The organism is Massilia solisilvae, assembly GCF_024753215.1.
In the GTDB taxonomy this organism is placed as follows: domain Bacteria; phylum Pseudomonadota; class Gammaproteobacteria; order Burkholderiales; family Burkholderiaceae_D; genus Telluria; species Telluria solisilvae.
Window position 1 is genome coordinate 1 of record NZ_JANUGV010000007.1, and the last position, 56109, is coordinate 56109.

Sequence of the window (56109 nt, forward strand, 5' to 3'; positions counted from 1 at the left end):
TAGAAAAACCCCCACCAGCCTGAACGCGCTCAAGATCGCGTTCAGTGCAGGTGGGGGTTTTTCGCTTTTGGAAAAGCCCCGTCGGCCTGAGCGCGCTCAAGATCGCGTTCGGTGCGGACCGGGCTTTTTGTTCTCCGAGCACTTGGAACGCGGCCGGTTTCCCGGCTTGCGCCAGCGCCTACAGCACCCCCCACATCACGTCGCACTTGTGGTCACGTGCCGCGCGCAGCATTTCGAGCAGGGGATAAGCCCGGGTGGCGAAGCTCACGGTCTCCATGCCCTCATGCTCCTTGTCGTCAGGCGCGGTGTGCGCCTTGATGTCCTGCTGCACCTCGTCCGCTGCTTGGTGTTTCCGCGATTCGGCAATTTCCTTCTCGATTGTCTCGACCGCTTTCGGCGCCTCGGCCGCCGTGATTACGCCGCGGTCAGCGTCCTTGTTCAGCAGATCGAGGATCCGCTTTGCGTGCTCCTTGTACATCATGACCTCGGGAGCGGCCTTGCATCTGAACGTGATAAGCATGATTCTTTCCAGTTGGTTGGATGACTAAAACGATAACACGGGTCGCCGCCTGACGCGGGCGCGCTACGCGCTCACTGCGCCTTGAACGACGAGATGAACTGCTCGGTGGGCTCCGGCGCCACCGATTTGGCCGGCCCGACCACAATGACCTGGTAGAAGCGCTGTCCGCGTGCTTCGAAATGCCCCACGAGCCGCATCGGCACGCCGTTCAGTACGCCATCGGCCGTCACGTCACTCGTTGCCGATGCGCTGTGCGTGGCGCCCGCCACGCTCGCCGTCGCGCTCGATTTCTCCTGCGTCGCGGTGGCGCCAATGTTGCGCACGAGCGCGGTCTTCATCGCGCCAAGCGCCGCCTGGGCCTGGGCGGCGCTTGGCGCCTGCGCGGCGCCCACCGCATACATGGCCCCCTCCACTTCGGTGGCGGTCATGGTCATGTCCACCCGCATGCCGTCCAGGTCGACGCTGCGCGTGTAGGTTGCCGGCTTGCCGGGAAACATTACCCGATAGGGCGCGTCCGGGCTCATGTAGTCGCGCCAGTTGTATTTGGGGCTGCAGGCGGCGAGCGCGACGGTCGCGGCGGCAGCGGCGAATGCAAGGATGGAATGTGGTCGCATAGTCCGATGGTAGCAGGGCGCGCGTGGCGCAACCAGCCGCTCAGCGCTCGCGCAGCCCACGCCGGTACTGCACCGCCTCGCTCACGTGCTCCGGCGCGATGCGAGGCGCGCCGGCCAGGTCCGCGATCGAGCGCGCCACCTTGAGCACGCGGTGGTAGGCCCGCGCCGACCAGTGCAGGCGCGCCATGGCCTGGCGCAGCAGTGCCTCGCCGGCGGCGTCCAGCCGGCAGTGACGGTCGATTTCGCGTGTGGCCAGCTGCTGGTTGGGTTTGCCCTGGCGCGCCAGCTGGATGGCGTACGCATGGGCAACCCGGTCGGCAATCGTTTCGCTCGGTTCGCCGTCCGCCTCTGCCGCCATGCTCTCGGGCGTCATTGGCGCCACCTCCACCTGCATGTCGATCCGGTCGAGCAGGGGGCCAGAGATGCGGTCCTGGTAGCGCTGTACCGCTTCGCTGTTGCAATGGCATTTGCCCGCGGGGTGGCCGAGCCAGCCGCACGGACAGGGATTCATTGCCCCGATCAGCTGGAAGCGGGCCGGAAAGTCTGCTTGGTGAGCGGCGCGCGACACCGTGATGTGGCCGGACTCCAACGGCTCGCGCAACACCTCCAGCACGCGGCGATCGAATTCCGGCAGCTCATCCAGGAACAGCACGCCGTTGTGCGCGAGCGACACCTCGCCCGGACGCGGTACGTTGCCGCCGCCGACAAGCGCCACGCCCGAGGTTGTGTGGTGGGGCGATCTGAATGGCCGCGTCTTCCAGCGTTCGGCCCGGAACGCCCCCGCCAGCGACTGCACGGCGGCCGATTCCAGCGCCTCCTCATCGTTCATCGGCGGCAGCAGTGCCGCAAAGCGCGACGCCAGCATGCTTTTGCCGGTGCCCGGCGGGCCGACCAGCAGCACCGAATGCAGCCCGGCGGCCGCGACTTCCAGCGCGCGCTTGGCATACTGTTGCCCTTTGACGTCGGCGAAGTCGGCGTAGTCCGGGCGCGCCGGGTCGGCCCTGCCCGCGTGGCGTGCCAGCCGGTCGCTTTCATCGGCGCTCATGAAATGGGCGCACACCTCGAGCAGGGAACGGGCGGGGTAAATGGCCGCGCACGGCGCCAGCGCCGCTTCGTCTGCATTGGCATGGGGCAGGATGAACGATGGCGCCGCCAGGCAGCGCTGCATGGCGAACGCCATGGCCAGCGCGCCGCGAATCGGGCGCAGCTCGCCGGACAGCGACAGCTCCCCGGCAAATTCGTAGCGCCCGAGCTCCTTCGACGGGATCTGTCTGGAAGCGGCCAGGATGCCGAGCGCAATGGGCAGGTCGAACCGGCCCGATTCCTTGGGAAGGTCGGCCGGCGCCAGGTTGATCGTGATGCGCCGGGCCGGAATGTCGAAGCCGGAATTTTGCAGCGCCGCGCGCACCCGGTCCTTGGCTTCGCGCACCTCGGCGTCGGGCAGGCCGACGATGGTCAGGCCGGGCAGCCCGTTGGCCAGGTGCACCTCGACGCTGACCGCGGGCGCATCCATGCCCGCGAGGGCCCGACTGCGAAGGACTGCAAGACTCATGGCTTTCGGCGCGAATTGAACTCGCAAGAGTTTGCTTGTTCACGCGCCCGGCCCTGTTGAGGGCCGCCAAACGGATCAGAGCTTTCCGGTGATGCCGAGCAGGAATGCGCGGTCGGCCGTCAGCTGCACGCCGTTGACGTGCCGGTACAGCGCCTGCTGGACGTAGCCGTACACCTGCAGGTTGCTGGAAATCGCATAGGTCAGGCCCGGGCTCACGTACACGAAGCGGCCGCCGCTGTCTGCCGGCTCGGCCGAGGCGCCCTTGTCCGCGCTCTTGTGCACGAAGTTCAGCTGGACCTGCGCCCCGAACCGCTCACCCAGCCCGTGCCGGTAGCCCAGGTCCGCACTGAATTGCGCGCCCGGCTTGTACGCGTCGTGGCTGTTCAATGCGTGCTGGTACTGCGCCTGCGCGAACCAGGAGGCGTCCGACACCATCAGGGTCTGGTGATAAAAGGCGCCGACGATCAGGTCGGTGGTGCCGGTACCCGGCTGCATGCTGCGCTCGCCGACGTCGCCGGCGTCGTTGGCCACCGTGGTGCGGCCGGTGGGCAGCTTCAGGCCCGCCATCACGCCGCCCGCCGACGGCGCCGTTGCTTCCCCGCCACTAAAGAACTGGTAGCGGCCCACTGCCCGGATATCACCCAGTTCGGTGAACTTCCATTGCTCGTTGACCTTCTCGCCGTGGTGGTTGTGGATATGGACGTGGTCGCGGTCGCCCAGCGGCGCGCTGATCGACAGGCCCCAGCCGTTGCCAAAACTGCGGCTGTAAGTCGCCACCAGATTGCGGTTCAGGGTGCTCACCTCGTCGTGGTGGTGCGGGATCTGGCCGACGGCGATCTTGTCGGAGCCGGCGAACGGCTGGTCCTGGTCGATGAATTCGTAGCGCAAATCATACGACGAGCCGGCATCGACCAAGGCCGACTGCGCGGTCCAGTTGGTGTTCACCGTGCAGAAAGCTGCCCCGCAGCTGGCGAAAGCGACAGAAGGCAGCAGGCCGGCCAGGCTGGCTGCGATAGTGAGACGTTTCATGATCTTGCTCCTCGTTGTTGGTCGCGGCGCACCGCGTGCTCGGGCCCGGTGTGGCCTAATTGCGACAAATCATACATGGCCGATACATCTTTTAATCATGATGCAGATCAAATTTCGAAGAGAGCGCTGTTCACTCCGCTTGACGCCTATGATGGCACGGTCCCGCCCGTTGTTCCGTACCTTAGGTTTTTTTGATGTACATCATTTTTTTAAGATGCATCTGAAATCTATCATTTGTCCCGTAACGAAACGAAAGAACACGACACAACAACCCCAAGGTGAAACAAATGAAACGCAAGCTGATCTCGACCGTCATCGCATCCCTCGTCCTGGGCGCCGCCAGCATGGCCCCGGCCTACGCACAACACCAAGCCCATCACGCGGCCTCGGCCGTGCAGAACGTCGCGGACGTCACCTTCACGCTGCGCACCGACATCGCCGATGGCAAGCTGGTCTTTATTGGCAAGGGCGGCGCCCTCGACGGCAAGGCCAACCCGACGCTGCGCGTACCAGAAGGCGCCGTGGTGCAGATCAACCTGGTCAATGGCGACGGTGCCACCCACGACCTGACCATCGCCGACTTCGGCGCCAAGTCGAACCAGGTCAACGGCAAGGGCGCAAGTACCTCGATCGTCTTCCGCGCCAATAAGAAGGGCGAATTCAACTACATCTGCTCGCTGCCGGGCCACGTTGCTGCCGGCATGATCGGCAAACTGATCGTGGGCGACGCCGCCACCGAAGCCAAGCCGCAAGGCGTCGAGATTTCGCACGACCCGCGCGACGTCGGCACCCCGGTGGGCGCCCGTGGGCCGCAGCACCTGAAGGTGAACCTGGACACCACCGAGGTGACCGGCCGCCTGATGGACGGTTCGACCTATAAATACTGGACCTTCAACGGCAAGGTGCCGGGCCCGTTCATCCGCGTGCGCGTGGGCGACACCGTGGACGTGAACCTGTCCAACGCCGCCGACAGCCACATGATCCACTCGGTTGACTTCCACGCCGTGACCGGTCCTGGCGGCGGTGCAGCCGTGACCCAGGCCGCGCCGGGCAACAGCAAGGGCTTTACCTTCAAGGCACTCAACCCGGGCCTGTACGTGTACCACTGCGCCACCCCGATGGTTGCGCAGCACATCTCGAACGGCATGTACGGCATGATCCTGGTCGAGCCGGAAGGTGGCCTGCCAAAGGTTGACCGCGAATTCTACGTGATGCAGGGTGAGCTCTACACCGCCCAGCGCCACGGCACCGCCGGCGAAAACGAGTTCTCGCTCGACAAACTGCTGGCCGAACAGCCTGAGCACATGATCTTCAACGGCAACCACGAAGCGCTGACCAAGACCTACCGCATGGAAGCCAAGGTCGGCGAGACCGTGCGCATCTTCTTCGGCGTCGGTGGCCCGAACCTGACCTCGAGCTTCCACGTGATCGGCGAAGTGTTCGACCGCGTGTACTCGATGGGCGACCTGACCTCGCCGCCGCTGCGCAACGTGCAGACCACCACGGTCGCACCGGGCGGCGCCACGATGGTCGAGTTCAAGGTCGAGGTGCCGGGCCGCTACGTGCTGGTTGACCACGCGCTCTCGCGCATGGAGAAGGGTCTGGCAGGCTTCCTGTACGTGACCGGCCAGGACAACCCGGAGGTGTTCAAGACTTCGAGCAAGCCGGACGCTGCCTCGGGCCATTGAACCAGTGTGAAAGCGGGCGCGATCGGCGCGCCCGTTGTGTGACCCGCGAGGCGTGCGTCCCCAAGGCCGCGCGCCTCATTTTTACCTTGTGAGCGCCTGTCATGGCTATACAAAAAATCGATCCTCGCGAATTCTTGAAGCGCCAGCCCCTGTTCCAGGACCTCGGGCCGGAGGAACTGTCGGCCATCGCCGCCGGCACCGTTGAGGTGCATGCGGTGCGTGGCCAGCCGATCTTCCAGCGCGGGGATATCTGCCACGGTTTCCATACGGTCGTGTACGGCCAGGTGAAGCTCGGCTTCGTGTCCGCGCAGGGCAACGAAAAGATCGTCGAGATCGTCGGGCCCGGGCACAGCTTCGGCGAAGCGGTGATGTTCATGGACCGGCCGTACGTGCTGACCGCGCACGCGCTGGCCGACTCGCTGCTGCTGCACATCTCGAAGAAGGTGATGTTCGACGAGATCGACCGCAACCCGGTGCTGGCACGCCGCATGCTGTCCGGGATGAGCCGCCGCCTGCACGGACTGATCGCCGACGTCGAATCGTATTCGCTGCGCTCGGGCAGCCAGCGCATCGTCAGCTACCTGCTCAACGAAGAGCCGCCGGCCGACGGCGCGCGCTTCACCCTTTCGGCCAGCAAGAAGATGATTGCCTCGCGCCTGAACCTGACGCCGGAGTACTTCTCGCGCGTGCTGCACGAGCTGGTTGCGCGCGGCATGATCGCGCTGCGCGGCCGCGAGGTCACGATCCTCGACCTGCAGCGTCTACGCGCGTTCGAGAGCTGACGCGGTAATAATGCGGCGGTAGCGCAGCGCTGCGCCGGCCAGGATTGTGCCGATCCAGGCTGCCTGCGCCGCGAACAGCACGCCCGCCGCACGCGCCAGCACCGGCGCCACCACCGCCACGCACAGCGCCGCCACTGCGGCCGCGTGCGCCGCATATTGCCGTTTCGCGGCGCGTGCGCCGATCCAGTTGTTCACGCCCGGCACCTGCGCGCGCGCCACGCCGGCGCTGCCCAGGTGGTACCACAGCAGGAATGGCACGATTTTGTACAGCATGCCGTTAACTGCAGAAGTAGCAAACCCCGCTACGAACAGCACCCCGAGCAGCACCGTCTTGCGGTCCGGGTCGATCCCGGGCCACACATACACGAGCGCGCAGCACAGCAGGCTGCCGAGCGACAGCCGCCAGTACCAGGTCGTGATATCCGGTGTGGTGCGCCGGCTTTTCGAGAGCAGCCACAGCGAATAAACCGCAAAGCCCCCCAGCACCAGTGCGACGCCGTAGCCGGCCAGGGCTTGCCAGGCCGGCCGCAGCCAGCCCGCGGCGCCCCATGCGCACAGCAGCAGCGCCAGCGCTGGCGGCAGCGCAAAGCTGGCCGCGCGCCGGTACACGGGCGTGGCCTGGAACATCGGGATCACCTGGAATCCGGCCGCCATGACGAGCATGGCAACCCAGCCGAGCAGGCCAAGCGCCGCGTGCAGGTCGGTCACCGCGACCGCCGGCAGGGCCGGGCCGCCGGCCAGGAACACCGCGAGCGACAGTCCAAGCACGATGGTCAGGAAGAACCCGGGCACGGCCAGGCGCATGCCGGCGGCCATGGGCAAGGCGCCGGGGCTGGTGCGGCGCGCCAGCGCGCGCGCGGCGCCGGCCACGAAGACCAGCAGCGCAGGCCCGAGCACAGCCGGCGCGGCGGCGAACAGCCAGCGCGGACCGCCGAGCAGCGCGGCCGCCAGCAGGGGCGTGCCGCCCGCCAGGCCAAGCCAGGACACCGACGCCAGCGCGCGCGGGCGCGGAAACGGCGACTCCGCCACCACCGGCAGCATCTGCAGCATGGCGCCCAGCATGGTCATGGCCAGGAAGCCCAGCGTCATCAGGTGGGTGAGCGCGAGCATGGGGCCGCTCCAGCGGCTCTGCAATGCCGGCGCGCCGCTCCACAGCAGCAGCAGCCCGGCCGCCGTCGCAAACCAGGGCGCGGTCAGCATGAACCGCAGCGGGATCGACAGTGGCGGGGTGGTGTCGAACGAAAGCGCCCGCTGCATCAGGACGCGGGCCAGATCAGGATTTCGAAGCTCCCATCCGCGAGCGACCTGGCCTGGAAGCGGTGGCCGTTGGCATCGAGGATACGGTACAGCGGCCGCGGTTCGCGGTCGACCAGCATGCGCAGGCGCTGCCCGGCCAGCAGCGTGTCGAGCGCGTCGAGCACGCGTTCGAGGGGCTCGGGCGGCGGCAGGCCGCGCACGTCGAGCAGGATGTCTTGCGGATCAGTCTTGGGCATTGCGGGTCAAAGGAAGAACAGCGGGTTTTTGGTGACGGCCACGGCCACAATGTAACCGAAGGTGGTCAAAGCCGCCAGCCACGCAATCGTGCGCACGGCCTTGGTGCGCCCGTACTTGAGCGCCACGCTGCCCAGCAAGATGTAGGCCACGAGGGCGACCAGCTTGGCCGTGAGCCAGGGCTGCTCGCCCGGGTACTGGTGGCTCCACGCGGCCAGGCCGACCGCGGAGCCCAGCAGCAGCGAATCGACCAGGTGCGGCACGGTCTTGACCCAGCGCCGCTGCAGCAGCGGCGAGCCGGCCAGCATCCAGGTGCCGCGCACAAGGAAAAAGCTGCCCGAAAGGGCAGCGCAGGTCATGTGGAAGTGTTTGAGCAGCAGGTAGTCCATCGTCATCCGGAAAAGGTCAGTTCGGCGAATCCGTCGGCCAGCCGTGAGCGCGGGAGCGGCAGCACGCTGGCCAGCGATATGCGATCCAGTTCCTGCAAGTATGCACTGGTTGCGCGTCCGAGTGCGTGCTTGAGCACGCAAATGGGCGCCAGCGCACATGTGTTCTTTTCCTCGTCGAAGCACTCGACGATGGTGAAATCGGGTTCGGTCAGACGCACGACCGAGCCGATCGTGATGGTTTCCGGGTCGCGTGCCAGGCGCACGCCGCCGGTGCGGCCGCGCACGGTCTCGACCAGGCCCGCCAGGCCCAGCCGGTGCACGACCTTGGTCAGATGGTTCTTCGAGATGCCGTGGTTGATGGCGATCTCCTGGATCGTCACCAGACGGTCCTTCTGCGCGCCGACGTACATCAGCACGCGCAGGGCGTAATCGGTATAGTCGGTCAGTCGCATGGTCGTCGGTGCGCTTGGCGCTGTCAGGCTTTGACGGTGAAATCGATCACGATCTCTTCCGGGTTGCGTGCCACGTAGCCGATGTCGATGCGCGGACCGAAGTAGTTGCGCAGCTGGGCCAGCAGGGGCAGCGGATCATGGTCGTTCACGAAGCGCATGGTCTCGCCCGGGGTCAGCGACTCGAGCGCGCCGAAGATCGAGGCATGGCGGAAGCGGCGGGCCACGCCGCGCGCGTCGAACAGGTGGGTGTTGTTGGCCTGGGCCGAATCGTTGCAAGTGCAGTTGGACATGATGGATTCCTTGTGTGGGTTGGCAGGGCGCCGGCGGAGGGGGAGCCGGCGCCCTGCATTGCTTAGGCCTTGGTGCCTTCAACCGGTTCGGTTGCGGCGACCGTGGCTTCCTTCGGTGCGCCGCCGCGCAGCAGGCGCAGGGCGAACACGGCCAGGAACAGGGCGCCGATTGCGAACACGATGTCGCCAGGCACGCGCAGCCACACCATGTTCTCCATGAAGGCCGAGTGGATCACTTCAGGCGAACGGGCGTACCACATGCCCTTGGTGATGCTGGCGGCAGCCTGGTAGATACCGGCCGGGACCAGCGCCATGAACACCATCATCGCCAGGCCGATGTTCAGCAGCCAGAACATCTGCTTGAGCAGTGCGTCCGACCAGGCCAGGCGGCTGGTCAGGCCGCGCAGGCAGAACAGCATCAGGCCGATGCCGAGCATGCCGTACACACCGAACAGCGCTGCGTGGCCGTGTGCTGCGGTCAGGTTCAGGCCCTGCACGTAGTACAGCGAGATCGGGGTGTTGATCGAGAAGCCGAGCAGGCCGGCGCCAACCATGTTCCAGAAGCCGACGGCAATGAAGCACAGGATCGACCACTTGTAGCTCTGGACCCACGGCGCGGCCTTCGAGCGCTCATAGTTGCGATAAGCTTCGAAGCCGATCATCGACAGCGGGACCACTTCCAGTGCCGAGAACATGCCGCCGATGGCGATCACCGAAGTCGGGGTGCCGGTCCAGTACAGGTGGTGCAGGGTGCCCAGGATGCCGCCGAACAGGAACACGATGGTTTCCAGCACGATGGCGCTGTTGGCGGTCGCTGCACGGATCAGGCCAAGGCGCGAGAACAGCAGGGCGATGACTGCGGTGGCGAACACTTCGAAGAAGCCTTCGACCCACAGGTGCACCAGCCACCAGCGCCAGTACTCGATCATCGAGTAGTGGGTGGTACGGCCCCAGGCCAGCGAGGTGGCGTAGAAGGCGCCGATGCAGCAGGCCGACAGGAACACCATCATGATCAGGCCGCGGCTTTCCGAAGCCTTGGTCAGCGCGGGCCACAGGCCACGGCCGAGCAGGAAGGCCCAGAACAGCAGGCCCACGAACAGCAGGTATTGCCAGATGCGGCCCATGCTGGTGAACTCCAGGCCCTGGCTGCCGAGCCAGAACGAGAACTCGTTGCCCTTGTGCTCGATCGAACCAAGCCAGCCGCACACGGTCGAGCCGACCACGATGAACAGCAGCGCGTAGAACAGCACGTCCACGCCGAGCTTCTGGAATTTCGGTTCACGGCCGCCGATGATCGGGGCGATGTACAGGCCGGTGGCCAGCCAGGCGGTCGCGATCCACAGCACCGCGAACGAGGTGTGGATGGTGCGGCTGACGGTGTACGGCAGGATGTCTGCCAGCGGGAAGCCGAAGAAGCTGTGGCCTTCGACCGAGTAGTGGGCGGTGATGGCGCCAAAGCCCACCTGCGCCAGGATCAGGCCGATCACGACGAAGAAGTACTTCTTGGTCGCTTTCATCGACGGCGTCGCTTTCACGCTCACCAGCGGGTCGGCCTTCGGCGGGATCGGGTCGTCTTCTTCCTTGTGCGACGAGTGGTACAGGATCATGGCGGCAATCGCGCCAATCATCAGGATGATCGAAGCGATCGACCAGATGCCGGTGCCGGCGCTCGGGCTGTTGCCGACCAGCGGCTCCATCGGCCAGTTGCTGGTGTAGGACAGGCCGGTTTCGCCCGGACGGTCGGCGGCAGTGGCCCACGACGACCAGAAGAAGAAGCCGGTCAGCGCCTGGCGCTCGCTTGCCTCGGGCAGCGAGCCGGCGTTCATCGCATATTGTTCACGCAGCTTGTCGAGCTTGGGGTCGGTGCCGAACAGGCCGGCATAGTGCTCGGCGACCTGGCGCACGGCTTCGGCACGGATGTCCGACAGGGCCAGCGTCTTGGTCTTTTCGTCATAGGTGTTGGTGCGCAGTTCCTGCTTCACCAGCGCGTCGATCTGGCCGCGCTGTTCGGCGGACAAATTCGCATAGCTGGTCTTGTAATTGCGCTGTGCGAACAGATCTTGGAGTGCAAGGGCTTCGCGGTGCAGCCAGTCGGCCGACCAGTCCGGCGCCACGTAGCTGCCGTGGCCCCAGACGGTGCCGAGCTGCTGGCCACCGGCCGACAGCCAGGCTTGCTGGCCAAGCGTGACCTGCTCGGCCGTGTACAGGACGTCACCCTTGGTGCTGGTGACCTGTTGTGGAATTGGGGGCGCCTTCAGGTAGATTTCCTTGCCGACCCACAGCAGGGCGGCAAAGGATGCTACGCAGATGATCGCAAGCCAAGTCCATAGTTTGCGCGTGGCATGCATGGTAGTTCCTTGGTGGTTGGGTTGATCGAGTTTCGAAGTTCTCTGCTGGGCAGCAGTTAAGATGCATTCTAGGTGCATCTTTTATTTGAGGCAAACGAAATGTATGTTTTCTTGACCCAGGTTGTGTTTTTTTGAGACACCGGCACAAAAAGTTGTAAAATTTGTGCCTGTTATCGCGCATGGCGCGAATGACCCGACAATGAGACTGACTTCCTATACTGACTATGCCCTGCGCACGCTGATGTACCTGGCGCTTAACCGCGACCGCCTGGTCACGATCGGCGACATCGCGGAGAACCACAACATCGCCAAGAACCACCTGACCAAGGTGGTGCACCAGCTGGGCACGCTCGGCTATGTCGAAACCGTGCGCGGACGCAGCGGCGGCCTGCGGCTGGGACGCGAACCGTCCGCCATCACCATTGGCGAAGTGGTGCGCGAGACCGAGAGCGACTTCTATATGGCCTCGTGCTTCGACGCCAGCACCGCACCGTGCCTGTACGCGGCCGGCTGCGAGATGCGCGGGGCGCTGGCGCGCGCCACCAGCGCCTTCCTCGACGTGCTCGACAGCGTCACGCTCGAGCAGATGGTCGCGCGCGATCCCAAGCTGGGTACACCCGGCGTGCAGGCGATCCAGCTGCACTTCAACAAGCGCGCCGCCGCCTGACCGCAACGCATTGTCGGTTGCTCTAGGTCAATCCGCCCATGATGCAGGTCAAAACATGCGCGAGTTCGGCCCGCCGTGCGCGACAACCAACTCGGCCGCAGATCAAGGTTGCCTGCACAGGCTGTCCGGTATAAGATGCATTAAAAATGTATCTTAAACGGAGAAATACCATGTCTCTCTTGACCATCGAAGAACGCGAAGCGCCCGCCCCAACGCCGGGTTCGGCCTTGCTGGCGCTGGGGTTCCGCCCGTTCTACCTGCTGGCTGCGGCCTTCGCCGCCGTCAGCATCCCGGCCTGGATCGCCAGCTACTACGGCGTGGCCGGGCCGTTCCAGGTCGGCCTGGCCTGGCACGTGCACGAAATGATGTTCGGCTTCGTGGTGGCCGTGGTGGTGGGCTTTCTGTACACCGCCGGGCGCAACTGGACCGGCCTGTGGACGCCGCGCGGCGCCCAGCTGGCCGCCATTGCCGGGCTGTGGATCGCGGGCAGGGTGGCCATGTTCGCCGGCTCGCCGCTGGTGGCCGCCGTGGTGGACGTGGCTTTCCTGCCGGTTGCGGCATGGCCGTTCTACCAGGTGCTCAAGCGCACCGGCAACAAGCGCAACCTGTTCCTGGTCGCGCTGCTGGGCCTGCTGGCGGTGGCCAACGCGCTGTACCACGCCGCCGTGCTGGGCTGGATCGACGCCTCGCCGCTGCGCCCGGTCTATGCCGCCATCATCGTGGTGGTGGTGATCGAGGGCGCCATCGGCGGGCGCGTGATCCCGATGTTCACCCAGAACGGCGTGGGCGCCAAGACCGTCAGCAACCCGCGCACCGACAAGCTGGCGCTGGGCTGCACTGCCGCCGCCGGCCTGGCCTGGGGGCTGAACCTGCCGGCCATCGTGACCGCGCCGCTGGCACTGGCCGCGGCCGTGTTCCAGGCCATGCGCCTGGCCGGCTGGAAGCCGCTCGCCACCCTGGGCAACCCGCTGGTGTGGATCCTGCACGCGTCGTACGCCTGGATCCCGTTCGGCTTCCTGCTGCTGGCGCTGTCGCAACTTGGCGTGGTGCCGCAGTCGGCCGCCGTGCACGTGCTCGCGGTGGGCGCGCTGGCCGGCCTGATCCTTGGTATGATGACGCGCACCGCACTTGGCCACACGGGCCGGAAGCTGGCGTCGGGGCCGAAGGAAACGGCGATGTACGTGCTGGTCCAGCTGGGCGTGGTCACACGCCTGGTGGCGGCGCTGTCGCCGGACGGCGCGCGCAATGTCGCGCTGGTCGCCGCCGCGGTCTGCTGGAGCGCCGCATTCGCGCTGTACGTGGCCGTGTACGGCCCCTACCTGTGCCGCCCGCGCATCGATGGGCGCGAGGGATAACACCAACAAGGATACACGATGTCGAAAACCGCATTCCCGGCGCCGGGCGCGCTGGACCTGTCCGCCGACCTGATCGAACGGATGAGCCAGCAGGGGCCACGCTACACGTCCTACCCGACGGCGGACCGCTTCCACGGCCAGTTCACCGCGCTCGACTACCAGGCCGCGGTGCAGGGGCTGCGCGCGGCCGGCGGCGTGCGGCCGCTGTCGCTGTACGTGCATATCCCGTTCTGCCAGTCGCTGTGCTACTACTGCGGCTGCAACAAGATCATCACCACCAACCGCGACAAGGCCGCCATCTACCTCGACTACCTCAAGCGCGAGGTGGACATGCAGGCCGCGCTGTTCGGCGCCGACAACCGGGTCGAGCAGCTGCACTTCGGCGGCGGCACGCCCACCTACCTGTCCGACGCCCAGATGGGCGAGCTGATGGACTACTTGCGCAGCCGCTTCACCTTCGTGGGCGACGCCGAGGGCGAGTATTCGATCGAGATCGACCCGCGCACGGTGGACCCCGAGCGCGTGCATTCGCTGCGGCGCCAGGGCTTCAACCGCCTGAGCCTGGGCGTGCAGGACTTCGACGCCGAGGTGCAGAAGGCGGTCAACCGCATCCAGCCCGAGGCGCTCACGCTCAACGCGATTGCCGCCGCGCGCGAGGCGGGCTTCCGCTCGGTCAGCATCGACCTGATCTACGGCCTGCCCAAGCAGAGCATGGAAACGATGCGCCAGACGCTGGCCAAGGTGGTCTCCGCCAGCCCCGACCGCATCTCGATCTACAACTACGCGCATATGCCGGCCCTGTTCAAGTCGCAGCGCCTGATCGACGAGGACGAGCTGCCGGCGGCGCAGGTCAAGCTCGACATGCTGGCGCTGTGCATCGAGCAGCTCACCAATGCCGGCTACGTGTACATCGGCATGGACCACTTCGCCAAGCCCGACGACGAGCTCGCGATCGCCCAGAAGAGCGGAGGCTTGCAGCGCAACTTCCAGGGCTACTCGACCCATGCCGAGGCCGACATGGTGTCGGTCGGCGTGTCGGCGATCAGCGCGGTGGGCAGCGTGTACGCGCAAAACGAAAAGTCGCTGGAGCGCTACTACGCGGCGCTGGACCGCGGCGAACTGCCGCTTGCGCGCGGGATCGCGCTCTCGGCCGACGACAGCATCCGGCGCGCCGTCATCCAGCGCCTGATGTGCGACTTCACGCTCGACGTGCCCGCGTTCGAACGCGCGCACGGCATCGTCTTCAACGACTACTTCGCGGCCGAGATGCCCAAGCTGCGCGCGTTCGAGGCCGACGGCCTGCTGGCGCTGGAGGCCGGCGCGATCAGCGTCACCACGCGCGGGCGCCTGCTCATCAGGAACATCGCGATGGCGTTCGACGCCTGGCTCGGCAAGCCCAACCACGTGCCGCTGCAGCGCATGCAGTATTCCAAAACCATCTGAGCCGGGGCAAGGCCGGGCGCACGTATAATCCGTTCAGGAACCGCCGCGTTGGCGGTTCCTGAACCTGCACACGTGTATGCGCCGTACCAGCCAATTCGCCCAAGGCACCGTCCACCGCTTCCTCTTCGACAGCCACGTCCTGCGCGAGAACCCGCTGGGCGACCCGCACCTGCGCGAGCTGTACGTGTACACCCCGCCCGGGTACGAATCCGGCCCGGCGCCCTTGCTGGCCGACCTGCCGGGCTTTAACAGCTGCGGGCCGGACCACGTCGCACGCAAGAACATCGGCGAGAACGTCCCCGAGCGGCTCGACCGCCTGATCGGCCAGGGGGCGATGGCGCCGGCGGTGGTGGTGTTCGCCGACTGCATGACCGCGCTCGGCGGCAACCAGTACATCAACAGCGAAGCCACCGGCCGCTATGCCGACTATCTGGTGCAGGAGGTGGTGCCGTTCGTCGAGCAGCGCTTCGGCTGCGGCGGCGCTGGCCGGCGCGGCCTGTTCGGCAAATCATCCGGCGGCTTTGGCGCGCTGTGGCACCTGATGCTGTATCCGGGCTTCTGGTCGGCGGCGGGCTGCACCTCAGGCGACATGGATTTCGAGATCGTCTACAAGCCAGGCATCTATGCGGCGCTGAACGTGCTCGAGCGCTTCGATCATTCGGTCGAGCGCTTTTTTGCGCACTTCGAGAGCGCGGACAAGGTGACACCGCAGGAGCGCGGCTGCCGCATGCACCTTGCGCTGGCGGCCACCTATGACCCGGACCCGTCGGCATACCGTTTCGCCAGCCTGCCGTGCGACCCGCACACTGCGCGCTTCGACCAAGCGCGCTGGGCCAACTGGCTGCGCCATGACCCGGTGCTGGCAGTGCAACACCATGCGGTCGCATTGCGCCAGGCGCGCGGTCTGTGGATCGATTGCGGCTGGCGCGACCAGTACTTCCTGCATTTCGGCGCGCGCCGCCTGAGCCAGGAACTGGCCCGGCTTGGCATCCATCACGTGCACGAGGAGTTCGACGACGAGCACCTCGACGTCGACTACCGGATGGACCGGTTTCTTCCCTATCTGGCGCGCGCGCTGGCGTGACACGGTAGGGTGGGCGGGTCTCCCGCCCACGCGTTCAACTTGCGCACGCGATGCCACGGTGCGCCCGGGCGCTGAACGCGTGGGCAGGAGAACCTGCCCACCCTACAAAAAAAATCCCCGCCAGGGCGGGGATCTGCTGGAAGCTATGGCAATCAGTGCCCGCCGCCGCCACAGCCGCCGCAGCAGCCGCCGGTTTTCGGCGCTTCGCGCAGCGGATAGCCGGCGCGTGCCAGCACGGCCGCGATTTCCTGCGCCGAGGTGGTGTTGTCGTCAAAGGCGACGGCAACCCGGTTGGTGCCGCCGCTGGCGCCGACCTGGCTCACGCCCGCGATGGCGCCGAGCGCCTGGTTGACTGCGGCAGCGCCGGCAGCGTCGAGTGCCGTTGCCAGCTGAAGGTTCTGGTGAATCATGCTTCTTGCTCCTGGGTTCAAAAACAGCGCGTCATCCGCGCGATCAAATTCGTAGGGGACACGCGGGCCGGGCCCGCGTGCCAGGTCAGCCGCAGCCGCCCACGTAGTGGCATTCGGTGCAGCGGGTGCAGCCGTCAATCTTGCGCAGCGCGCGCGCGCCGCACTCCGGGCACTTGGCGCCCGAGGCGTTGGGCGCCACGCCTTCCACGGTCGTGGCCACCGGCTGCGGCATGGTCTCGTGCGAGCAGCAGACGCGCTCGGCAAAGCGCTTGGCCAGCACCGGCACCGGCACCTGATGGCCGTAGGCGTCCAGGAAGCCGCGCCGGATCAGGATCCGCTGCAGCATGAAGGCGATCGCTGCCACTTCCGAGTCGTGGTACACCGGCACCTGGGTGCCGTCGTCGCGCGTCAGGTAGCCGCAGCGTACCGGGCCTTTTTCCCACACGACTTCGCGCATGTCGGCCAGCGCCTTGGCGATCGGGCTGCCGGCGCGCGCGACCATCGACAGCATCCGCATCGATGCGGTGATCCACTGCTGGCCGTCGCTGCGCTGGTTGGTCGGCATGAAGAAGTCGAACGGCCGCTCGATGGCCACTTGCTGGCCGTCGTACACGCCCTCGGCGCGGATGAAGCTCACCGTCAGGTACACCGACTTCTTGCCTTCCTGGGTCGAGTATTCGATCTTCGAGGTCACCGACTCGAGCTCGCCCAGCGGGCGCCGCTCGAAGCGCTTGCGCAGCGGGTCGTCGTCCGGCGCCTTGACCTTTTCCGGCTCGGGCGTGGCCGACAGCACGCTGCCGATCACCGAATTGGGGCGGTAGGTGGCCAGGCCCTTCAGCCCGGCGCGCCAGGCCTCGGTGTACAGGTCGCGGAAGTCCTCGTACGGGTAATCCGCCGGCACGTTGACGGTCTTCGAGATCGCGGTATCGACGAAGGGCTGCACCGCCTCCATCATCTGCAGGTGGTCGATGGCGCGCATCTGCAGCGCGGTGACGAACTGCGGCGGCAGCCTGGCGTCGTCGGTCACGTCGTGGCCGAGCTGGCGGTACAGGCGCCAGGCGTGGTCGGCCACCTCGTAGGTGCGGGTCGAGCCGTCCGGCTGGCGCTTCTTGCGATGGTAGGTCCACGAGAACGCCGGCTCGATGCCGTTCGAGGCGTTGTCGGCGAAGGCAAGCGAAATGGTGCCGGTGGGCGCGATCGACAGCAGGTGCGAGTTGCGGATGCCGTGCTCGCGGATGGCCGTGCGCAGCGACTCCGGCAGGCGCCCGGTGAACTGGCCTTGCAGGTAGCGCTCGGCGTCGAATTTCGGGAACGGGCCTTTTTCGCGGGCCAGCTCGATCGAGGCGGCGTAGGCGGCGTCGCGCAGCTCGACCGCGATGCGGGCGGCCAGCGCGCGGCCTTCGTCCGCGTCGTAGCGCAGGCCGAGCATCACCAGCGCGCTGCCAAGGCCAAGGAAGCCCAGGCCGATGCGGCGCTTGGCCTGCGCTTCTTCGGCCTGCTGCGGCAGCGGCCATTCGGTCGCGTCCAGCACCAGGTCGAGCATGCGCACCGCCACCGCGGCCACTTCGCGCATGCGCTCGAAGTCGAAGCTGGCCTGCGGCGTGAACGGGTCGTCCACGAACATGGTCAGGTTCAGCGAGCCCAGGTCGCAGCAGCCGTAAGCGGGCAGGGGCTGCTCGCCGCACGGGTTGGTGGCGCGCAGGGTCTCGCAGTACCACAGGTTGTTCTCCGCGTTCATGCGGTCGATGAACAGCACGCCCGGTTCGGCGTGGTCGTAGGTGGACTGGATGATGCGGTCCCACAGCTCGCGCGCGCGCAGCTGGCGGTACACCCAGACGCCGTCGTCGCGCTGCCATGCGCCGGCCGCGATCTGATCAATGCTGGGCTCGGCCGCGTGCACCAGGTCGAACGGCGCGTCCGCCTGCACCGCCTGCATGAAGGCGTCGGTGACGCCCACGGACAGGTTGAAGTTGGAGAAGGCGCCGTTGTCTTTGGCGGCGACGAAGGCTTCCACGTCGGGGTGGTCGATGCGCAGCACGCCCATCTGGGCGCCGCGGCGCGCGCCGGCCGATTCGACCGTCTTGCAGGACGAGTCGAACACTTCCATGTACGAGACCGGGCCCGAGGCGCGCGACTGGGTGCCGCGCACCTTGCTGCCGAACGGGCGAATGGCGGAGAAGTCGTAGCCGACGCCGCCACCGCGGCGCATGGTTTCGGCCGCTTCGGAGAGGGCGGTGTAGATGCCGGGCAGGCCATCCTCGGCACCGGTGATCGAGTCGCCCACCGGCTGCACGAAGCAGTTGATGAGGGTGGCCTTGATGCCCATGCCGACCGCGGAATTGATGCGGCCGGCCGGGACGAAGCCTTGTTCCTGCGCCCACAGGAAGCGCTGCTCGAGGTCCTCGCGCAGCGCTTCCGGTTCAAGGGCGGCCAGCGCGTTGGCCACGCGCGCGCGCACGTCGGCGACGGTTTGTTCAGTGCCCTTGGCGTATTTTTCGCGCAGCACATCGAGCGACACCTCCTGGGGGGCCATCTGTGACGTGCTGATCATCTTGTCGTTTGCATTCATGCCTAGCGGTCCTAATTGACTGTTCTGGCCTTATGGGCCAAACGAACAGACTATCCATGAATGCTGGAAACGACGCCTTAAACTAGTTTAAGAAGCCTGTGCAGTCAGGCGTGCCTCCAGCTCTGCCACACGCGCTTCCAGCAGCTCGAGTTTGGCCCGGGTCTTGGCCAGCACCTGGGCCTGGATGTCGAATTCCTCGCGCGTGACCAGGTCCAGCTTGGAAAAGCCCTGGGTCATCATGGCCTTGACGTTGCGCTCGATGTCCTTGGCGGGCGAGTTCTCGAAAGCCTGGTTGAGCTTGTCCTGCAAGTCGTTAAAGAAAGTATTCATTCCGTTTCTGTTCCTGGCGAAGTAGGCGGCTGCACCGGCGCGGTGCGGCTGCCGCCTGTTGGTGCGCCCGCGCGGCGCGGGCAGCGAAATCCTGAAACCCATTTGGTGCGTGCTCGCTCAAAAAGCAAGCACGGCACGGTTCTTGGGACATGGCACGCATCCTGCTAGATGAAGGACAGGCGTGCAGTTCGATTGTAACCCGCAACAGGATGTTCGTTCACGAAGGGGATGTCATGAAAATGAAACAAGCAGTCACGGCCGCGCTGGCGCTGGCCGCATGCAATTGGATCGTCCCGATGGCGCAGGCGCAGGAACAGCCCGCGGCCGAGCACCAGGTGAGCTACAACGCGGCCGTGGTCAGCGACTACCGTTACCGCGGCATTTCGCAGTCGCGGCTGGACCCGGCGCTGCAGGGCGGCGCCGACTACACGCACACCCCGACCGGGCTGTACGCCGGCACCTGGCTGTCGACGATCCACTGGACCGGCGACCTGGGCGGCTCGGGCAGCGTCGAATGGGACCTGTACGGCGGCAAGCGCGGCGAGCTGGGCGGCGGCGTGAGCTACGACGTGGGCGGCCTCTATTACTTCTATCCGAACAATGGCCTGCACCCGAACGCCAACACCTTCGAGCTTTACGGCCAGCTTGGCTACGGCCCGGGCTACCTGAAGTACTCGCGCAGCCTGACCAACCTGTTCGGCACCGCCGACAGCAAGCAGAGCGGCTACTGGGACCTGGGCGCGAACATCGATACCGGCTGGCAGGCGGTAACGCTGCAGCTGCACGTCGGCCGCCAGCAGGTGCACAACAACGATGCGCTCTCGTACACCGACTACAAGGTGGGCCTGGCGCGCGACTTCGGCTGGGCCACCGTCGGCCTGGCCTGGGTCAAGACCAACACCAGCGCCTACGTGGCGCCGGATGGCCGCAGCCTGGGACGCTCGGGCGTGGTCGCGTCCTTAACCAAAACTTTTTGAAAGAGGTAAGTCATGAAAATGATCACAGCGATCATCAAGCCCTTCAAGCTGGACGAGGTGCGTGAAGCGCTGTCGGCCATCAACGTGCACGGCATGACCGTGACCGAGGTGAAGGGCTTTGGCCGCCAGAAGGGCCACACCGAGCTGTACCGCGGCGCCGAGTACGTGGTCGACTTCCTCCCCAAGATCAAGATCGAGGCGGCGGTGGACGACGCCATCCTCGACCAGGTGATCGAGGTGATCGAAACCGCTGCGCGCACCGGCAAGATCGGTGACGGCAAGATTTTCGTCGCCAGCCTCGAACAGGTCATCCGTATCCGTACCGGCGAGACCGGCAACGACGCACTCTGAAAGGAACGCCATGAAACGAACCATGACCCGCGTGCTGGCTGCCGCCTGCGCGCTCGGCACCGCTTTGCCCGCCTGGGCTGCCGCCCCCGTCGTCAACAAGGGCGACACCGCCTGGATGCTCGTCGCCACCTTGCTGGTGGCGATGATGTCGATCCCTGGCCTGGCCTTGTTCTACGGCGGCCTGGTGCGCGCCAAGAACATGCTGTCGGTGTTGCTGCAGGTCTTCATGATCTTTTCGGTCATCACCGTGCTGTGGTACCTGTACGGCTATTCGCTCGCCTTCACCGAAGGCAACGCCTTCATCGGTGGCCTCGACCGCGCGCTGCTGCGCGGCATCTGGGATCCGTCCACCGCTACCTTCGCGACGGCGGCCACCTTCAGCAAGGGCGTGGCGATTCCCGAGTTCGTTTTCGTCGCGTTCCAGGGTACCTTCGCGGCCATCACCTGCGGCCTGATCGTCGGCTCGTTTGCCGAGCGCATGCGCTTCTCGGCGGTGCTGCTGTTCTCCGTGCTGTGGTTCACCTTCGGCTACCTGCCGATCGCGCACATGGTCTGGTTCTGGCCGGGGCCGGACGCGATCACCGACGCCAACAGCCTGGCCAAGGCCACCTCGCAGGCCGGCTGGCTGTGGCAGAAGGGCGCGCTCGACTTTGCCGGCGGCACGGTGGTGCACATCAACGCCGCGGTGGCCGGCCTGGTGGGCGCCTTCGTGGTGGGCAAGCGCATCGGCTACGGCCGTGAGCACATGGCGCCGCATTCGCTGACCATGACCATGATCGGCGCTTCGCTGCTGTGGATCGGCTGGTTCGGCTTTAACGCCGGTTCGGCGCTGGAAGCGGGCGACGTGGCCGCGCTGGCCTTCGTCAACACGATGCTGGCCACCGCTGCCGCTGCCGTGTCCTGGCTGCTGGGCGAGTGGGTCTTCAAGGGCAAGCCGTCGATGCTGGGCGCCGCCTCGGGCGCGGTGGCAGGGCTGGTGGCGATCACCCCGGCCTGCGGTTTTGTCGGCCCGATGGGCGGCCTGGTCATCGGCCTGGTGGCCGGCCTGGTGTGCCTGTGGGGCGTCAACGGCCTGAAGCGCATGCTGGGGGCCGACGACTCGCTCGACGTGTTCGGCGTGCACGGCGTGGGCGGCATCCTGGGCGCGCTGCTGACCGGCGTGTTCGCTTCGCCGGGGCTGGGCGGGCAGGGGATTTTCGATTACGTGACCAACAAGATGTCCGCCGATGCGTATTCGATCGGCGCGCAGGTGTGGGTCCAGGCCCAGGCCGTGCTGACCACCATCGTGTGGTCCACGGTGGTGGCACTCATTGCGTACAAGCTGGTTGACCTGACGGTCGGCCTGCGGGTACCGGAAGAGCAGGAGCGAGAAGGGCTGGATATCACCAGCCATGGAGAATCGGCGTATCACTCGTGATAAAACGGGGGTATAGCTGACCGGAAAGGCGCCTTCGGGCGCCTTTTTTTGTCCCTTCCAACAGCACGGCCTTTAAAAACGGATGACGCGCCCCGATGTATCCTTACCATACTTATAAAGAAGCCAAACTAAGGACGCTACATTCATGGTTCCGCACCTCGTCACCGCCCTGAACGGTCCCCTGCTCGACCTGGAAAAGAAAATCCTCGAGGCCACCCCGGCCATCGAGCGCTGGTTCCGCCTGGAATGGCAGGAGCACACCCCGCCGTTCTACTGCTCGGTGGACCTGCGCAATGCCGGCTACAAGCTGGCCCCGGTGGATACCAACCTGTTCCCCGGCGGCTTCAACAACCTGGCCACCGAGATGCTGCCGCTGGCGGTGCAGGCGGCGATGGCGGCGATCGACAAGTATTGCCCGGACGCGCGCAACCTGCTCCTGATCCCGGAAAGCCACACCCGCAACCCGTTCTACCTGCAAAACGTGCAGCGCCTGATGCAGATCTTCCGTCAGACCGGCCTGCATGTGCGGCTGGGCTCGCTGTCGCCGGAAATCACCCAGCCGACGCCGCTGGCGCTGCCGGACGGGAACATGCTGGTGGTCGAGCCGCTGGTGCGATCGAGCAACGGCCGCCGCGTGGGGCTGGCCGACTTCGACCCGTGCACCATCCTGCTCAACAACGACCTGTCGGCCGGCGTGCCGCCGATCCTGGAGAACATCCACGAACAGGCGTTGCTGCCGCCGGTGCACGCCGGCTGGGCGGTGCGGCGCAAGAGCAACCACTTCAAGGCCTTCGACGAGGTGGCCAAGAAGTTCGGCAAGCTGATCGATATCGACCCGTGGCTGGTCAACCCGCTGCATGCCAAGTGCGGCGAGGTCAATTTCCAGGAAGACCAGGGACTCGACTGCCTGGCCGACAACGTGTCGATGCTGCTGTCGAAGATCAAGAAGAAGTACAAGGAATACGGGATGAAGGAGCAAAAGCCCTTCGTCATCGTCAAGCCGGACGCGGGCACCTACGGCATGGGCATCATGACCGTCAAGGACGCCAGCGAAGTGCGCGACCTGAACCGCAAGCAGCGCAACAAGATGTCGGTCATCAAGGACGGCGTGCAGGTGACCGACGTGATGATCCAGGAAGGCGTGCCGACCTTCGAGTCGATCGAGGACAAGGTGGCCGAGCCGGTGGTGTACATGATCGACCGCTACGTGGTGGGCGGCTTCTACCGCGTGCATGCCGAGCGCGGCGTGGACCAGAACCTGAACGCGCCGGGCTCGCAGTTCGTGCCGCTGGCGTTCGCGCAGCAGCACGCCGTGCCGGACCTGAAGGCCAAGCCGGGCACGGCCGCGCCGAACCGGTTCTACGTGTACGGCGTGGTGGCGCGCCTGGCCTTGCTGGCGGCGTCGCTGGAGCTGGAGCGTACCGACCCCAACCCCGAAGTCTATTGATCCGTAGGGTGGGCAGCTTGGCTGCCCACGCGTTCAGGCAGCGCGCGCGTCGATTGAACGCGTGGGCGGGGGACCCGCCCCCCCTACGTGCGCCACCGGCCACCACTGCACCACGCCCCACGCGAACTCGGGCACCAGCAACAGCCACAGGAAGGGCGCACCGGTGTTCATCAGCGCCCACGCCATCCAGGTGGAGAACAAAAAGCGCGCGGTGCCGTCGAAGCGGCCCAGGCGCACCGACGGTTCCACCAGCCGCAGCACCGACCACACCAGCACCACCGACCCCATCAGGCAGGCAATCAGGACCTGCAGGGTCCCGAACGGCGGCAGCGCCTGGCCGCCCAGCGCCTGGTTGGTGGCCGACATCGCCTCGTGCGCGAGGGCGAAGGTCCAGGGCGTGGCAAACAGGGCTGTCACCACGATGTCGTACCAGGCGCTGGCGCGCACGATGCGGATGAAGGTGGGCAGGGGAATCGGTGTCATGGGTATCCTCTTCAAGAAACGGGACGCCCATCGTCAACCGTGGAGTACACTCAAGGGTCAAGCACTTTGTAGGATGGACATGCAAATCGGCGAACTGGCGCTGGCAACCGGCCTCTCCCGCGATACCCTGCGTTTCTATGAAAAGCGTGGCCTGCTCAGCGCGCGCCGGCGCGGCAACGGCTACCGCGACTATCCGCCCGAGGCCGCCGACTGGCTGCGCTACGTGCGCATGGCGCAAACGCTGGGGTTCACGTTGGCCGAAATCGAGGCAGGGCTGCCCCTGCTGGCCAACCCCGAACAGGCCGGCGCCGAGCTGCGCGAGGCGCTGCGCCGCAAGGTGGCTGAAATCGACACGCGCATCGCGGCACTGGCGGACCTGCGCGCCGACCTTGCGCGCCGGCTTGAGGAACCCATGGCCGCCTGCCCGCTGCAGGCAGAAAAGGCCGCGTGAGCCCTGCCGACCCAAACCCGCCAACCCGGCGGCCTTCACCGTTTCCGGCTAAAATCTGGGCATTCATCCAATGGAACCGCCCATGAAAATCGCTTTTCTCGCCGATCCGCTGTCCAGCTTTAAAACCTACAAGGATTCGACCTTCGCGATGATGCGCGAGGCCGCCAAACGCGGCCACGAGATCTACGCCTTCGAGCAGCACGACATGGCGCTCGAGCAAGGCATCGCCACGGCCGAGGTCGCAAAGATCACGCTGACCGGCGAGCTCGACGACTGGTACCGCGCCGCGCCCGGCGAATCGGTGCCGCTGTCGTCGTTTGACGCGATCATCCAGCGCAAGGACCCGCCGTTCGACATGGAATACGTGTACGGCACCTATCTGCTGGAAGTGGCCGAGCGCCAGGGCGCGCGCGTGTTCAACAAGCCGGCCGCGATCCGCAACCACAACGAAAAGCTGACGATTGCGCAGTTCCCCGAGTTCACCGCGCCGACCCTGGTCACGCAGAGCGCCACCCGCCTGCGCGAGTTCCACGCCGAGCATGGCGACGTGATCTTCAAGCCGCTCGACGGCATGGGCGGCTCGGGCATCTTCCGCGTCAAGGCCGACGGCATGAACCTGGGTTCGGTCATTGAAACGCTGACCCTCGAAGGAAAGCGCACCATCATGGTGCAAAAGTACATTCCCGAGATCGTCAAGGGTGACAAGCGGGTGCTGGTCATCGGCGGCAAACCTGTGCCGTTCGCGCTGGCGCGCATCCCGCAAGCCGGCGAAGTGCGCGGCAACCTGGCCGCGGGCGGCACCGGCGTGGCCCAGCCCTTGTCCAGCCGCGACCGTGAAATTGCCGAGGCGCTCGGTCCAGTTCTGGTCGAGCGTGGCCTGTTGCTGGTAGGATTAGATGTGATTGGCGATTTCCTGACGGAAGTGAACGTGACGAGCCCGACTTGCTTCCAGGAGATCACCGACCAGAGCGGTTTTGACGTAGCCGCGATGTTCATCGACGCGGTCGAGCAGGCTTTGAAGACTTGAGACCATGGTAGGCATCCTCCTGCTGACCCACGCGCCGCTGGGCCAGGCATTCATTGCGGCGGTCGCGCACGTATTTCGCGGACCGACCGAGCGCTTCGAGGCGATCGACGTGACCGCGGACCAGGACCTGACCGAGGTCAACGCGCTGGCCCGGCGTGCCATCGCGCGCCTGGATGACGGCGATGGCGTGCTGGTGATCACCGACATCAAGGGCGGCACGCCGTGCAACTGCTGCAATGCGCTGGCCGACGCGGGCCATGTCGAGGTCATCGCCGGGATCAGCCTGCCGATGCTGCTGCGCGCGATCACCTACCGCCGCGACTCGCTCGATGTGGTGGCCGAGATGGCGCTGGCCGGCGCGCAGAATGGCGCCGTTAAAATCGACAACCGGGTGCGCGTCGGGCCGGATTGAACACGTCAAACAAAAGTGAACCCCTACGTTTGTTTGGAAACCATTAGCTAAAAATCCCCGGCAAAGCCGGATGATTTTTAGATACGAAAACCGGGTTGAAGTAAGGCGGGTAAGTTCTAGAACAACACAACGACAAGATGATTCAACAGGAACTCGAGATTATCAACAAGCTGGGCCTGCATGCCCGGGCCTCCGCCAAGTTCACCCAGCTGGCCGCCAAGTTCCAGAGCGACGTCTGGCTCACCCGTAACGCGCGCCGCATCAACGCCAAGTCGATCATGGGCGTGATGATGCTGGCCGCGGGCAAGGGCGCGAAAGTCACCCTCGAGGCCGAAGGCCCGGACGAACAAGAGGCAGTACAGGCGCTGGCCGCGCTCGTCAACGACAAATTCGGCGAAGGCGAGTAATGCCTTACGAACCGGGCCAGGGCCGACTTCAGACGAGACCACCAATGGCATCGTTCACGCTCCACGGCATACCGGTCTCGCGCGGCATTTCGATCGGCCGCGCGCACCTGCTCACGCCGGCCGCGCTCGAGGTCAAGCACTACCTGGTGCCGGAAGAACAGGTCGAAGCCGAGGTGCAGCGCCTGCAGGACGCGATCGCGCAGGTGCACCGCGACCTGGAAGCGCTGTGGACCGACCTGCCCAAGGACGCCCCCACCGAGCTGGGCGCCTTCATCGACGTGCATGCGCTGATCCTGTCCGATCCGATGATCTCGGAGGCGCCGCTCGACATCATCCGCACCCGCCACTACAACGCCGAATGGGCGCTCGTCACCCAGATCGACGAGCTGTCCTCGCAGTTCGACGAGATCGAGGACGAGTACCTGCGCGAGCGCAAGCACGACATCCAGCAAGTGGCCGAGCGCGTGCTCAAGGTGTTGATGGGCACCGCGCTGCCGATGCCGCCGTCGCGCGAGGACGACGACAGCTACCGGCCGCAGATGATCGTGGTGGCGCACGATATTTCGCCGGCGGACATGCTGGCCTTCCGCGACCGCTCGTTCATCGGCTTCGTCACCGACGTCGGCGGCCAGAACTCGCACACCGCGATCGTGGCGCGCAGCCTCGACATCCCGGCCGCGGTCGGCCTGTCGCAGGCCTCGCGCCTGATCGAGCAGGACGACTGGGTCATCATCGACGGCGACGCCGGCGTGGTGATCTGCAACCCGAGCCCGCTGGTGCTGGAACAGTACCGGGCGCGCCAGGCCGCGCTGCTCAAGGCGCGCAAGCGCCTGCTCAAGCTGAAGAAGACGCCGGCCGTCACGCGCGACGGCACCCCGGTGACCCTGCTGGCCAACATCGAGCTGCCGGACGACTGCCCGGCCGCGCTCGAAGCCGGGGCCACCGGCGTGGGCCTGTTCCGCTCCGAATTCCTGTTCATGGGCCGCGCCGGCCAGCAGCACAAGATGCCGAGCGAGGACGAGCAGTTCGAGCAGTACCGCAAGGCGGTGCTGGCGATGAAGGGGCGGCCGGTCACCATCCGCACCCTCGACATCGGCGCCGACAAGCCGCTCGACCCGACCGAGCACAATGCGCTCAACCCGGCGCTGGGCCTGCGCGCGATCCGCTACTGCCTGGCCGAGCCGCAGATGTTCCTGACCCAGCTGCGCGCGATCCTGCGGGCGTCCGCCTATGGCAAGGTGCGCATCCTGATCCCGATGCTGGCGCACGCGTTCGAGATCGACCAGTCGCTGGCGATGCTCAAGCAGGCCAAGGCCACGCTGCTTGATGAAAACGTCAAGTTCGACCCCGCCGTCGAAGTGGGCGCGATGATCGAGATCCCGGCCGCCGCGCTGGCGCTGCCGATGTTCATCAAGCGGCTGGACTTCCTGTCGATCGGGACCAACGACCTGATCCAGTACACGCTGGCCATCGACCGGGTCGACTACGAAGTGGCGCACCTGTACAATCCGCTGCACCCTGCCGTGCTCCAGCTGATCGCGATGACCATCGACGCCGGCAAGAAGGCCGGCAAGGACGTGGCCGTGTGCGGCGAGATGGCGGGCGACGTCAAGCTCACCCGCCTGCTGCTGGGCATGGGCCTGCGCGAATTCTCGATGCATCCGGCCCAGCTGCTCGCGGTCAAGCAGGAAATCCTCAACAGCGACCTGAAGGCGATTGCGCCTGTCACGCGCAGAATCCTGCGCTCGATGGAGCCTGCCGAAATCGCGCAGGCGGTGGAGCAGCTGCAAACCATGTAAATCGTAGGGTGGGCGGGTCTCCCGCCCACGCGTGCAGGCGGCGCATGTGTGGATTGAACGCGTGGGCAGAAATCTGCCCACCCTACAACAACAAAGAAGTCTCAGATGGGATCACTCGGAAACGTCACGCCTCAGTCGATGCACTTCGCTGAACCGCTGCGCCTGCAAAGCGGCGCCCAGATCAGCGACTACACCCTGATGTACGAAACCTACGGCACGCTCAACGCCGACAAGTCGAACGCGGTGCTGATCTGCCATGCGCTCAACGCCTCGCACCACGTCGCCGGCACCTACGCGGACAACCCGAAAAGCGCCGGCTGGTGGGACAACATGGTCGGCCCCGGCAAGTCGGTGGACACCGACCGCTTCTTCGTCATCGGCGTGAACAACCTGGGCTCGTGCTTCGGCTCGACCGGCCCGATGCACACCAATCCGGCCACCGGCAAGCCCTACGGCGCGGCGTTCCCGCTGCTGACGGTGGAGGACTGGGTGGCGGCGCAGGCGCGCCTGGCCGAGCGGCTGGGCATCGAACAGTTCGCCGCGGTGATGGGCGGCTCGCTGGGCGGCATGCAGGCGCTCACCTGGTCCATCATGTTCCCCGAGCGGCTGCGCCACTGCATCGTGATCGCGTCCACGCCCAAGCTGTCGGCGCAGAATATCGCGTTCAATGACGTGGCGCGCCAGGCGATCCTGACCGACCCCGACTACCACGGCGGCGACTTCTACGAACACGGCGTGGTGCCGAAGAACGGCCTGAAGGTCGCGCGCATGATCGGCCACATCACCTACCTGTCGAACGACGACATGGCGGAAAAATTCGGCCGCAAGCTGCGCAACGCGGCCGAAACGAACGACTACAAGTTCGACTTCGGCATCGACTTCGAGATCGAGTCCTACCTGCGCTACCAGGGCGACAAGTTCTCCGAGTACTTCGACGCCAACACCTACCTGCTCATCACCAAGGCGCTCGACTACTTCGACCCGGCGCGCGAATACGGCGGCGACCTGACGAAGGCGCTGGCCGGCACGCGGGCCCAGTTCCTGATTGCCTCGTTCACCACCGACTGGCGCTTTTCGCCCGAGCGCAGCCGCGAGATCGTGCAGGCGCTGGTCGATAATCGCCGCCGCGTGACCTACGCCGAAATCGACGCGCCGCACGGCCACGACGCGTTCCTGCTCGAGGACCCGCGCTACATGAACGTGGTGCGGGCTTACTACGACCGCATCTGGGGCGAATGCGCAGCAAAGGAGGCGGCATGAGCACGCAACAGACTACCCTCATCCGCCCGGACCTGGCGTTCATCTCGCACTGGGTGCGCGAAGGCGCGCACGTGCTCGACGTGGGCTGCGGCGACGGCGCCATGCTGCGCTACCTGGAGCAGGCCAAGCGCTGCACCGGTTACGGCATCGAGATCGCGGACGACAAGGTGCTCGAAAGCGCCAGACGCGGCATCAACGTGATCCAGCACGACATGGAGCAGGGCCTTGGCCTGTTTGGCGACAATTCCTTCGACACCGTGCTGTGCCTGTCCTCGCTGCAGATGATGCAGCAGGTCGAAGCGCTGCTGCGCGAGATCGTGCGGGTCGGCCACGAGGCGATCGTCTCGTTCCCGAACTTCGCCTATTGGCCGCACCGCGTGGCGCTGCTCAAGGGCCGCATGCCGGTGTCGCGTTCGCTGCCGTACCAGTGGTACGACACCCCCAACGTGCGCTGCGCGACCATTTACGACTTTCAGGAGCTGGCCGAGGAATGCGGCCTGGAGGTGCTCGAATGCGTGGCGCTGGCCGATGGCGCGCCGGTGCACTTCCTGCCCAACCTGCGCGGCAGCCTGGCGGTGTTCAGGCTGCGCAAGAAGTCGCGCGCTGCCGCCTGAGGCTGCGCCGGCTGCGGCCCGCTTGGGTTTATGATTGTCGAAACGATCATAGCGCCGCGAGGACGGGGCCGCCAATAACGGTCTTGTGGATAGAAAATGAAACGATTGAAACGCGTTGCCATGCTGCTGGTGCTGTGCGCCAGCGTCGGGTCCGTTCCGGCGGCCCAGCCGCAGCAGCAGGAGGTGCAGGACGGCATTACCTTACGTCCTATCAACAAATACTGGCATGTCCTCATTTCCGAGGAGCAGCTTAACCAGCAGGCGGCGCAGGAGTATTCAGGCCTGATCTCGACCGCGCGCGAAAAGGGCGCGCTGGTGCCGGCCGGCGACCCCGAGGCCCGGCGGCTGCGCGCCATCGCCCAGCGCATCATCCCGTTCGCCCCGCGCTGGAACCGGGAGGCGTCCGGCTGGAACTGGCAGGTCAACTTGCTGGAGTCGGACCAGGTCAACGCCTTCTGCATGCCGGGCGGGCGGATCGCCTTTTTCAGCGGGATCATCGACAAGCTCAAGCTCACCGATGACGAGATCGCGGCGGTGATGGGGCACGAGATGGCGCACGCGCTGCGCGAGCACGGACTGGAACAGGCCGGCAAGTCCGGACTGACTTCGCTGGGCGCGCGGCTCGGCGGGGCTGCCCTGTCGGCGTGGCTGGGCATCGACCCCAACATCACCAGCACCGCCACCAACGCGGCCGGCCAGCTGCTGGTGCTCAAATTCTCGCGCAACGACGAGCGCGAGGCAGACCTCGTTGGCCTGGACCTGGCCGCCCGCGCCGGCTTCGATCCGCGCGCCGGCATCTCGCTGTGGCAGAAGATGGCGGCGCAGAACCAGCGCGCGCCGATCGAGCTGCTCTCCACCCACCCGCTGGGCAGCGAGCGCATCGCCCAGATCCAGGACCACATGAACGTGCTGCTTCCGCTGTACGCCCGCACCAAGGGCACCACCGTGGACAAGCTGCCGCCGTACCGCAGCAATGTCGCGCTTCGTTAGGCGGGGACACCAGGCCCAGGCCAACGCCTTCGTGCCGCTGCCGATCAAGGATGGCGTAGCACCAAGCTACCTGTGGATCACCGAGACGCTGGCCGGCGGCATGCTGCGCTTTTTGGCGGAGCGCTTCCCGGATGTGTCGCCCGAGAGCTGGGCGGCGCGCCTGGCGCGTGGCGAAGTGGTGGACGCGCAGGGCAGGGCGCTGGCGGCGGACAGCCACGTGCGCCAGTGCATGCGCATCTGGTACTACCGCGAGCTGGAGGAGCCCGAGACGCCCATCCCGTTCGAGGAAAAGGTGCTGTTCCAGGACGAGCACCTGTTGGTGGCGGACAAGCCGCACTTCCTGCCGACCATCCCGACCGGGCGCTTCTTGCACGAGACGCTGCTGGTGCGCCTGAAGCGCCAGTACGACTTGCCGCACCTGACGCCGATCCACCGTCTGGACCGCGAGACCGCCGGCGTTGTCATCTTCTCGCACAACCCCGCCACGCGCGGCAAGTACCAGTCGCTGTTCCAGAAGCGTGCGATCCGCAAGGTGTATGAAGCGCTGGCCGCGCCGATCGCCGGCCGCGCATTCCCGTTCACCTACCGCAGCCGCATGGTCGATGGCGAGAAGTTCTTCGTGATGAAGGAGGAGGCCGGCGAGCCGAATTCGGAGACGCTGGTGGAACTGATCGAGCAGCGCGGCCAGGTGGCGCGCTACCGTCTGCACCCGCACACCGGTCGCAAGCACCAGTTGCGGCTGCACATGGCCTCGCTCGGCGCGCCGATCCTGAACGATGCGTTCTATCCCGTCGCGCTGCCATGCAAGGGCGACGATTTCTCGGCGCCCTTGCAGCTGCTGGCGCGCGCGATCGCGTTCGACGACCCGCTCACTGGCGAACCCCGCGAGTTCGCCAGCGAGCGCGCGCTCGACTGGCCTTAGTACAGGACCGAAGGCCCGAGGTAGATCTGGGCCGTGATCACGTCGAACGGGAAGTCGATCGTGGTCGCCGCCACGTGATTGCCGGCCGCGTCGGTGACGCCGCTCAGGTCCAGCGACAGCTTGCCCGATTTGCTTGGATGTAGCGTGAGGACCGACACGTCGTGGTTGTTCAGCGTCGTCGTGCCCCAGTTGCTGGGGTCGTTGGCATGGGCGTCGGAGGCATTGTTCGAGTTGTCCCACAGCGTGCCGGTGCCAAGCGCGCCGTGGTCCACCAGCTCGCTGAACACCAGCTGGAATCCGCTGCCCGTGACCGAGCTTGTCCAGCTGGCCACCGCTGGCGCCGTGGCGTCGATCGTGACCGCGACGCTGCCGGACGCCGCGCTGGCATTGCCGGCCGCATCTACCTGGCGGGCGCTGAGCGCATGGTTCCCGTCCAGCAGGTCGCCCCACGGGGCAATGCTGAAATTGCCGCTGCTGTCCGCCGTCCCGGTTCCCACTTTTTCGGCCCCATCGTACAGGTCGACCCGCATCCCGGGCACCGCGCCGCCGCCCGTGATGACGGGCTTTTTGACGTTGGTGATATGGTCGGTGTTCGACACCCCGGAGTCGCTGCTTGCGGACAGCGCCAGCCCGGTCAGTGCGGCGGGCGCGGTGCGGTCGATGGTCAGGGCCAGGACGTCCGAGGCGACGCTCACATTGCCGGCCAGGTCCGTCTGGCGCACCGTAAAGTTGTGCAGGCCTTCGGTAATCGAGGCGAGCGTGATGGTCCAGTCGCCCATCTCGTCGGCGACGGCGGCGGCGACCGAGGTGGTGCCGTCGAACAGCTCGACCTTTGCGCCTTGCTCGCAACCCATGCCCATCAGGATTGGATTGGTCGCGTTGGTGAGGTTGTCGCCCGTGGTGCCGCTGTCGGTTGCGCTATTGAGCACCGGTGCGTATGGCTGCTCGGCGGAGAGGTCGATGTTCAGCGCCAGCGCTTCGGACAGGGCGCTGGTGTTGTTGGAGCCGTCGGTCTGGCGCACTGCGAGATCGTGCATGCCTTCGGTCAGGCTCGACAGCGCCAGGCTCCACAAGCCGTCGGCGTTGGCGGTGGCGCTGCCCACACGGGTGGTGCCGTCGAACAGCTCGATCTTCGCATTGGGCAGGCTGCCGGTCCCGCTGATGGTCGGCGACGCGATGTTGGTGATGGCGTCGCCGTGCACCCCGCTGTCGCTCGCCGTGGCCAGCGCCGGCGCGGGGGGCGTTGCGACGGCGCTGCTGATGATGTTCAGCTCCAGCCCGGCCGACCAGGGGCTCTCGTTCTGCGCAGCGTCGATCTGCGTGGCCATCAGGTTGTGCATGCCGACGGTGAGCGATGTCGTGATCGACCAGTTGCCGCTCGCATCGGCCGTCGTGAAGCCAGCCCACCGTTCGCCGTCATAAAGCTCGACTTCGTTGCCCGGTTCGACCTTGTCGCCGTGCAGTGTGACGATGGTCTTGGAGGTGATGTTGTCTCCCGCGGTGCCTGTGTCGTCCGCCGGGTCGAGGGTGGGCTTGCCGGGTGCGGTGGGCGCGACCGTGTCGATCACGGCGGTACCGCCGAGCAGGTCGAATTGCGTGAAGTCGATGTTCGACGCAACCAGCGCATTGCCTGCCAGGTCGGTCAGGCCGGTGACCAGGTCGGCCGTGCTGGACAGCTTGAGTTCGCCGTTGACGTCAGAGGCGCCGACCGTGTACTCGAACACGGCGTACGTACCACCTTCGGTCAACCCGAGAAGGCTCGCCCGGCCGTTGCTGCTCAGGCCGAGCGACGGGGTCGCGCCGGCGGCCAGCTTCATCGGCTCGCTGAACGTCACCCCGATGTGGATCGTCGAGCCCGCGCCGTACGAATCGTGGGAGCCCGTGAATAGCCAGGCGCGGGTCGCGTGCGGCGCAAGCGTGTCCACATACACGCCCGAAGTGTGGAACTCGAGCGGATGGTCGGGCGCCATGTTGCCGGCGATGTCGGTGAGCGTGCCGGGCAGGTAGAGCGTATAGCCCAGGCCCGAGACCAGCTTGGCGTCGGCCGCGCCGATCGTCAGCGTCTTGCCGTCCGCCGACAGGTTGCTTGCGCCGATGGTCACGAACACCTCGGAGCCGTCCGCACCTTCGAGCACGACCTGGTCATTGCGGTACTCCGTCGTGCTGGCGTGCCAGTACATCTTCTCGTTGAAGGTGATCACGAGCGGCATGCCGGGGTCGTACAGGGTGCCCTCGACGGGCGCCACCAGCGTCGGTACCGGCGCGGTGGTTTCGACGGTGATGGTGCGGCTCACGGCGGCGCTGGCATGGCCGTTGTTGTCGATCACGTTCGCTTCGATGACATGGCTGCCGTCCGACAGCGGCGTGCTCACCTTGTAGCTCCAGCTCGAGGTGGCGCCGCGTTCAATCGAGATCTGGTCCTGTGCGATGGCCACACCGTCGATGCGCAGCTGGACCGACTGGTCGGCGCCCAGGGTGCCGACGAAGTAGCCACCGACCAGCGTTTGCGCGTCGTGTGTGATGTAGTCGTGCGCGTCCGGCCCGGTATCGTCGATCACCAGGTCCGGGGACAGCAGCGTGGTGACGGTGGTGTCCACCGCGTAGCCGGTCGAGACCGCGGTGCCGCTGAACGCCGATGCGTCGGCCGGGTGAACCTTGGCCAGGTTCAGGCTCACCGTATTGGTCGCCTCCAGCGTGCCGCCGGCAGCCGGCTTGAGTGTGGCGTACCAGGTCTTGCCGTCCGCCGAGGCGTGCAGGTTCTCGATCGTCGCGTTCTGGGCGCTGATCGCGTCGGCATCGATGCTGCTTACCGCCACCTCGAAGCCGATGGTCACGCCGATGCTGCCGCCCCAGACCAGTTTGGAGCCGCTGAGCGCGACGGTGGCGTGGCCCACCGGCGCGGTGTTGGCATCGACGCTGTAGCCGGTCGTGCTGGTGACCGTGCCCATGCCGGCGTTGCCGTACAGGTCCTGCAGGTTCGCTGCATCGATGTTGACGAAGTTGTTGCCGGTGTCGCTGCTGGCCGGCGTGAGCGTGGCTACCCAGGTCACGCCGCCGTCATCGCTGTGCAGGCTGGTGAGGTTTGCGTGGGGCGTCGTGATCGCCGCGGCCGGGTTTTTCACCGCTTCCGAGAACGTGATCGTCAGCGTCACGCTGTGCGTCGGGCTGATCGCCGAGCCGTCCAGCACAATGCCGGACACCGACGGACCCTGCGTGTCGACGCTGTAGGCCCCGGACGTGGCGATACCGGCGCCGAAATTGCCGGCCATGTCCTGCACGCGCCCCAGGTTGATCTTCAGGTTGCCGGTCTGGGTCGTGCCGCTCATCGGGGACAGCCCGACCGTCCAGTTCACGCCGCCATCGGAGGTGGTGAGCGAGGTGATGTTGGCATAGGTCGCCGACAGCGCCTCCATGCTCAGGTTCACCGCTTCGGAAAAGGTGAGCGTGGCACTTGCGCCGGTCTTGCTCATCACCGGCGAGATGCCGCTGAACGCCAGTTTCGGCAGCGTGGGGATCACGCTGTCCGACAGGTAGGTGCCGATGTTGGCAACGCCGGTCCCGGCGTTCAGGGCGGCGTCCTTCACCTGCGTCATGTCCAGCGATGCCACGTTGCTGGTGCCCTGCACGTTGGCGGCGGCAGTCACCGTCGCCTGCCAGGTGGTGCGGCTGGCGTCCACCGGGTGCAGGTTGGTGATCACCGCGTTGGGCGTGGTGAAGGCGGCGGCATCGAGCGTGGGCACCGATTCGGAAAAGGTGATGCTCATGGTGCCGCTGTTAGCCGCGTTCAGGGCCGGCTCGAACCAGGTCGAAACGATCGAGGGCGGCATGGTGTCGGCGTTCGATATCGTGAACGCGGTCCGGCCCGGGTTGCTCAGGCCGGCAAACGGGAATTGTGAGCTGGACAGCAGCACGCCCGGCCCCATCAGCACGCTGTAGCTGTGCCCGCCCGGCAGGTCGAGTCCGTCGATGTACACGTGGTTGCCGTCGATCGTCACGCTGCCCACCGGCACCTCGCGCATGACCGTCGCGCCGACGATGCGCATCGTCGGCAGGCCGGTGGCGCGGTCGATCACGTTTTGGGCGGCGCCGTCGGTGATGAAGATGCTGCCACTGCCGCGCGCCATGCCGGTCGAAAAGCTCAGGTCCAGGCGCAGGTGGCCGGGGCTGCCCGTGACGTGGACGATGTCGGTCAGGAGAGGAGGCACGCTCGAGTATGTGGTCATGATGGGATGCCCGGCCCGGAGGCGGCCGGCAGCTAAACGGTGGCACGGAGCCCGCTACGGGCGAACCTGAATAGCGGGATGATAACAAACAAAACAGCAACATTTTCCCGAGGGAACTAACTTTTTGTTTCCTTGTTGCATGGGGGCGACTGCAAAGCCGCCCCGTCAGGTCGTGGGCGGCCCGACGGTGAAGACCAGGTCCGGCAGGCCGACCAGCGACACGTTGCCGGCCAGGTCGGCCGCCTGGCTGGATTCGGCGTGCAGCTTGTAGGCGCCGTTGGCCAGGCCGTCGATCTGGAACACCGAGATGTCGTGCGAGCCGTCGCTGCCCACGCTCCAGTTGGCGCCGGCGGCATAGGTCGCGACCACATGGTTGGCCGAGTCGTACAGCGTCAGCGCGCCCACGGAGGCGACATCGATCCGTTCGTTGAACTTCAGGATGAAGGCCGCACCCGAGGCCACGGATGCGGTCGAGCTGGACAGGGCGGGGCCATTGGTATCCGTTGTGATCGTCAGCGCCGGGGAATCGGGCCCTTCGTTGCCGGCGTCGTCACACTGACGCGCCACGTACTGATAGGTGCTGCCCACCACCAGGTCCCTGGACGTGATGCTCCACTTGCCGCTGGCGTCGGCCACGCCTTCGCCCATCAGCGCCGGGGTGGACTGCAGCAGGTAGATGCGCACCAGGCTGTTAGGCGCCGCGGTGCCGGTCAGCGTGGGCGTGGTGTCGCGCGTGATGTGGTCGCTGTTCGAGACGCCGGTGTCGCTGCTCGGGTCCAGCGCGGGGGCGGCCAGCACGCTGGCCGGGGCCACCGTGTCGATCGTGACCTGCACCGTGGCCGACAGCGGGCTCAGGTTGCCGGCCTGGTCCATCTGCAGGACGGACAGCGTGTGCACGCCGTCGGACAGCGCCTTCGAATCGAACACGTCGGCGAACCAGGTGCCGTCGGCATTGGCGTAGCCGCCGCCGATCTTGCTGCTGCCCTCGTAGAGCTGGATCTCGCGCGCGTCCGGCTCGGCGCCGGTGCCGGTCAGGGTCGGGGTCGCATCGTTGGTCAGGCGGTCGCTGTGCGAGATGCCGTGGTCGCTGTAGCTGTAGAGGGACGGCGTGTTGAGCGCGGCCGGGGCGTGGGTGTCCACCGCGATGTTCCATTCCAGGTTCAGCGGCGTGACCTGGATGTGGGACGCGTCGAGTTTGTTGCCGGCCAGGTCTTCGATCTTGCCCGCCAGGCCGCTGGCGTCGGCGATGTCGAGCTTGGGCGTGTCGGCGTCGGCGGCGCCGACCGTGTAACCGAAGTGGAGCGTCTTGCCGTCGCTGCTTGCGCTCTTGAAGGTGGCCGTGCCACCGGTATTGAGCGCCAGCGACGGCGTCTGGCCCGACACCACGCGCACCGGCTCGTCGAACAGGACGGCGATGTCGATCACGGTGCCGGCCGGGTAGCTCTTGCCTGGCCAGCCGCTGCTGGTGAGGCCATCCGCGCGCAGCGCCGACGGCGCGGTGGTGTCGGTATAGGTGCCACTAGCCTTGATCTCGACCGAGCTCGATGGCAGCAGGTTGCCGGCCCGGTCCATCATCACCGCGCCCGGCAGCGTGAGGCGGTAGGTGCTGCCGCCGGCCAGCCGCAGCGCGTCGGGCGAGATGCTCAGCGTCCTGTGGTCGGCCGAGAAGTTGCGCTCGTCGATGGTGATGCTGGCGATGCCGGCGTAGGCGCTCAGGTTCTCCAGTTGCAGCGCGGTGGAGGCGACGCTGGGGTCGAGATACACCGGCTCGCTGAAGTTGAAGACCAGCGGGGAAGACGCATCCTGGCTGGCGCCCGTGGCCGGGCCGGCCAGCGACGGAAGCGTGGAATCGATCGTGAACACCTGGCTCACTTCCGCGCTGTGGTGCCCGGTGGCGTCCTGCAGCCAGGCCGTGACCTGGTGCGTGCCCTCGGCGAGCACGGTGGACTTGAAGGCGGACCAGGTGTACTGCTGGGTCTCGTAGTTGAACGAGAGCGAGGCGCTGGCGTCCACGCCGTCCAGCATGACCTTGACCGAGGTGCCGCTTGGGGGCTCGCCAAAGCCGGACAAGCCAATGACGCCGCCTTTCAGGTTCAGTCGGCTGTCGTTGGTGACGTAGTCGCTGTTGCTCAAGCCGGTGTCGTTGATGGCCACGGTCGGCGCGAGCCAGGCGGTGACGATGGTGTCAACCGCATAGTTCCCGGAACTGGCGGTGCCGCTGCCGGTGTGGTTGGCGGTGCTGGTCACGCGCGCCATGTCGATCGAGACCGCATTGGTTGGTACATAGATGCCGTCGGCGTGTGGCGCCAGCGTGGCCGACCAGGTCGTCCCCGAGGCATCGAGCGGATGCAGGTCGCGCAGCTGGGCGAAGGGCGTGGAGACCGCGCCGGGGTCGATGCTGGATACGGCTTCCGAGAAGGTGATGGTGACGGTCGGCGCGGCGCCGCCGGCGCGCAGGATGGTGGCGCCGGAAAGGACCACGGTGGCCGTGAGCCCGCCGGTGGGCGCGGTGGCGATGGCGTAGCTGGCGCTGCTGGACACGCTGCCGCTGCCGGCGTTGCCGGCGATATCGAGCACCTTGCCCAGGTCCACGCTGACCTGGTTGCCGGTGCTGGGCGTCGTGTCGGCCGCCGACAGGGTGGCCGTCCAGGTGCGGCCGTTGTCGCTGGTCGCCAGCGCGCTGACGGTGGCGTGCGGCGCGTTGATCGCCGCGGCGGGCAGCGCCTGCACCGGTTCGGTGAACACCAGCGTCAGGCCGATCGTGTGCGCGCCGTCGAGCACACTGCCGGTGAGCTGGATCGACGGCAGCGCAGGCGCTTTGGTGTCAACCTGGTAGCTGGCCGAGAGGCTCGTGGGAATCCCCGCGTTGCCCGCCGTGTCGTGCAGGTTGATCATGTTGATGCCGACGTTGGCGCTGGTTTCGACGTTCAGGTCCGCCGCCGCGAGCGTTGCCGTCCAGGTGATCTTGTCGTCGGACTGCAGGTTGGTGAGCACTGCGTTCGGCGTGGTCACCATCGATGCGTTGAAGTCGGGGACCGCTTCCGAAAACTTGATGGTCAGCGTGGCCGGGGCGCCGCTGCGCAGCATCGAACTGCTCAGGTTCATCGAGACCAGGGTGGGCGCGGAGCGGTCCACCGCGGCGCCGGTGTCAAAGCGCGCCATGCCGGGATTGAGCGTGCCGAAGACGTTGCCGCTGGCCGAGGCGAGCGCCCCTGGCGCCATCACCACGCTGTAGGTGTGGTGCGGTTGCAGGTCCCAGCCGTCGATGACCACATGGTTGCCGCTGAAATGCACGCTGCTCGCTGCCACCTGCTTGGTGTCGGTCGCGCCAATGATCCGCATCGTCGGCAGGCCGGTGCCGCGATCGACCACCGTCTGCACTGCCCCGTCCGTGATCCAGATCGCGCCCGGGCCGAGCGCCATCGCCGTGCTGAACACCAGGTCGATGCTCATGTGGTCCGGCACCCCGGTCGGGGTCGCGCCGCCGAAAATGGGCACCGGGAACGCGATGTCCGCGGAAGAACGGCTGCTGCCCTGCATCAAAAGGACGCCGGGCTGCGGCGCGCTCGCGGCGAACGGGCCGGAAAGGAAGGAAGTCGGTCGGGTCATGGCATGCTGGGCAGCGCTCGTGTTCGGCGGCGCCGGGCTTGTAGTATTTGAACGAGCCATTTAACCCGGAAAATTGGCCCCGGGAAAGAGGTCAGGGAGCGAATCCCCCCGGCAGGGGGTGATAGCGGCGCTCATCACTGCGGTGCAGCATCGAACAGCGTTGCGTGCCGACGGCAGAGCTGCTATGTTGATGTCAAAGCAAGGCCCAGGCAACAAATCTTCCTACATCGAAAGGAACGAGATGACTGTACCGAGCAACAAAACGGACCCGCCGTCCGTCAAACCCCATCCATTCTGGTTGATCCCGGTCGGCGCGCTGGTCGGCTGCCTGCTGTTCCTGACAGGCGAGGACGGGCCGCTGGCGCAGCAAGCCTTTATCGGCGCCATGTGGGGCGCATTTGGCGCGGTGCCGGTGGTGATGGTGTCCGCCTTCATCCTGATCACCCTGAACCACCGCCGCGAGAGCGCCGAGTGGGAGAGCCACAGCCTGAGCTGGTACCTGAGCACCCATCCCGAGTGCGTGGTGGCGCGTTCCGAGGTGCATTGCCACTCGTGCGGCGAGGCGCGGGTCCACCGGCGCAACATGAACAGCCGCGGCGACGTGCGCGCCGTCGTGTGTTCCGAGTGCGGCGAAGTCCTCTACTACGAACGCGACGCCTGACGGCGGCGCCGTCCCGGCCCGCGCATCGATCCGTGGCGGGCCGCGAAGCGGCTCAGAGGTGGTAGTCGATGATCAACGGCGCGTGGTCGGAGAAGCGCTCGTCCTTGTAGATCGAGACGGCTTTCGCGCTGGCCGCGATGCCCGGGGTGGCCACGTGGTAGTCGATCCGCCACCCCACGTTCTTGGCCCAGGCCTGGCCGCGGTTGCTCCACCAGGTGTACTGCTCGGGGCGCTGGTCGATCCCGCGGTGCACGTCCACCAGTCCCAATTCATCGAAAATGCGCGTCATCCACGCGCGTTCTTCGGGCAGGAAGCCTGAATTCTTCTGGTTGCCCTTCCAGTTCTTCAGGTCGATTTCCTTGTGCGCGATGTTCCAGTCGCCGCAGATCACCACTTCGCGGCCCTCGGCCTTGAGCTCCGAGAGGTGTGGCAGGAACACGTCCATGAAACGGAACTTGGCTTCCTGGCGCTCGGGCGAGGACGAGCCGGACGGGCAGTACACCGAGATCACGGTCAGGTTGCCCAGGTCGCAGCGGGTGTAGCGGCCTTCGGCGTCGAATTCAGGGCAGCCAAAGCCGATGCGGACGGCGTCCGGCTTGCTGCGGCTGTACACGCCGGTGCCCGAATAGCCCTTCTTCTCGGCATAGTGGAAGTGGCCGTGGTAGCCGTGCGGCGCGAGGAATTCCTCGGTCATGTCGGCCTCCTGGGCCTTGAGCTCCTGGACGCAGATGAAATCGGCGTCCTGCTTGCCCATCCAGTCGAAGAAGCCCTTCTTGTGGGCGGAGCGGATGCCGTTGAGGTTGGCGGAGATAATTCGTGGCATGGGCAGTGGGGAAGAGGGGCAAACCGGGCGCTGGCAGATTACAATACAGCCCGTCTTTTATTTTTGGGGTTATCGTGAACAACTTGCGCCAAGAGTTTATCGCGTTTTCGGTCTCGACGGGAGTGCTGAAGTTCGGCGAATTCACCACCAAGGCCGGCCGCCAGTCGCCTTACTTCTTCAACGCGGGGCTGTTCCACGACGGCGCAACGCTGGGCCAGCTGGCGCAGTTCTACGCGCAGACGCTGCTCGATTCGGGTATCCAGTTCGATATGCTGTTCGGGCCGGCGTACAAGGGCATCACGCTGGCCAGCGCCACCGCCGTCGCGCTGGCCGCCAAGGGCCGCAACACGTCGTACGCGTACAACCGCAAGGAAGCCAAGGACCACGGCGAAGGCGGCACCATCGTCGGCGCCAGGCTGCAGGGCAAAGTGGTCATCGTGGACGACGTGATCTCGGCCGGCACCTCGGTACGCGAGTCGGTGGACATGATACGCGCCGCCGGCGCCGAGCCGTGCGCGGTGCTGATCGCGCTCGATCGCATGGAGCGCTCGGGCAAGGACGGCGCGCTGTCCGAACATTCGGCGGTGCAGGAAGTGTCGAAGGAATTCGGCATCCCGGTGATCTCGATCGCCAACCTCGACGACCTGTTCGGCTACCTGTCCAGCCATGCGGACGACCCGCAGCTGGCGCAGTTCAAGGACAAGGTGGCGGCGTACCGCACGCGCTACGGCGTCTGACGCATGCGCACGTCGTTCCCGCGCAGGCGGGAACCCATGCTGAGCGTGACTGTACGCGGCTCATGGATCCCCGCCTGTGCGGGGACGACCATCTGAATTCAACAGGTAAGCGCGTCTTCTCAGGCGTTTGCCGCCTTCGGCGCGTACAGCGCCAGCTGGTCCGCGAGCGCTTTCTTGAAAGCCGGGCGCGCGGTGCAGCGCTCCTGATACGCCTTCAGGTGCGGGAACCGGGCCACGTGATCGGTCGCGCCGAGCAGGCGCAGCACCGTGGCCATCAGGATGTCGGCAGCGCTGAAGTCGCCCGCCAGGTACTGGCGTCCTTCCAGCCATGCATCCAGGTCGTGCAGGCGTTGTCCCAACGATTCTTCCAGTGCCGGCCGGCGCTCCTTGGCCCATGCTTCTTCGGCCGAAAATACGAGCAGGCTGACCAGGTTGAGCACGTGCGGTTCGACCGTGCTGAGCGCCGCGAACATCCATGCGTGAGCCTGGGCGCGGGCAGCGGGCGCGGCCGGCAGCAAGCCGTGCGCTTTCTCGCCCAGGTGCAGCAGGATCGCGCCCGACTCGAACAGCGACAAGCCATCGTCGTCCAGCATCGGCACTTGGCCAAAGGGCTGCTGCTGGCGGTATGCCGGGCTGCGCCGCTCATCGAACTCGATCAGGCGCAGCTGGTACGGCTGGCCGGTTTCTTCGAGCGCCCAGCGCACGCGCAGGTCGCGCACGAAGCCGATGGCAAACGAGGGCACGGAGCGGAAGGTCGTCAGGGTGTACATGGTGGTCTCCTTGGTTGGACAAACCGCAGCATACGGAGCTTGATAATATGTTCAAGAACATATTTTGAATCGCCCGATAATGTGAGCCGAGGAGGACAACAAGATGCCCTACACCAGCGAGCACAAGGCACGTACCCGCGCGCGGATCGTCGAGTCCGCGCGCAAGCTGTTCAACCGGCACGGCTTCGAGAAGGTGTCGATCGACACCATCATGGCCGACGCGAGGCTCACGCGCGGTGGCTTCTACAATCACTTCGGCAGCAAGGATGAACTGTATGCGGCGGCCGTCGAGAGCTTCAGTTCATGCAATCCGTTCCGCCCGGACTTCAAGGGCCGGCCGGCCCCGACGCCAATGGAGCTGGCGCGCAGGATCGTGGACATCTACCTGAGCGACGAGGTGCTTGGCAGCCCCGACTACCATTGCCCGCTGTACGCACTGCCTGGTGACGTGGCGCGGGCAGGGCTGATGCCGCAGAAGGCGTACACCCAGCTGGTGCGTAACCTCACTGAGGTCTATCGGCGCGCGCTGGCCGGGACCGAGGATGGCGAACAGCGCGCGCAGGCAATCCTGTCCCTGTGTGTGGGCGGCATGCTGCTGGCACGCACCACCGAAGACGCCGCGCTGCGCAGTTCGCTGCGGGCGTCGGCCCGGCGGCAGGCGCTGGCGCTGCTTGGCGATTGTTGAGAGGGGTGCGATAGCTCGTGTACTCGAACGCGGAGGCAAAGCAGGGCCAGCTTATTCATGAGGCTGCTACTCGACGAGTCATTGTCGGTTGAATTCAAAGAAGGTTCTTGGTCAGCGCGTAACGCACGCCGCCAGGAGGAAAATCGGCAAGCCTGCTGTGGATCACATAGCCCAGCTTTTCGTAGAAGGGCAGTGCCTGGAAGCTGAGCGTTTCAAGGAAAACGCGCGGACAGCCGCGGCGAATGGCTTCCTGTTCCGCTTCCGCCATCAAGGCCGTGCCATGGCCACCCCCGCGCAGCGCATCCGGCAGCCACAGCGCCTGCACCTGCAGCCAGCCCAGGTAGGTGGCGCCAAGCAGGCCGCCAACCACCGTGCCCTCGGCGTCGCGCAGCGTGACAAGCAGGTAATTGGGCGTTTCGCCGGCAGCCCTGGACGCATTGAACTCGGTCAGGCCGCGCACGATCGCCGCCATGTCGCCCGGTTCGGGCCTGGTTTCGACTGCCACGACGTATTCGCTGGTCACGCTGCCTCCGTTGGGGTTGGACTGTCGGGCATCGTGACACGGGCGCGTGGCCAGCGCAATAAAAAAACCGGGGCATGCCCCGGTCTTTTGCGTGAAGATGCAGCGCGCTTAGCCAGCCAGCTTCTTCTTCAGCAGCTCCGTCACCTGCGCCGGATTGGCTTTGCCCTTCGATGCCTTCATGGTCTGGCCGATCAGCGCGTTGATCGCCGCTTCCTTGCCGGCGCGGTACTGCTCGACCGACTTGGCGTTGTTGGCCAACACCTCATCCACGATCGCTTCCAGCGCGCCGGTGTCGGAAATCTGCTTCAGGCCCTTCTGCTCGATCACGATGTCGGCCAGGTTCTCGTCGCCCGACTTCGCTTCCCACATCGCCTGGAACACTTCCTTGGCCGCCTTGTTCGAGATGGTGCCGTCGGCGATGCGCTTGAGGAGCAGGGCCAGTTGCGACGCTTCCACCGGCGCCTCGTTGATCGACACGCCTTCGCGGTTCAGGGTCGAGGACACGTCGCCCATCATCCAGTTGGCGGCGGCCTTGGCGTTTTCCTTGCCGGCCTTGGCGACGATCGCTTCGTAGTAGGTCGCCATCTCCTGCGACGAGGTCAGCACGTTGGCGTCGTACTCCGGCAGGCCGTAGTCGTTCACGAAGCGCGCGCGCATCGCGGCCGGTAGCTCGGGCATGTCGGCCTTCACGCGTTCGATCCAGTCCTGGCCGATCACCAGCGGCGGCAGGTCCGGGTCCGGGAAGTAGCGGTAGTCCTGCGCGTCTTCCTTGGTGCGCATCTCGCGCGTTTCCTTGCGGTCCGGGTCCCACAGGCGCGTGGCCTGCACCACCTTGCCGCCGTCCTCGATCAGCTCGATCTGGCGCCGCACTTCGTAGTGGATCGCCTCTTCCATGAAGCGGAACGAGTTCAGGTTCTTGATCTCGCAGCGGGTGCCGAATTCCTTCTGGCCGAGCGGGCGCACCGACACGTTCACGTCGCAGCGGAACGAGCCTTCCTGCATGTTGCCGTCGCAGACGCCGAGCCACATCACCAGCGAGTGCAGGGCCTTGGCGTAGGCCACCGCCTCGGCGGCGCTGCGCATCTCGGGCTCGGACACGATCTCGAGCAGCGGCGTGCCGGCGCGATTGAGGTCGATGCCGCTCATGCCGGCGTAGTCCTCGTGCAGCGACTTACCGGCGTCTTCCTCGAGGTGGGCGCGGGTCAGGTTGACGGTTTTCGATTCCTGCTTGCCGTCCTTCTCGTACCAGAAGCTGATGGTGCCGCCCTGGACCACCGGGTCCTCGAACTGGCTGATCTGGTAGCCCTTGGGCAGGTCGGGGTAGAAGTAGTTCTTGCGGGCGAACACCGAGACGGGGGCGATTTTTGCGCCCACGGCCAGGCCGAAGCGGATCGCGCGTTCGACCGCGCCGCGGTTAAGCACCGGCAGCACGCCCGGCAGCGCCAGGTCCACCGGGCTGGCCTGGGTGTTGGGTTCGGCGCCGAACTTGATCGAGCTGCCGCTGAAGATTTTGGAGTTGGTCGTGAGCTGGACGTGGTTCTCAAGACCGATGACGACTTCCCATTGCATGATTGTGTTCTCTTTTCCGAGTATTCGAGCGCGGGTTGAACGCGTGGGCACAAGCCCTTGGCGGTCCCGCCCCCCCTACGTTTACACGCCTTCAGGGGCGCGGGTGTGCCAGTCGGTCGCTTGTTGGTACTGGTGCGCGATGTTCAGCAGCTTGGCCTCGGCGAAGTAGTTGCCGATGATTTGCAGGCCGACCGGACGGTTGGCGTTCTTCTCGCCCTGGCCGAAACCGACCGGGATCGACATGCCGGGCAGGCCCGCCAGGCTGGTGGACAGCGTGAAGATGTCGGCCAGGTAGTTGGCCACCGGGTCGTTCGATTTCGCGCCCAGGTCCCAGGCCACGCTCGGGGCCACCGGGCCCATGATGACGTCGCACTGGTCGCGGAAGGCGGCCTGGAAGTCGTCGGCGATCATGCGGCGGATCTTTTGCGCCTGCACGTAGTAGGCGTCGTAGTAGCCGTGGCACAGCACGTAGGTGCCGACCATGATGCGGCGCTGGACCTCGGGGCCGAAGCCCGCGGCGCGGGTCTTCTTGTACATGTCCTGCAGGTCCTTGTACTCCGGCGCGCGAAAGCCGTAGCGCACGCCGTCAAAGCGCGACAGGTTCGAGGATGCCTCGGCCGGCGCGATGATGTAGTAGGTCGGGATCGACAGGCTGGTGCGCGGCAGCGAGATGTCCACCAGGGTGGCGCCCAGCTTGACGAACTGCTCCAGCGCGGCGCGCACGGCGGCCTCCACATCGGCGGCCAGGCCCTCGCCGAAGTACTCCTTCGGCACGCCGATGCGCAGGCCGGCCAGCGGCTTGTTCAGGTCGCGGGCAAAGTCTTCGCGCACGTTGCCCTGCTCGGGCGTGAGGCTGGTCGAGTCGCGCTCGTCAAAGCCCGTCATTTCGTTCAGCAGCAGCGCGCAGTCCTCGGCGGTCTGCGCCATCGGGCCGCCCTGGTCGAGCGAGGAGGCGAACGCGATCATGCCGAAGCGCGAGACGCGGCCGTAGGTGGGCTTGATGCCGGTGATGCCGCAGAAGGCGGCAGGCTGGCGGATCGAGCCGCCGGTGTCGGTGCCGGTGGCGCCCGGCGCCAGGCGCGCGGCCACTGCCGCGGCCGAGCCGCCCGACGAGCCGCCCGGCACGGCCTGCTGGTCCCACGGGTTCTTCACCGCGCCGAAGGCCGAATTCTCGTTCGAGCCGCCCATGGCGAACTCGTCGCAATTGAGCTTGCCGAGCGTGACCATGCCGGCTGCATTGAATTTTTCGACGACGGTCGCGTCGAATGGGCTGACGTAGTTGCCCAGCATTTTGGACGAGGCGGTCGAGCGCCAGCCGCGCGTGACGAAGATGTCCTTGTGCGCGATGGGCACGCCGGTCAGCACGCCCGCGGTGCCCTGGGCGATGCGTTGGTCGGCGGCCCTGGCCTGCGCCAGTGACAGCTCGGGCTCGACGTCCAGGAAGGCGTTCAGGTTGCTGGCGGCGATGCGGTCCAGGTAGTGCTGGGCCAGTTCGGTGGCCGACACCTGCTTGGACTGGAGCAGCGCCGACAGTTCTTTGATGGTCTTGTTATGCATGCTGCGTACCTTGTTATTCGATCACTTTCGGCACCAGGTACAGGCCGTCCTGGGACTTGGGCGCGGGCTTCTGGTAGTCCTCGCGGTGGTTTTCCTCGGTCACCACGTCCTCGCGCAGGCGCAGCGGCAGCTCCAGGATGCTTGATAGCGGCTGGGCGAGCGGCGCCACGCCGCTGGTGTCGACCGCCTGCATCTGTTCGGCCAGCGCGAAGATGCCGTTCAACTCGGTGAGCATCTTCTCGGCGTGGGCTTCGTCCATATCGAGCTGGGCCAGGTTGGCGATCCGTTTAACGTCTGATAGTGTCAGGGACATGGCTAGGGCGCGGCATGGCTGCCGCGGGTAAAAATGGTTGGGCGAATGATAAAACCTCAATGCGCGCCGGCTACCGCCGATAAAAGCCTGGTAACGCGGCCCAATTCGCTTGTCTCGTCCTTGTGAAATCGAAGAGGATTGGGCGAAATAATCGGCAAATTATAAGGTAGAATGGCGGGCTAATGCGTTGCTGGCGCCGAAACGGGCCGGCCGCGGGGCCGCCAGCGGCCAGCCGCGGCAACCGGCCACGGCACGGCATCTCCACTCCATCAATGTTTAGCGCACCCGACGTGCGCAATCAGGACACACATGTTTGGTTTTTTACGCAGCTACTTTTCGAATGACCTGGCAATCGACCTGGGCACCGCCAATACGCTGATCTATGTGCGCGGGCTGGGCATCGTGCTGGACGAGCCGTCGGTCGTCGCGATCCGCCAGGAGGGCGGGCCGAACGGCAAGAAGACCATCCAGGCCGTCGGCAAGGAAGCCAAGCAAATGCTCGGCAAAGTCCCGGGCAACATCGAAGCGATCCGTCCCATGAAAGACGGCGTGATCGCCGACTTCACCGTCACCGAGCAGATGCTCAAGCAGTTCATCCGCATGGTGCACGACTCCAAATTCTTCCGCCCGTCGCCGCGCATCATCATCTGCGTGCCGTGCGGCTCCACCCAGGTCGAGCGTCGCGCGATCCGCGAGTCGGCACTGGGCGCGGGCGCCTCGCAGGTGTACCTGATCGAAGAGCCAATGGCCGCCGCCATCGGCGCCGGCCTGCCGGTGGCCGAGGCGACCGGCTCGATGGTGGTGGACATCGGCGGCGGCACCACCGAGGTCGGCATCATCTCGCTGGGCGGCATGGTGTACAAGGGCTCGGTGCGCGTGGGTGGCGACAAGTTCGACGAAGCGATCGTCAACTACATCCGCCGCAACTACGGCATGCTGATCGGCGAGCAGACCGCCGAGGCCATCAAGAAGGCGATCGGTTCGGCCTTCCCGGGTTCCGAAGTCAAGGAGATGGAAGTCAAGGGCCGCAACCTGTCCGAGGGCATCCCGCGCTCGTTCACGATCTCGAGCAACGAGATCCTGGAAGCGCTGACCGACCCGCTCAACAACATCGTCTCGGCCGTCAAGAACGCGCTCGAACAGACCCCGCCGGAACTGGGCGCCGACATCGCCGAGAAGGGCATGATGCTCACCGGCGGCGGCGCGCTGCTGCGCGACCTGGACCGCTTGCTGATGGAAGAGACCGGCCTGCCGGTGCTGGTGGCCGAAGATCCGCTGACCTGCGTGGTGCGCGGCTCGGGCATGGCGCTCGAGCGCATGGACAAGCTGGGCTCGATCTTCTCATACGAATAAGCGTGTACTGCGCCTAGACGCGGGCAGCGCGCGCGGCTTTCCCTGGCCGCGCGACTGCCCGCGTTGACCTTGGGGCCCGGCGCATTCATTATTCTCAACTCATGGAATACAGTCCTCCGCCACTTTTCAAACAGGGCGCCCCGGCGCGGGTGAAGGTGACGGTGTTCGCGCTCATTTCCATTGCGCTGCTCGTCATCGACGCGCGCCTGCACGCGCTCACCGCGGTGCGCCAGGTGGCAGCGACGATCCTGTACCCGTTCCAGATGGTGGCCCTGATGCCGCGCGACGCGCTCGCCTCGATGGGTGACTACTTTTCGTCGCTGTCGTCGCTGCAGAAGGAAGTGGCCGAGCTCAAGAGCCAACAGGTGGCCACCTCGCAGGCGCTGCAGCAGGCGCAGTTGCAGATGGCGGAGAATGCCCACCTGCGCAAGCTCATGGACGCGCGCGAGCACTTGCCGGTGCACTCGATGATGAGCGAGATCCTGTACGACGCGCGCGACCCGGCGGTGCACAAGGTCGTGCTCGACCGCGGCATGAAGAACGGCGTCACGCTGGGCCTGCCGGTCATCGACCACGCCGGCGTGGTGGGCCAGGTCACGCGCGTGTTCCCATTCACCTCCGAGGTGACGCTCTTGACCGACAAGGAGCAGGCGATTCCGGTGCAGGTGCTGCGCTCGGGCCTGCGCAGCGTGGCCTACGGCCGCGGCCAGTCGGGCCTTTTGGACCTGCGTTTTGTGGCGCCCAACGCCGACATCCAGGTGGGCGACGTGCTGGTCACGTCGGGCCTGGACGGCATGTACCCGGCCGGGCTGGCGGTGGCCAAGGTGATCCAGGTCGAGAGCGTCGGCCAGGGCGCGTTCGGCCGCGTGGTATGCCAGCCGCTGGCCGGCATCGACCGCAACCGGCAACTGCTGATCGTGATGTCGCGCGAGGCCAAGCCGGCGCGCCCGCCCGCGGAAGCCGGCAAGACGGTCGCGCTGAACAAGAAGAACCTGCCGGCGATGGACCCGGTGCCGCTGCCGCCGCTGCCTTCGGCGCCGCTGCCGGCACAGCAGCCTTCCGGCGCCGCGCCCGCACCCGGAGCGGCCCAGGCGCCCGGCGCAACGGTCCAGGGCGCACCAGCGGCAACCGGCGCTGCCCAGCATCCGCCGGCCGCAACCAACGCCGTTCCGCAAGCGGCTGCCAGCCCGCGCGGCGCCGCCGGCACGCCGGCCCAGCCGCCAGCGGCGGCGACGTCGGCGCAGCGCGCGCCGTCTCCGGCCACGGTGCCGGCCGCAGGGGGCGCGGTGCTGCGCGCTGCACCCGCGGCCGCCACGCCGGCACAGGCCGCGGCCGCGCAAAAGCTGTCGCAGCCGGCGCGCGCCGGCGCCACCACCGCCGCGGCCGCCGTGCCGCAGCCGGCGCAACGCAAGGAGGGCGCGTAATGCCGACCGCGAACCGCCCGCAATACATCCTGCTGCCGGTCAGCCCGCTGTTCATCGCGTTCAGCCTGACCTGCGCCTTCATGCTCAACCTGCTGCCCTGGGGGCGCTGGGTGGGCGCGCCCGATTTCGCCGCGCTGGTGCTGGTATTCTGGGGCATCCACCAGCCGCGCAAGGTCGGCATCGGGGTGGCTTTTTCGATGGGCCTGTTGATGGACGTGCACGACGCGACCCTGCTCGGCGAGCACGCGCTGTCGTACACGCTGCTGTCGTACCTGGCGATCATGATCCACCGCCGCGTGCTGTGGTTCCCCGTGATCACCCAGGCGATGCACGTGTTCCCGCTGCTGCTGTTCGCGCAGGCGATCCAGTCGATCGTGCGCCTGATGGCGAGCGGCCGCTGGGCGGGCTGGCTGCAGTTCATCGACAGCGCGGTTGCCGTCGCGCTGTGGCCGCTCATCACGTGGCTGCTGCTGGCGCCGCAACGGCGCGCGATCGACCGCGACCATACGCGTCCGATCTGAGTAGTACCAATGACCGAGATAAAAGACAACGACCGCGAAATCCACCTGTTCCGCATGCGCCTGACTGCGGTGGTGGTGTTCGTGTTCATCTGCTTTGGCCTGCTGGTGGCGCGCTTCGTGTGGCTGCAGGTGATCAAGCACAGCGAGTACATGGCGCAGGCGGAGGACAACCGCATCGCGCTGGTGCCGATCGTGCCCAACCGCGGCCTGATCGTGGACCGCAACGGCGTGGTCCTGGCGCGCAACTACTCCGCTTATACGCTCGAGATCACGCCGTCCAAGCTGCAGGCCAACATGGACTCGGTGATCGACGAGCTGGCCAAGCTGGTCACCATCGAGGCCAAGGACCGCAAGCGCTTCAAGCACCTGCTGGAAGAGTCGAAGAACTTCGCCAGCGTGCCGATCCGTACCCGCCTGACCGACGAGGAGGTGGCGCGCTTCACCGCGCAGCGCTTCCGCTTTCCGGGCGTGGAAGTGCAGGCGCGTCTGTTCCGTCAGTACCCGCTGGGCGAGACCGCCTCGCACGTGATCGGCTACATCGGCCGCATCAACCAGAGCGAGGCCAACGACCTGGCCGGCAGCGACGACGCCGCCAACTACAACGGCACCGACCACATCGGCAAGGAAGGCCTGGAGAAGAGCTACGAGCGCCAGCTGCACGGCGTCACCGGCTACGAGGAAGTGGAACGCTCGGCCGGCGGGCGCGCGATCCGCACGCTGTCGCGCACCGCGCCCACCTCGGGCCAGAACCTGATCCTGTCGATCGACATCGAGCTGCAGAAGGTGGTCGAGCAAGCGTTCGGCGACTACCGCGGCGCGCTGGTGGCGATCGAGCCGTCCACCGGCGACATTCTGGCGTACGTGTCGCGCCCCGGATTCGACCCCAACCTGTTCGTGGACGGCATCGACGCCCAGAGCTGGAACGAGCTGAACACCTCGCTGGACCGGCCGCTGATGAACCGCCCGCTGTCGGGCACCTATCCGCCGGGCTCCACCTTCAAGCCGTACATGGCGCTGGCCGCGCTGGAGCTGGGCAAGCGGCGTCCCGAATACGGCATTTCGGACCCCGGCTTCTTCATGCTGGGCGGGCACCGCTTCAACGACGACAAGAAGGGCGGCCACGGCTTCATCGACATGTACCGCTCGATCGTGCTGTCGTGCGACACCTACTATTACCAGCTCGGCAACGATATGGGCATCGACGCGATCAGCAAATTCATGGCGCCGTTCGGCTTCGGCCAGATCACCGGCATCGACCTGCTGCACGAGCAGAAGGGCGTGCTGCCGTCGCAGGAGTGGAAGCGCGAGCGCTTCAAGAAAAACCGCGCGGCCCAGAAGTGGGTGGGCGGCGACACGATCTCGATCAGCATCGGCAACGGCTTCAACAACTACACGCCGCTGCAGATGGCACACGCGGTGGCCACGCTGGCCAACGACGGCATCGTGATGAAGCCGCACCTGGTCAGGACGGTGGAGGACCCGGTGTCCAGGAAGCGCACCCTTACCGTACCGAAGGAGAGCGCGCGCATCCCGCTCAAGCAGGAGAACATCGACATCATCAAGCGCGCCATGGTGGGCGTGATCACCGAAGGCACCGGCGCGCAGGCGTTTCGCGGCATCCCGTACACGGCCGGCGGCAAGACCGGCACCGCGCAGGTGGTGGGCCTGAAGGGCGGCAAGTACAACGCGGCGATGACGCCGGAGCGGCTGCGCGACAATGCGCTGTTCATCGCATTCGCGCCGGCGGATCATCCGCGCATCGCGCTGGCGCTGGTGGTCGAGAACGCCGGCTTTGGCGCGGCGGTGGCCGCGCCGATCGCGCGCAAGGCGCTCGACTACTACCTGCTGGGCAAAAAGCCGGGCGAGAAGGACAAGCCGCTGCCGCCGCAGCCGAACCCGGATACCGAGCCGCCTTCGGATCCGCAGACCACGGCGCCGGCGGGCGCGACCAGTGAATTCAGGCCCGGCGGCGAAACGGCCGGGAACAAGGAGTAAGCCATGGCGCACATTCCGGAACGGCGCTCGCTCGGGCGCAGGCTCAAGCCTTACTTCGCGGTCTTCGACGGCCCGCTGGCCCTGATCCTGTTCCTGCTGCTGTGCACGGGCCTGGTCACGCTGTCGTCGGCCGGGCACGACTTCCCGGGCCGCCTGGAAGGTCAGATGCGCAACATCCTGGTCGCCTTCGTGATCATGTGGGTGGCGGCCAACGTGCCGCCGCAGACGCTGCTGCGCCTTGCGGTGCCGGTGTACACGGTGGGCGTGGCGCTGCTCATTGCGGTGGCGGTGGCCGGCACGGTCAAGAAGGGCGCGCGGCGCTGGCTGCACGTGGGCGTGGACATCCAGCCGTCCGAGATCATGAAGATCGCCATGCCGCTGATGCTGGCGTGGTACTTCCAGTTCAAGCAGGGCGTGGTGCGCTGGCACTCGTTCATCGTCGCCGCGGTCCTGCTGGTGATTCCCGTCGGGCTGATCGCCAGGCAGCCGGACCTGGGCACCTCGCTGCTGGTGCTGGCACCTGGCTTTTACGTGATCTTCCTGGCCGGCCTGTCGTGGAAGGCGCTGATCGGGCTGGCCGCCGCCGCCGGGGCCAGCCTGCCGGTGGTATGGTCGATGATGCACGACTACCAGCGCGAGCGCGTGATGACGCTGATCGACCCCACCTCCGACCCGCTCGGCAAGGGCTTTCACATTATCCAGTCCACGATTGCGATCGGCTCGGGCGGCGTTACCGGAAAGGGCTACATGAAGGGCACCCAGGCCTACCTCGAGTTCATCCCCGAGCGCACCACCGACTTCATCTTCTCGGTGTATTCGGAAGAGTTCGGCCTGGTCGGCAACCTGGTGCTGCTGTTCCTGTACCTGCTGCTCATCGGCCGTGGCCTGATGATCGCGGCAAACGCGCCCAACCTGTTCACGCGCCTGCTTGCGGGATCGATCACGATGAGCTTCTTTACTTACGCGTTCGTCAATATGGGCATGGTGTCCGGCATCCTGCCCGTGGTCGGCGTGCCGCTGCCGTTCATGAGTTACGGCGGAACCGCGCTTTTCACACTGGGCCTCGCGTCTGGTATATTGATGAGCATACAAAGACACCGAAAACTGGTGCAGACTTGACTGAACGAGGAGCCTGATGGCCGTTTCGAGAACCCTCCCTACGGTCATCATGCTCTCGGCGTTGATGGCAGGTTGCAGCTCCACCGGAGAGCACCACCGTTTCATTCCCCTGCCGTGGCCGCACAAGTCGGCCAAGGACCACAAGATCGATCCCGACCTGCCGGCGCTGCCGCCTGCCGGTTCCGGCCGCGGCGGCTATTACCAGGACGACGGCCCCGGCGAGAATCCGCCGCCGGGCCTGCGCGACGTGCCCGACGCCGAGGTCAAGTACGAGCCGTACGCGAAATTCGCGAACAAGCCATACTCGGTGTTCGGCCAGACCTACACCCCGCTGATCAACGACGAGCCGTTCACGCAGCGCGGCGTAGCCAGCTGGTACGGCGTCAAGTTCCATGGCCAGCGCACGTCCTCGGGCGAGCTGTACGACATGTACAAGATGACGGCGGCGCATCCGGTGCTGCCGATCCCGTCGTACGCGCGCGTGACCAGCATGGAAAGCGGCAAGTCGGTGGTCGTGCGCATCAACGACCGCGGGCCCTTCCATTCCGACCGCATCATCGACGTGTCGTACACGGCGGCGCTCAAGCTGGGACTGTTGGGCAAGGGCAGTCACGAGGTCAAGATCGAGCGCATGTTCCCCAACGACCCGGCGCGCATTGCGACCACGCGGCGCGAAGCCACGTCCGCCGCGCAGGCGGTGCCGGCGCCGCCGTCGATTGCGGCCCTGATGCTGGAGGACCGCATGGAGCCGGAGCCGGCGCCGGTGGCGCAAAGCGCGCCCCCGAGCGGCTTCTACCTGCAGCTGGGATCGTTCAGCAAGGCCGGCAAGGCGCAGGAGATGAGCGAGCGGCTGGTACAGGCCGGGCTGTCGGCCGATTCGCTCAAGGTGATCGCAGCCGGCGCCGTGAACAGGCTGCTGCGCGGGCCGTTCAGCACGCGCGAGCAGGCGCAGAAGGCGGTGGCGGAACTGCCAGCGGGATTCGGGATCAAGCCGATCATCGTGCGGCGCTAGCGAAGCAGCGTAGGGTGGGCGGATTCCGCCCACGCGTTCAGCCAGAGCTTGTGGCACCGAACGGTCTGCCCTGGTTGGACGCGTGGGCAGGAAACCTGCCCACCCTACGTTATTTGCAGGCGCGCACGTCGGCGCTGTCGTAGCGGTCGGCGATGTCGACGATCTTCGCGCGCGTATCGGCATCGATGCCGCGGAACTGGTACACGGTGCGGTTGCTGACCGGCCCGCGCGGGGCGATGCGCGCGCTGCGCACTCCTTGTTTGGCCAGCGACGCGAGCATGGCCTGGGCCGATGCCTCGGACTTGAACAGCCCCAGCGAGATGCCGTACTTGTAGGGCGAATCGCCCGGGATGATGAAGAAGTTCGTCACGCCCATCGAACGCAGCTCGGCCGCCTTGCGGTCGGCGGCCTCCTTGCTGCCCTGGCTCGGGATGTACACCAGCCGGCTCGTCACTTCCTGGAACGGCACGGTCACGTGCGTTTCGTGCTCGCCCAAGTCCAGCTTGGCCAGGCGCGCCTGGAAGCGGCGCTCGTCGGCGGGGGACAGCGGACCGACTTCGGTACAGGCCACCACGGCCACCGGCGGGGCGCTGGCTGCGGGCGCGGAGGCGGCGGCCGGCGCGGATGCTTCGCTCGAGGCCGCCGCGGCGCTGGCGGCCGCCGCCTGCGCCTGCTCGGCCGTGACCATTTGCACGCGCTGCGGCTCGAGCTGGTTCTTGACGCGCGCCGGTTCGTGTTCCTCGCTTTTCACGTTGCCGAGATAGCCCTTGGAGTAAGCGAACAGCACGGCGTTCAGGCCGAGCAGGATCCAGAAGACGAATTTGAGCACGGTCTATTCCTCCATCTGTGCGGCGCCAGCGGCGGCCGCGTGCAAACCCACCAGCACCATATTATCGGCCAGCCGGTGCGGGATGTTGAGCGAGGTGGATATCCACGGCGCCGCGCCGCCAGACACGATGCAGCGTTCGGCCTGGTGCGCCCGCACTGCGCGTTCGATGGCGCCGGCCTGCGCCGACAGGCAGCCCGAGACGATCGCATCGTCGGTATTGTCGGCGAACAGCGGGGGCGGCGCGGCGCCTGGCGCCACCTGCGGCAGCTGGGCCGTGTTGTGGGCCAGGGACGAAGCCATCAGCGCCAGGCCCGGCAGGATCATCCCGCCGATGAACACGCCGTCGGCGCTGACCGCGTCGATCGTGGTGGCGGTGCCGCAGGTGGCCACCACCAGCGCCCGCCCCGGTTCCAGCGCGCGCGCGCCGATCGCGGCGGCGAAGCGGTCGCAGCCAAGCTGGGTCGGGTTGCGATAGCCGTTCGTGAGTCCGGCGCGGTGCGCGCTCGACGCGAACCACTCCGTCGGCACCGTCGGCAGCAGCGCGCCGAGCCGCGCGCGCAGCTCTGCTCCCGCCACGTTGGAGATGATGGCGCGCGCGATGTGCATGCCCTGCCAGGACTGCGACAGCGTGTCGAGCGCGGCGTGCGCGACCGCCCCTTGCGCCAGCCACTCGCCCGGGGCCGCCGCCATGTCGGCCAGCGCCCACTTGACCCGCGTGTTGCCCGCGTCCACCAGCAGCAGCATCGTCACTCCTTCAGCCGCAGCGAGACGTCGCCGGCGGCGATCGCGATGCGGCCCTCGCTGGTGTCGAGCAGC

53 protein-coding genes (1 of these 53 only partly in view) are annotated in these 56109 nt (G+C 66.4%); 28 read left to right on the forward strand and 25 right to left on the reverse strand.

What is annotated here, in order from left to right:
- Positions 1-178 precede the first annotated feature (178 nt).
- The 4 genes from NX773_RS19660 to NX773_RS19675 all read right to left on the reverse strand — a co-directional run bounded on the left by NX773_RS19660 (position 179) and on the right by NX773_RS19675 (position 3715).
- Positions 179-520, reverse strand: coding sequence for a DUF1840 domain-containing protein (locus NX773_RS19660; protein WP_258824524.1), 342 nt, complete (start codon positions 518-520; stop codon positions 179-181).
- A 71-nt stretch (positions 521-591) separates the two neighbouring features.
- On the reverse strand, positions 592-1134 hold the full coding sequence (locus tag NX773_RS19665) for a hypothetical protein (RefSeq protein WP_258857985.1): 543 nt from the start codon (positions 1132-1134) through the stop codon (positions 592-594).
- A 40-nt stretch (positions 1135-1174) separates the two neighbouring features.
- Positions 1175-2686, reverse strand: coding sequence for a YifB family Mg chelatase-like AAA ATPase (locus NX773_RS19670; protein ID WP_258857986.1), 1512 nt, complete (start codon positions 2684-2686; stop codon positions 1175-1177).
- 75 nt (positions 2687-2761) lie between these two features.
- Positions 2762-3715 (reverse strand): transporter, encoded by a 954-nt coding sequence (locus NX773_RS19675; RefSeq protein WP_258857987.1) that lies wholly within the window; start codon positions 3713-3715, stop codon positions 2762-2764.
- 287 nt (positions 3716-4002) lie between these two features.
- Here NX773_RS19675 and nirK point away from each other — a divergent pair, with 287 nt between their 5' ends.
- Both nirK and NX773_RS19685 read left to right on the forward strand, forming a co-directional pair.
- Entirely contained in the window at positions 4003-5403 is a 1401-nt protein-coding gene (nirK, locus tag NX773_RS19680; protein WP_258857988.1) for a copper-containing nitrite reductase, read from the forward strand.
- Between the two features lie 101 nt (positions 5404-5504).
- Entirely contained in the window at positions 5505-6185 is a 681-nt protein-coding gene (locus NX773_RS19685) for a Crp/Fnr family transcriptional regulator (RefSeq protein WP_258824529.1), read from the forward strand.
- Here NX773_RS19685 and NX773_RS19690 read toward each other — a convergent pair.
- The 6 genes from NX773_RS19690 to NX773_RS19715 form a co-directional block, all read right to left on the reverse strand.
- Complete coding sequence (locus tag NX773_RS19690; protein ID WP_258857989.1) at positions 6165-7442, reverse strand: permease; 1278 nt, start codon at positions 7440-7442, stop codon at positions 6165-6167. The two genes, NX773_RS19685 and NX773_RS19690, sit on opposite strands and share 21 nt — an antisense overlap.
- Positions 7442-7678, reverse strand: coding sequence for a DUF2249 domain-containing protein (locus tag NX773_RS19695; protein ID WP_258857990.1), 237 nt, complete (start codon positions 7676-7678; stop codon positions 7442-7444). The genes NX773_RS19690 and NX773_RS19695 overlap by 1 nt, the downstream gene beginning before the upstream one ends.
- A gap of 6 nt (positions 7679-7684) precedes the next feature.
- Positions 7685-8065, reverse strand: coding sequence for a SirB2 family protein (locus NX773_RS19700; RefSeq protein ID WP_258857991.1), 381 nt, complete (start codon positions 8063-8065; stop codon positions 7685-7687).
- A gap of 2 nt (positions 8066-8067) precedes the next feature.
- Positions 8068-8517 carry an RrF2 family transcriptional regulator gene (locus tag NX773_RS19705; RefSeq protein ID WP_258824533.1) on the reverse strand — a complete coding sequence of 150 codons (450 nt, stop codon included), beginning with the start codon at positions 8515-8517 and terminating at the stop codon, positions 8068-8070.
- 23 nt (positions 8518-8540) lie between these two features.
- Positions 8541-8807, reverse strand: a complete 267-nt coding sequence (locus NX773_RS19710; RefSeq protein WP_258824534.1) for a DUF2249 domain-containing protein — start codon at positions 8805-8807, stop codon at positions 8541-8543.
- Positions 8808-8869: 62 nt separating this feature from the next.
- Positions 8870-11155: a nitric-oxide reductase large subunit gene (locus NX773_RS19715; protein ID WP_258857992.1), complete on the reverse strand. Its 2286-nt coding sequence runs from the start codon at positions 11153-11155 to the stop codon at positions 8870-8872.
- 199 nt (positions 11156-11354) lie between these two features.
- Between NX773_RS19715 and NX773_RS19720 the strand changes: the two genes are divergently transcribed.
- The 4 genes from NX773_RS19720 (at position 11355) to NX773_RS19735 (ending at position 15704) form a co-directional block, all read left to right on the forward strand.
- The gene (locus NX773_RS19720; RefSeq protein WP_258857993.1) at positions 11355-11822 is read left to right on the forward strand and encodes an RrF2 family transcriptional regulator; all 468 of its coding nucleotides are present in this window, start codon (positions 11355-11357) and stop codon (positions 11820-11822) included.
- 170 nt (positions 11823-11992) lie between these two features.
- A complete protein-coding gene (locus NX773_RS19725; protein ID WP_258857994.1) occupies positions 11993-13177 on the forward strand; it encodes an NnrS family protein in 1185 nt (394 codons plus the stop codon).
- Between the two features lie 18 nt (positions 13178-13195).
- A complete protein-coding gene (hemN, locus tag NX773_RS19730) occupies positions 13196-14620 on the forward strand; it encodes an oxygen-independent coproporphyrinogen III oxidase (protein ID WP_258857995.1) in 1425 nt (474 codons plus the stop codon).
- Between the two features lie 76 nt (positions 14621-14696).
- On the forward strand, positions 14697-15704 hold the full coding sequence (locus NX773_RS19735; protein WP_258857996.1) for an alpha/beta hydrolase-fold protein: 1008 nt from the start codon (positions 14697-14699) through the stop codon (positions 15702-15704).
- A gap of 152 nt (positions 15705-15856) precedes the next feature.
- Here NX773_RS19735 and NX773_RS19740 read toward each other — a convergent pair whose 3' ends face one another.
- The 3 genes from NX773_RS19740 to NX773_RS19750 all read right to left on the reverse strand — a co-directional run bounded on the left by NX773_RS19740 (position 15857) and on the right by NX773_RS19750 (position 19013).
- A complete protein-coding gene (locus tag NX773_RS19740) occupies positions 15857-16114 on the reverse strand; it encodes a heavy-metal-associated domain-containing protein (protein WP_258857997.1) in 258 nt (85 codons plus the stop codon).
- Positions 16115-16199: 85 nt separating this feature from the next.
- The gene (locus NX773_RS19745) at positions 16200-18683 is read right to left on the reverse strand and encodes an adenosylcobalamin-dependent ribonucleoside-diphosphate reductase (RefSeq protein WP_258857998.1); all 2484 of its coding nucleotides are present in this window, start codon (positions 18681-18683) and stop codon (positions 16200-16202) included.
- Positions 18684-18770: 87 nt separating this feature from the next.
- Positions 18771-19013, reverse strand: a complete 243-nt coding sequence (locus NX773_RS19750; RefSeq protein ID WP_258857999.1) for an accessory factor UbiK family protein — start codon at positions 19011-19013, stop codon at positions 18771-18773.
- Positions 19014-19252: 239 nt separating this feature from the next.
- Here NX773_RS19750 and NX773_RS19755 point away from each other — a divergent pair, with 239 nt between their 5' ends.
- The 4 genes from NX773_RS19755 to gshA all read left to right on the forward strand — a co-directional run bounded on the left by NX773_RS19755 (position 19253) and on the right by gshA (position 23205).
- Positions 19253-19990, forward strand: coding sequence for a TorF family putative porin (locus NX773_RS19755; RefSeq protein ID WP_258858200.1), 738 nt, complete (start codon positions 19253-19255; stop codon positions 19988-19990).
- A gap of 12 nt (positions 19991-20002) precedes the next feature.
- Positions 20003-20341 carry a P-II family nitrogen regulator gene (gene glnK / locus NX773_RS19760; RefSeq protein WP_258824543.1) on the forward strand — a complete coding sequence of 113 codons (339 nt, stop codon included), beginning with the start codon at positions 20003-20005 and terminating at the stop codon, positions 20339-20341.
- Positions 20342-20363: 22 nt separating this feature from the next.
- Positions 20364-21758 (forward strand): ammonium transporter, encoded by a 1395-nt coding sequence (locus NX773_RS19765; protein WP_370662270.1) that lies wholly within the window; start codon positions 20364-20366, stop codon positions 21756-21758.
- Positions 21759-21903: 145 nt separating this feature from the next.
- Positions 21904-23205 (forward strand): glutamate--cysteine ligase, encoded by a 1302-nt coding sequence (gene gshA / locus NX773_RS19770; RefSeq protein WP_258824545.1) that lies wholly within the window; start codon positions 21904-21906, stop codon positions 23203-23205.
- A 33-nt stretch (positions 23206-23238) separates the two neighbouring features.
- On the opposite strand, the gene NX773_RS19775 is transcribed toward gshA, so the two are convergent.
- Positions 23239-23688 carry a hypothetical protein gene (locus NX773_RS19775; RefSeq protein WP_258858001.1) on the reverse strand — a complete coding sequence of 150 codons (450 nt, stop codon included), beginning with the start codon at positions 23686-23688 and terminating at the stop codon, positions 23239-23241.
- A 79-nt stretch (positions 23689-23767) separates the two neighbouring features.
- Between NX773_RS19775 and NX773_RS19780 the strand changes: the two genes are divergently transcribed.
- The 9 genes from NX773_RS19780 to NX773_RS19820 all read left to right on the forward strand — a co-directional run bounded on the left by NX773_RS19780 (position 23768) and on the right by NX773_RS19820 (position 31570).
- A complete protein-coding gene (locus NX773_RS19780; RefSeq protein WP_258858002.1) occupies positions 23768-24139 on the forward strand; it encodes a MerR family transcriptional regulator in 372 nt (123 codons plus the stop codon).
- An 82-nt stretch (positions 24140-24221) separates the two neighbouring features.
- Positions 24222-25166, forward strand: coding sequence for a glutathione synthase (gene gshB, locus NX773_RS19785; protein WP_258858003.1), 945 nt, complete (start codon positions 24222-24224; stop codon positions 25164-25166).
- Positions 25167-25170: 4 nt separating this feature from the next.
- A complete protein-coding gene (locus NX773_RS19790) occupies positions 25171-25578 on the forward strand; it encodes a PTS sugar transporter subunit IIA (protein WP_258858004.1) in 408 nt (135 codons plus the stop codon).
- A gap of 137 nt (positions 25579-25715) precedes the next feature.
- The gene (locus tag NX773_RS19795; protein ID WP_258824549.1) at positions 25716-25985 is read left to right on the forward strand and encodes an HPr family phosphocarrier protein; all 270 of its coding nucleotides are present in this window, start codon (positions 25716-25718) and stop codon (positions 25983-25985) included.
- A gap of 44 nt (positions 25986-26029) precedes the next feature.
- Positions 26030-27784, forward strand: coding sequence for a phosphoenolpyruvate--protein phosphotransferase (gene ptsP, locus NX773_RS19800; protein ID WP_258858005.1), 1755 nt, complete (start codon positions 26030-26032; stop codon positions 27782-27784).
- Between the two features lie 105 nt (positions 27785-27889).
- Positions 27890-29044: a homoserine O-succinyltransferase MetX gene (gene metX / locus NX773_RS19805; RefSeq protein WP_258858006.1), complete on the forward strand. Its 1155-nt coding sequence runs from the start codon at positions 27890-27892 to the stop codon at positions 29042-29044.
- Positions 29041-29658, forward strand: coding sequence for a methionine biosynthesis protein MetW (gene metW / locus NX773_RS19810; protein ID WP_258858007.1), 618 nt, complete (start codon positions 29041-29043; stop codon positions 29656-29658). Before metX ends, metW begins: the two co-directional genes overlap by 4 nt.
- Before the next feature lie 96 nt (positions 29659-29754).
- Positions 29755-30648: a M48 family metallopeptidase gene (locus NX773_RS19815; RefSeq protein WP_258858008.1), complete on the forward strand. Its 894-nt coding sequence runs from the start codon at positions 29755-29757 to the stop codon at positions 30646-30648.
- Positions 30632-31570 (forward strand): RluA family pseudouridine synthase, encoded by a 939-nt coding sequence (locus tag NX773_RS19820; RefSeq protein ID WP_258858009.1) that lies wholly within the window; start codon positions 30632-30634, stop codon positions 31568-31570. The genes NX773_RS19815 and NX773_RS19820 overlap by 17 nt, the downstream gene beginning before the upstream one ends.
- Here NX773_RS19820 and NX773_RS19825 read toward each other — a convergent pair.
- Complete coding sequence (locus NX773_RS19825) at positions 31567-35793, reverse strand: Ig-like domain-containing protein (protein WP_258858010.1); 4227 nt, start codon at positions 35791-35793, stop codon at positions 31567-31569. The two genes, NX773_RS19820 and NX773_RS19825, sit on opposite strands and share 4 nt — an antisense overlap.
- Before the next feature lie 165 nt (positions 35794-35958).
- The gene (locus NX773_RS19830; protein WP_258858011.1) at positions 35959-39402 is read right to left on the reverse strand and encodes an Ig-like domain-containing protein; all 3444 of its coding nucleotides are present in this window, start codon (positions 39400-39402) and stop codon (positions 35959-35961) included.
- Between the two features lie 241 nt (positions 39403-39643).
- Between NX773_RS19830 and NX773_RS19835 the strand changes: the two genes are divergently transcribed.
- A complete protein-coding gene (locus tag NX773_RS19835; RefSeq protein ID WP_258858012.1) occupies positions 39644-40063 on the forward strand; it encodes a hypothetical protein in 420 nt (139 codons plus the stop codon).
- A gap of 52 nt (positions 40064-40115) precedes the next feature.
- Here NX773_RS19835 and NX773_RS19840 read toward each other — a convergent pair whose 3' ends face one another.
- The gene (locus NX773_RS19840; RefSeq protein ID WP_258858013.1) at positions 40116-40886 is read right to left on the reverse strand and encodes an exodeoxyribonuclease III; all 771 of its coding nucleotides are present in this window, start codon (positions 40884-40886) and stop codon (positions 40116-40118) included.
- Positions 40887-40960: 74 nt separating this feature from the next.
- On the opposite strand from NX773_RS19840, the gene pyrE reads away from it, so the two are divergent.
- Complete coding sequence (gene pyrE, locus NX773_RS19845) at positions 40961-41623, forward strand: orotate phosphoribosyltransferase (protein ID WP_258858014.1); 663 nt, start codon at positions 40961-40963, stop codon at positions 41621-41623.
- Positions 41624-41742: 119 nt separating this feature from the next.
- On the opposite strand, the gene NX773_RS19850 is transcribed toward pyrE, so the two are convergent.
- Positions 41743-42393: a glutathione S-transferase family protein gene (locus tag NX773_RS19850; RefSeq protein ID WP_258858015.1), complete on the reverse strand. Its 651-nt coding sequence runs from the start codon at positions 42391-42393 to the stop codon at positions 41743-41745.
- A gap of 103 nt (positions 42394-42496) precedes the next feature.
- Here NX773_RS19850 and NX773_RS19855 point away from each other — a divergent pair, with 103 nt between their 5' ends.
- Entirely contained in the window at positions 42497-43078 is a 582-nt protein-coding gene (locus NX773_RS19855; RefSeq protein ID WP_258858016.1) for a TetR/AcrR family transcriptional regulator, read from the forward strand.
- Between the two features lie 94 nt (positions 43079-43172).
- On the opposite strand, the gene NX773_RS19860 is transcribed toward NX773_RS19855, so the two are convergent.
- The 4 genes from NX773_RS19860 to gatC form a co-directional block, all read right to left on the reverse strand.
- On the reverse strand, positions 43173-43601 hold the full coding sequence (locus NX773_RS19860) for a GNAT family N-acetyltransferase (RefSeq protein WP_258858017.1): 429 nt from the start codon (positions 43599-43601) through the stop codon (positions 43173-43175).
- A gap of 108 nt (positions 43602-43709) precedes the next feature.
- Positions 43710-45170, reverse strand: coding sequence for an Asp-tRNA(Asn)/Glu-tRNA(Gln) amidotransferase subunit GatB (gene gatB / locus NX773_RS19865; RefSeq protein WP_258858018.1), 1461 nt, complete (start codon positions 45168-45170; stop codon positions 43710-43712).
- A gap of 81 nt (positions 45171-45251) precedes the next feature.
- On the reverse strand, positions 45252-46727 hold the full coding sequence (gatA, locus tag NX773_RS19870; protein ID WP_258858019.1) for an Asp-tRNA(Asn)/Glu-tRNA(Gln) amidotransferase subunit GatA: 1476 nt from the start codon (positions 46725-46727) through the stop codon (positions 45252-45254).
- 13 nt (positions 46728-46740) lie between these two features.
- Positions 46741-47040, reverse strand: coding sequence for an Asp-tRNA(Asn)/Glu-tRNA(Gln) amidotransferase subunit GatC (gene gatC / locus NX773_RS19875; RefSeq protein WP_258858020.1), 300 nt, complete (start codon positions 47038-47040; stop codon positions 46741-46743).
- A gap of 309 nt (positions 47041-47349) precedes the next feature.
- Here gatC and NX773_RS19880 point away from each other — a divergent pair, with 309 nt between their 5' ends.
- From NX773_RS19880 to NX773_RS19905, 6 genes are all read left to right on the forward strand, one after another.
- Positions 47350-48393, forward strand: coding sequence for a rod shape-determining protein (locus tag NX773_RS19880; protein ID WP_036235315.1), 1044 nt, complete (start codon positions 47350-47352; stop codon positions 48391-48393).
- Positions 48394-48494: 101 nt separating this feature from the next.
- Positions 48495-49817 carry a rod shape-determining protein MreC gene (gene mreC, locus NX773_RS19885; RefSeq protein ID WP_258858021.1) on the forward strand — a complete coding sequence of 441 codons (1323 nt, stop codon included), beginning with the start codon at positions 48495-48497 and terminating at the stop codon, positions 49815-49817.
- Positions 49817-50338, forward strand: a complete 522-nt coding sequence (mreD, locus tag NX773_RS19890) for a rod shape-determining protein MreD (protein WP_258824568.1) — start codon at positions 49817-49819, stop codon at positions 50336-50338. Before mreC ends, mreD begins: the two co-directional genes overlap by 1 nt.
- Before the next feature lie 9 nt (positions 50339-50347).
- Entirely contained in the window at positions 50348-52333 is a 1986-nt protein-coding gene (mrdA, locus tag NX773_RS19895; protein WP_258858022.1) for a penicillin-binding protein 2, read from the forward strand.
- A gap of 3 nt (positions 52334-52336) precedes the next feature.
- On the forward strand, positions 52337-53452 hold the full coding sequence (rodA, locus tag NX773_RS19900) for a rod shape-determining protein RodA (RefSeq protein WP_258858023.1): 1116 nt from the start codon (positions 52337-52339) through the stop codon (positions 53450-53452).
- A gap of 16 nt (positions 53453-53468) precedes the next feature.
- Positions 53469-54464 (forward strand): septal ring lytic transglycosylase RlpA family protein, encoded by a 996-nt coding sequence (locus NX773_RS19905; protein ID WP_258858024.1) that lies wholly within the window; start codon positions 53469-53471, stop codon positions 54462-54464.
- 109 nt (positions 54465-54573) lie between these two features.
- Here NX773_RS19905 and NX773_RS19910 read toward each other — a convergent pair whose 3' ends face one another.
- The 3 genes in view from NX773_RS19910 to NX773_RS19920 are tightly spaced (at most 3 nt apart) and all read right to left on the reverse strand, a layout consistent with a single transcriptional unit that may run on beyond the window.
- Complete coding sequence (locus tag NX773_RS19910; protein ID WP_258858025.1) at positions 54574-55293, reverse strand: SPOR domain-containing protein; 720 nt, start codon at positions 55291-55293, stop codon at positions 54574-54576.
- Positions 55294-55296: 3 nt separating this feature from the next.
- Positions 55297-56037 carry a type III pantothenate kinase gene (locus NX773_RS19915; RefSeq protein ID WP_258858026.1) on the reverse strand — a complete coding sequence of 247 codons (741 nt, stop codon included), beginning with the start codon at positions 56035-56037 and terminating at the stop codon, positions 55297-55299.
- Between the two features lie 2 nt (positions 56038-56039).
- Positions 56040-56109: the end of a biotin--[acetyl-CoA-carboxylase] ligase gene (locus NX773_RS19920; RefSeq protein WP_258858027.1), read on the reverse strand. 695 nt of this gene lie beyond the right edge of the window; only the last 70 of its 765 coding nucleotides appear in the window; the start codon falls outside the window, past its right edge; it ends in the stop codon at positions 56040-56042.

Coding starts and splice junctions, on each gene's coding strand:
- NX773_RS19660 (WP_258824524.1), bottom strand. CDS start 520: ATGCTTATCACGTTCAGATGCAAGGCCGCTCCCGAGGTCATGATGTAC.
- NX773_RS19665 (WP_258857985.1), bottom strand. CDS start 1,134: ATGCGACCACATTCCATCCTTGCATTCGCCGCTGCCGCCGCGACCGTC.
- NX773_RS19670 (WP_258857986.1), bottom strand. CDS start 2,686: ATGAGTCTTGCAGTCCTTCGCAGTCGGGCCCTCGCGGGCATGGATGCG.
- NX773_RS19675 (WP_258857987.1), bottom strand. CDS start 3,715: ATGAAACGTCTCACTATCGCAGCCAGCCTGGCCGGCCTGCTGCCTTCT.
- nirK (WP_258857988.1), top strand. CDS start 4,003: ATGAAACGCAAGCTGATCTCGACCGTCATCGCATCCCTCGTCCTGGGC.
- NX773_RS19685 (WP_258824529.1), top strand. CDS start 5,505: ATGGCTATACAAAAAATCGATCCTCGCGAATTCTTGAAGCGCCAGCCC.
- NX773_RS19690 (WP_258857989.1), bottom strand. CDS start 7,442: ATGCAGCGGGCGCTTTCGTTCGACACCACCCCGCCACTGTCGATCCCG.
- NX773_RS19695 (WP_258857990.1), bottom strand. CDS start 7,678: ATGCCCAAGACTGATCCGCAAGACATCCTGCTCGACGTGCGCGGCCTG.
- NX773_RS19700 (WP_258857991.1), bottom strand. CDS start 8,065: ATGGACTACCTGCTGCTCAAACACTTCCACATGACCTGCGCTGCCCTT.
- NX773_RS19705 (WP_258824533.1), bottom strand. CDS start 8,517: ATGCGACTGACCGACTATACCGATTACGCCCTGCGCGTGCTGATGTAC.
- NX773_RS19710 (WP_258824534.1), bottom strand. CDS start 8,807: ATGTCCAACTGCACTTGCAACGATTCGGCCCAGGCCAACAACACCCAC.
- NX773_RS19715 (WP_258857992.1), bottom strand. CDS start 11,155: ATGCATGCCACGCGCAAACTATGGACTTGGCTTGCGATCATCTGCGTA.
- NX773_RS19720 (WP_258857993.1), top strand. CDS start 11,355: ATGAGACTGACTTCCTATACTGACTATGCCCTGCGCACGCTGATGTAC.
- NX773_RS19725 (WP_258857994.1), top strand. CDS start 11,993: ATGTCTCTCTTGACCATCGAAGAACGCGAAGCGCCCGCCCCAACGCCG.
- hemN (WP_258857995.1), top strand. CDS start 13,196: ATGTCGAAAACCGCATTCCCGGCGCCGGGCGCGCTGGACCTGTCCGCC.
- NX773_RS19735 (WP_258857996.1), top strand. CDS start 14,697: ATGCGCCGTACCAGCCAATTCGCCCAAGGCACCGTCCACCGCTTCCTC.
- NX773_RS19740 (WP_258857997.1), bottom strand. CDS start 16,114: ATGATTCACCAGAACCTTCAGCTGGCAACGGCACTCGACGCTGCCGGC.
- NX773_RS19745 (WP_258857998.1), bottom strand. CDS start 18,683: ATGAATGCAAACGACAAGATGATCAGCACGTCACAGATGGCCCCCCAG.
- NX773_RS19750 (WP_258857999.1), bottom strand. CDS start 19,013: ATGAATACTTTCTTTAACGACTTGCAGGACAAGCTCAACCAGGCTTTC.
- NX773_RS19755 (WP_258858200.1), top strand. CDS start 19,253: ATGAAACAAGCAGTCACGGCCGCGCTGGCGCTGGCCGCATGCAATTGG.
- glnK (WP_258824543.1), top strand. CDS start 20,003: ATGAAAATGATCACAGCGATCATCAAGCCCTTCAAGCTGGACGAGGTG.
- NX773_RS19765 (WP_370662270.1), top strand. CDS start 20,364: ATGACCCGCGTGCTGGCTGCCGCCTGCGCGCTCGGCACCGCTTTGCCC.
- gshA (WP_258824545.1), top strand. CDS start 21,904: ATGGTTCCGCACCTCGTCACCGCCCTGAACGGTCCCCTGCTCGACCTG.
- NX773_RS19775 (WP_258858001.1), bottom strand. CDS start 23,688: ATGACACCGATTCCCCTGCCCACCTTCATCCGCATCGTGCGCGCCAGC.
- NX773_RS19780 (WP_258858002.1), top strand. CDS start 23,768: ATGCAAATCGGCGAACTGGCGCTGGCAACCGGCCTCTCCCGCGATACC.
- gshB (WP_258858003.1), top strand. CDS start 24,222: ATGAAAATCGCTTTTCTCGCCGATCCGCTGTCCAGCTTTAAAACCTAC.
- NX773_RS19790 (WP_258858004.1), top strand. CDS start 25,171: ATGGTAGGCATCCTCCTGCTGACCCACGCGCCGCTGGGCCAGGCATTC.
- NX773_RS19795 (WP_258824549.1), top strand. CDS start 25,716: ATGATTCAACAGGAACTCGAGATTATCAACAAGCTGGGCCTGCATGCC.
- ptsP (WP_258858005.1), top strand. CDS start 26,030: ATGGCATCGTTCACGCTCCACGGCATACCGGTCTCGCGCGGCATTTCG.
- metX (WP_258858006.1), top strand. CDS start 27,890: ATGGGATCACTCGGAAACGTCACGCCTCAGTCGATGCACTTCGCTGAA.
- metW (WP_258858007.1), top strand. CDS start 29,041: ATGAGCACGCAACAGACTACCCTCATCCGCCCGGACCTGGCGTTCATC.
- NX773_RS19815 (WP_258858008.1), top strand. CDS start 29,755: ATGAAACGATTGAAACGCGTTGCCATGCTGCTGGTGCTGTGCGCCAGC.
- NX773_RS19820 (WP_258858009.1), top strand. CDS start 30,632: ATGTCGCGCTTCGTTAGGCGGGGACACCAGGCCCAGGCCAACGCCTTC.
- NX773_RS19825 (WP_258858010.1), bottom strand. CDS start 35,793: ATGACCACATACTCGAGCGTGCCTCCTCTCCTGACCGACATCGTCCAC.
- NX773_RS19830 (WP_258858011.1), bottom strand. CDS start 39,402: ATGACCCGACCGACTTCCTTCCTTTCCGGCCCGTTCGCCGCGAGCGCG.
- NX773_RS19835 (WP_258858012.1), top strand. CDS start 39,644: ATGACTGTACCGAGCAACAAAACGGACCCGCCGTCCGTCAAACCCCAT.
- NX773_RS19840 (WP_258858013.1), bottom strand. CDS start 40,886: ATGCCACGAATTATCTCCGCCAACCTCAACGGCATCCGCTCCGCCCAC.
- NX773_RS19850 (WP_258858015.1), bottom strand. CDS start 42,393: ATGTACACCCTGACGACCTTCCGCTCCGTGCCCTCGTTTGCCATCGGC.
- NX773_RS19855 (WP_258858016.1), top strand. CDS start 42,497: ATGCCCTACACCAGCGAGCACAAGGCACGTACCCGCGCGCGGATCGTC.
- gatB (WP_258858018.1), bottom strand. CDS start 45,170: ATGCAATGGGAAGTCGTCATCGGTCTTGAGAACCACGTCCAGCTCACG.
- gatA (WP_258858019.1), bottom strand. CDS start 46,727: ATGCATAACAAGACCATCAAAGAACTGTCGGCGCTGCTCCAGTCCAAG.
- gatC (WP_258858020.1), bottom strand. CDS start 47,040: ATGTCCCTGACACTATCAGACGTTAAACGGATCGCCAACCTGGCCCAG.
- NX773_RS19880 (WP_036235315.1), top strand. CDS start 47,350: ATGTTTGGTTTTTTACGCAGCTACTTTTCGAATGACCTGGCAATCGAC.
- mreC (WP_258858021.1), top strand. CDS start 48,495: ATGGAATACAGTCCTCCGCCACTTTTCAAACAGGGCGCCCCGGCGCGG.
- mreD (WP_258824568.1), top strand. CDS start 49,817: ATGCCGACCGCGAACCGCCCGCAATACATCCTGCTGCCGGTCAGCCCG.
- mrdA (WP_258858022.1), top strand. CDS start 50,348: ATGACCGAGATAAAAGACAACGACCGCGAAATCCACCTGTTCCGCATG.
- rodA (WP_258858023.1), top strand. CDS start 52,337: ATGGCGCACATTCCGGAACGGCGCTCGCTCGGGCGCAGGCTCAAGCCT.
- NX773_RS19905 (WP_258858024.1), top strand. CDS start 53,469: ATGGCCGTTTCGAGAACCCTCCCTACGGTCATCATGCTCTCGGCGTTG.
- NX773_RS19915 (WP_258858026.1), bottom strand. CDS start 56,037: ATGCTGCTGCTGGTGGACGCGGGCAACACGCGGGTCAAGTGGGCGCTG.